Below are 57671 nucleotides of genomic sequence, written 5' to 3'. Positions count from 1 at the left end.
CATCCGGGCAATCGTCCGAGGCTGTCACCTGCCTGTCATTTAGGTTAGACAATGGGGAGAGATTCTGGAGGGCCGGGACATGATTCTCGCCGCGGGTAGCCGCGCTGTCATCACTGCTGCTGCGATTATGCTTGCGGCCGAGGCTCGGGCCGATGTGCTTGAACTCGGGAGCGATGGCGCGCGCTGGGTGTCCGGGCCACTCGCCGGTCAGCCTGCGGTGGCCGATCCTTATGCTCCTGCAGCCGCCGCAACCGACGCTGAAATGCTTGAAGCGCCCGCGCTTCCCGATGTGGTGATCGCCGATCCCGCGCGCCATGCGGCAGGCATTCCGCCGCGCTACGCGGCCAAGATCGCCGAGCTGGCCGCGCGCTTCGACCTGTCGCCCAGCCTGCTGGAGGCGCTGGTGTGGCAGGAGAGCCGCTGGCGCGAGGACGCGGTCTCGCCCGTCGGCGCGCAGGGGCTCGCCCAGCTTATGCCGGGCACCGCCCGCTATCTCGGCGTCGATCCGCGCGATCCTTTTGCCAATCTCGAAGGCGGAGCGCGTTATCTGCGCGAACAGCTCGACCGGTTCGGCGGCGATCTCGAAAAGGCGCTCGCCGCTTATAACGCCGGTCCCGGCAGGGTCGAGCGGGCCGGGGGCATCCCCAATATCCGCGAGACAAAGCAATATGTTGCTGCCATCATCGGGCGGCTCGCCAACCATTCCCGTCCGCCTGCGCCATAAGGCGCGGCTGGCCCATGCAAGTGAAAGTCTGACACACATATGACGTCGTTGTTCTCCCGTTCCTTGGCCCGCTTCACCGCCATGCTGGCGCTCGCGCTGACGCCGGGCACTGCTTTCGCGCAAGCGGCAGACCCGGCCGGTTCGGGGCCGATCAACAATGCGCTGCTGTGGCTGCAAGGCACGCTGCTCGGCACAGTGGCGACCACTGTCGCGGTGATGGCGGTCGCGGCGATCGGCTTCATGATGCTGACGGGCCGCATGAACTGGCGCTTCGGCGCGACCGTGATCATCGGCGTGTTCATCCTGTTCGGCGCGACCACCATCGTCGCCGGCATCCAGTCGGCCGCCGGTTAAGGCCATGAGCGATCTCGTCCGCCATCCCGTCCACCGCGCGCTCACCCGCCCGCAGATGTTCGCAGGCGTGACGATGAACTTCTTCATCATCAACCTGATGGTGACGACGATTGCCTTCCTGATCCTCAAGAGCTGGTGGATTCTGCCGGTTCCGGCGGTGATGCACGTGATCGGCTATTTCGCTTCGCTGCGCGAACCGCGCATTTTCGACCTGTGGATCACGAAGGTTTCGAAGTGCCCGCGCGTTCCCAATTTCAAGCGTTGGGGCTGCAACTCCTATGCCCCGTAAGGACGCCCGGACATGAAGAAATGGATCGGAGCCGCCGCCTGGAGCGCGAAGGAAGCCCGCGTCGGCGACCGGCTGCCCTATGCCCGCCTGATTGACGAGAACACCGTGCTGCTGCGCGATGGATCGGTGATGAGCGCGATCCAGGTGCCCGGCCTGCTGTTCGAAACCGAGGATAGCGACGCGCTTAACGCCCACGCCGCCACCCGCGAGGTGATGCTGCGCTCGACGCTGGATGCGCGCTTCGTGATGTATCACCACGTGATCCGCCGCCGGGTCGAGGTGGAGCTGGATGCCGAATTCCCCGATGCCCTGTCGCGGCATATCGACGCGCGCTGGAAGCAGCGGCTGGCGGGCGGATCGCTGTTCATCAATGATCAGTTCGTCACCCTGATCCGCCGCCCCGCGCGCGGCAAGACGGGCCTGCCGGAACGGTTTTCGAAGTTCTTCTCGCGGGCTGGGCAGGATGAGCCCGAGGCCGATCCCAAGGACGTGCGCAGCCTCAAGGCGGCAGTCACCGGGCTGGTCGCCAGCTTGCAGAATTACGGCGCGGCAGTGCTGGGTGATTACCAGTCACCCACATCAGCCGAAGGCACCAATTCCGAGATGCTGGAACTGCTCTCGGCGCTTTACAATGGCGAGATGCGCCCGGTGCGCCGCCCGAGCCCCGAGACCGATATCGGCCACATGCTGCCCTATCGCCGCGCCTCTTTCGGGCTTGACGCGATGGAGCTGCGCGGTAGCGCTGCGCCCGATTTTGCCGCGATCCTCGGACTGAAAGACTATCCCGAGGCGACGTCGCCGGGCCTGCTCGACAACCTGCTGCGCCTGCCGTTCGAAATGGTGGTGACCGAAAGCTACGCCCCCAACGAGCGCACGACATCGAAGGAACGCATCGACCTCGCCCTGCGCCGCTCGCGCTCGGTGGACGAGGAAGCGGCGGCCGAACGTGCCGAGATGATGGCCGCGCGCGATGCGCTGGGTAACGGGGCGGTGGGCTTTGGCGACCATCACCTGACTGTGCTGGTGCGCGAGCGTGATCTGGCGCGCCTCGACGACGCGATGGCCTCCTGCGCCGCCGCGCTCGCCGATACCGGCGCGATTGCGGTGCGCGAGGACACCAATCTCGAACCCGCGTTCTGGGCGCAGTTCCCCGGCAACGAGGAATATATCGTCCGCCGGGCCCTGATTTCCTCGGCCAATATGGCAGGCTTCGGCAGCTTCCACGGCTTTGCGCTTGGGCAGGCGAGCGGCAACCACTGGGGCGATGCGGTGACGCTGCTGGAAACGACCAGCGCCACGCCGTTCTTCTTCAATTTCCACCACGGCGATCTGGGCAATTTCTCGGTCATCGGGCCGAGCGGTTCGGGCAAGACCGTGGTGATGAACTTCCTCGCCGCGCAGGCCCAGAAGTTCAAACCGCGCACCATCCTGTTCGACAAGGATCGCGGCGCGGAGCTGTTCATCCGCGGCATTGGCGGGCGTTACGACCGGATCAGCCCCGGCGAGCCGACCGGCTTCAACCCGCTTTCGCTGCCTGATACCCCTGCCAACCGCGCTTTCCTGCGGGACTGGCTGGCGGTGCTGCTCAAGGCCGAAGGGCCGGAGGAATTCTCGACGATCAGCGCGGCGGTCGATGCGACCTATGCCAATGATCCTTCGCTGCGGCGGTTGCGCCACTTCAAGGAACTGCTCTCCGGTGCCCGCCGCCCGACGCCCGGCGATCTGGCCGACCGGCTGGCGGCATGGATCGGTTCGCCCTCCGGCGACGGCGGCGAACACGCGTGGCTGTTCGATAATGAACGCGACCGGCTCGACTTGGCGGAGCGTGTGCTCGGCTTCGACATGACCGCGCTGCTTGAAAACCCGCGCCTGCGCACGCCGGTGATGATGTACCTGTTCCACCGCATCGACGAGCGGCTGGACGGTCAGCCGACGATGATCCTGATCGATGAAGGCTGGAAGGCGCTGGACGACGAGGTCTTCGCCGCGCGCATCCGCGATTGGCTCAAGACGCTGCGCAAACGCAACGCACTTGTCGGTTTCGCCACCCAGTCCGCGCGCGATGCGCTCGACAGCCGGATTTCGACCGCGCTGGTCGAACAGACCGCGACGATGGTGTTCATGCCCAATTCGCGCGCCCGGCCTGAGGATTATTGCGACGGTTTTGGCCTCACCAGCCACGAATTCGCGCTGATCCGCTCGCTGCCCGCGCACAGCCGCTGCTTCCTCGTGCGCCAGCCCGATGCGAGCGTGGTGGTGCGGCTCGATCTGTCGGGTGCGCCCGAGGTGCTGACGATCCTTTCTGGCCGTGAAAGCGCGGTGCGCCGCCTCGATCTGCTGCGTGAAGCGGTGGGCGATGCGCCTGCCGCGTGGTTCCCGGCGCTGACCGGGCGCGCGTGGCCGGATGGGCCGGATAATGCCGACGAAGCCCAGATGTGGCAGGCCGCCGAATGAGCGCCGCCTGCGACGCCGCAGCCCAGGCGATGGGCACCGGCGTGTCCTCCGCGCTGACCGCGGTGGATTGCATTGCCGCAAATGTCAGCGAGCAGGCCTTCAACCGCCTGTTCGGGACCGAAGGCCAGCTCGCCGTCGCCTTGACGATCGTGCTGGGGCTTTATGTCGGCTTCTTCGGCATTTCGCTGATGCTCGGCCGGTCGAACCTGTCGGTGCGCGCGCTGCTGCCGAAGATGATGACGCTGGGACTGGTGCTGACCTTTGCCACCAGCTTCGTCGCGTTCTCGACCATCTTCTACAATGTGTTCATCGGCGGGCCGGACCAGATCGCGGGCATCCTTACCGGCACACAGGGCGAAAATGCGACGATGGTGTTCGCGCAGAAGCTGGATGTGGTGTTTCAGGCGGTCCAGCAGGCGAGCGGGGATACCAAGGATATCAGCGCCTTCTCGCCGCGCGGGATGATGTGGTTCGGCGCGATGCTGCTGCTGCTTGGCACGGTCGGCCTGCTGGTGACGGCACGGATCGCGCTGGCGCTGCTGCTGGCGGTTGGGCCGATCTTCGTGGTGCTGGCGCTGTTCGAAAGCACGCGCGGTCTGTTCACCGGCTGGCTCAAGGGGCTGGTGATGCTCGCGATTGCGCCGCTGCTGGCGGTACTGGGCGGATCGATCATGCTCGAATTGTCGGTGCCGATCCTCTCGGCGCTGGTGGCGGTGCCGGGGCAGATCGACCAGAACGCGGCGATGGCGTTCTTCCTCGTCGGCGCGGTGCACATGGCGCTGATGATCCTGTCACTGAAGGTCGGCTCGACCATGGTGGCAGGTTGGCAGGTGTTCGGGCTGGTGCCGGACAAGCGCGACCGCGAGCGGGCGTCGGATGGACCGCGCCCCGTGGCAGTGCCGCAACCGGCGCAGACCGCGCCGCGCAACACCAACGTGGCGCCGCCCAACCCGGGTTTGACCCCCCGCAGGGTCGATGTAGCCCCTCTCCAGCCCGCTCTTGCCGCCAATGACACGGGGCCTGCGGGCAGTGTTTCACGTGAAACCCGCGTCTATGCGACCGGCGGCGGGGGCGGGCAGGTGACCGCGCTGAACGCCGCCGCATCGCGCACCCGCGGGATCGGCAACCGCTTCCGCACCGCCTCCTCTGCCAAGCCGGCACCTGCGCCCAAAGCCCCCCCTCCGGAGACCTATCAATGACCCGCGCCGTGATGCTCGCCGCGCTTGCCCTTGCGCTTTCGGCTCCCGCCGCCGCGCAGGATAACCGCCTGCAAACGCTCGTGTTTGACGAGAACGCCGTGGTCCGGATCGATGGCAAGGTGAAGGTCCAGACCACCATCAAGTTCGCCCCCGACGAAGTGATCGAGAATGTCGCGATCGGCGATTCCGCCGCATGGCAAGTGCAGCCGAACAAGGCGCAGACGATCCTGTTCGTGAAGCCGCTCGATCCGGCAGCGCGCACCAACATGACGGTGGTGACGGACAAGCGCACCTACCTGTTCGAACTGGTGGCGTCGCCAAGAAATTCAGCGCTTTACGTGCTGCAATTCCGCTATCCCGAGCTGGAAAAGGCGGCCGAGGAAGCGCGGCTCGCGGCGATCGCCGAGGCCGAGGCGCAGGCCCTGCGTGCCGCCGCCGATCCGGTCGAGATGGCTGCCGCGTCTGACCCCTATGCGGTCAACGATCCCGCGCAGATCAACTATGCCTGGGCCACCGCCGGAACGCCCGCCTTGCTCCCCACGCGGGCCTTTGATGATGGCGATGCGGTGTTCCTGACATGGCCACAGGGCATTTCCATTCCAGCCATTCTGGTGACCAACGAGGATGGCGACGAAGGCCCGGTCAATTACACCGTGCGCGGCGATACCGTGGTGGTCGACGGGGTGCCCGCGCAGATCATCCTGCGCTCCGGCCGCGAGACTGCGACGCTCACCAACACCGGCCCGATGAAGCCTGCCGCGCGCAGCGCGGGGCTCGATATTGCCAAGCCTGCAAGGGAGTCCAACTGATGCGTCTGGCCATGCGTTTGCCGCCGAAGAAGGGCGAGGGCAGTTCTGCCGAGGGCGATCCGCGCGAGCGCGAGTCCGCTGAAATCATTGATCTGGCGAGCCGTGCGGCCTTTCCGGCGGTTACCGACCGCAAGGCCAAGGGTGACGGGCTGGGCCTCGCTGCCGGCGTGGCGGTGGTCGGCCTGCTGGGCGCGGTGACGTTCTGGGCGATGAACGCCGCGCGCACGCCCGATCCGCAGGGCATCGGCAACACCGCCGTCGCCCCGCCGCAAGCCGCCGCCGCGCCCGTGGTGGTGCAGCCGGTCGATCCGGCGACGGTGCCCGGCGCGGTGCCGGTGGTGCCGCCGGTCGATCCTGCGCCCATGCCGATCTATTCCGGCAACCCGGCCATGAGCCCCGGCGCGGCGATCAATCCCTATGCCAGCCCGCAACTGGTCTTCGATGCCAGCTCGGCGCGCAGCATTCGCGGTGCCGAGGCGCCCATCGGTGTGCCGCCCGGCACGCCCGGCGCCGAAGTCGCGGGAGCGGGCGGCGCTTCGGCATTTGCCAGCCGCGTTGGCGGGGTTGGCGGCGCGCCCGCGCAGGCCCGCGCGATGACCAATCCCTCGACCACCGTGACCGAGGGCACGCTGATCCCCGCGATCCTCGAAACCGCGATCAACACCGATGTGCCGGGCTATGTCCGCGCCGTGGTGAGCCAGGACGTGCGCAGCTTCGATGGCAAGCGCGTGCTGATCCCGCGCTCCTCGCGCCTGATCGGGCAGTATCAGGCGGGCGTGCAGCAGGGCCAACGCCGTGCCTATGTGATCTGGACGCGGCTGATCCGGCCCGATGGCGTATCGGTCAACCTTGCCTCGCCCGCGGTCGGTTTTGACGGGGCGACGGGGTTGGAGGGTGACGTCAACAGCCACTTCTTCAAACGCTTCGGTTCGGGCCTGCTGCTCTCGGTCGTCGGCGGCCTCGGCGCGCTGGCGACCGGCGGTGTCGGCGGCGTGATCGTGGCGGGCGGGGCGCAGGGTGCGGCCAATTCGGCGGTGCAATCGCAGGGCCAGATCAGCCCCACCATCCGCGTGCGCATGGGCGAGCCGATCCGCGTCTTCACAGCGCGCGATCTCGACTTCAGCGCAGTCGGCTGACGGGCGGTGAGCGCGGACATCCACCGGCTTGGCGAAGGGGAAGGGGCTGTGCCTCTGTCCGCAGAGCGCAGCGTCTATCTCGACGCGTACCTTGCGCCCTTCCGCCGCTGGCTCGACCGTGACACCGTGACCGAAATCATGGTCAACGGCCCGGGCGAAGTGTGGATCGAGGATGCCGCCAGCCCCGGAATGCAGCGCATCGCCACGCCCGAGATTGATGACCGGCTCGTGCAGCGCCTTGCCGAACAGGTGGCGCGCGTTTCGCATCAAGGGATCAACCGCGAGCATCCCTTGCTCGGCGCAACTTTGCCTGATGGCGCGCGCGTGCAGTTCTGCGGACCGCCCGCCAGCCGCAAGCATTGGGTGATGGCGATCCGCCGCCACCGCCGGTTAGACCTCCCGCTCGACGCCTATGACACCGGCCCGCTGGTGGGCGAGGGGCATGTCGTCCTCCCCGATCCGCAGGCCGAGCCCATCGCCTACTTGCGCGCCGCAATCCGCGCGCGGCGCACCATCCTGATTTCGGGCGGCACCAGCACCGGCAAGACGACCTTCCTCAACGCCATGCTCGGCGAGATCCCGCCGCAGGAGCGTGTGGTGCTGGTCGAGGATACGCCCGAACTGAAGTTCCCGGGCGAAAACGCGGTCGGCCTTGTGGCGGTTAAGGGCGAGCTGGGAGAGGCCAAGGTCACCGCCAATGAACTGCTGCAAGCTGCCCTGCGCCTGCGTCCGGATCGCATCGTGCTGGGCGAATTGCGCGGCGCGGAAAGCGTCAGCTTCCTGCGTGCGATCAACACCGGGCATCCGGGCAGCTTTTCGACCATCCACGCCAACTCCCTGCGCGGCGCGCTTGAACAGCTTTCGCTGATGGTGATGCAGACCGGCATCGGCCTGACCCGGTCGGACACCATCGCCTATGCCGCGAGCGTGATCGACGTGATCGTGCAGCTGGGCCGCGACGCCAATGGCAAGCGCGGCATCACCCAGATTGCCGAGAGCGCTTCGCTGGTCTGATGCGCGGCCGCGCCGATGCACGGCACGGACCATCGAAGGCGCGCGCAGCAAGAACGACATTGGTGTGACAAGCCCAACTTCCTGATTTACACCACGCCAGCAAGCGAACATGGCTCTGATAAGGGCGCTGCACCGACATGTCGGGCGCGAGGCGGAACAGGAAAGCGATGAGCACGTCACCGATTGGTAGCGAACCAACGCCTGCGCACGCGGGCGCTGTACACATGACAGAACTTGCCGCCGACGAATCCCCCTATTTCAACCGCGAACTTTCGTGGCTGCAATTCAACCAGCGCGTGCTGGCCGAGGCTTGCAACGCGGCCTATCCGCTGCTCGAACGGCTGCGGTTCCTGTCGATCTCCGGCAGCAATCTCGACGAATTCATGATGATCCGCGTCGCCGGGCTGGTCGGGCAGGTGCAGCGCGGGCTGGATACCCCCTCGATCGACGGGCGCAGCCCCTCGCAGCAGCTCGCAGCGATCCGTGCCAAGCTGGCCGAACTGAGCGCGATGCAGCAGACGATCTGGCGCACGGTGCGCAGCGGCCTTGCCGAGGCCGACATTCACGTCGCTGACGAGGAACGCGTCAGCCCGGCCGCGCACAAGTGGCTCAAGAGCTTCTTCCTCAATGAAATCCTCCCGATCATCACGCCGCAGGCGCTCGATCCGGCGCACCCGTTCCCCTTCGTCCAGAACGAGGGCATGGGCCTGCTGTTCACGCTGACCCGCGATGCCACCCGCGAGCAGCTGACCGAGATGGTGCTGATCCCCAGCGCGCTGCCCCGTTTCGTGCGCGTGCCGGACACTGTGACGGGGGAGAACGGCGCGCTCTACATCTCCATCGCGCGGCTCATCCAGCGCTATGCTGCGGAGCTGTTCCCCGGCTTCACCATTCAGGGCGACGGGTTGTTCCGCGTGTTGCGCGACAGCGATATCGAGATCGAGGAAGAGGCCGAGGATCTGGTGCGCACCTTCCGCTCTGCGATCCAGCGGCGGCGGCGCGGGCAGGTCATCCAGCTCGAGATCGAGGAGGATTTCGATCCGACGGCAGAGGCTCTGCTGCTCGACCAGCTTGGCATCAACGAGGCGGCGGTCATCAAGACGGATGGCATGGTGGGCGTTGACGGGCTGGCCGAAATCGTCCGCGAAGACCGGCCCGATCTGAAGTTCGATGCCTACTCGCCGCGCTTTCCCGAGCGCATCCGCGAGCATGACGGCGATGCCTTCTCCGCGATCCGCGAGAAGGACATCATCATCCACCACCCCTATGAAAGCTTCGAGGTGGTGGTCGATTTCATCCGGCAGGCGGCGGCCGATCCCGATGTGGTGGCGATCAAGCAGACGCTCTACCGCGCAGGCTCGCAATCGGCTGTCATCAACGCGCTGATCGAGGCGGCTGAGGCCGGCAAATCGGTGACCGCCGTGGTCGAGTTGAAGGCGCGCTTTGACGAGGAGCAGAACCTGCATTGGGCAGGCAAGCTGGAACGCGCGGGCGTGCAGGTGATCTATGGCTTCACCGACTGGAAGACCCACGCCAAGGTGGCGATGGTGGTGCGGCGCGAAGGCGATACTTTCCGCACCTATTGCCACCTCGGCACCGGGAATTACCATCCCGTCACCGCGCGGGTTTACACCGATCTCAGCTTCTTCACCGCCGATCCCAAGCTGGGGCGCGATGTCGCCAAGATGTTCAATTTCGTCACCGGCTATGTCGAGCCGCACAGCCTGGAACGCATCCACATCGCCCCGATCGATCTGCGCGAGGAGATCTACCGGCGCATCGATATCGAAATTGCCCATGCGCAGGCCGGCAAGCCTGCGGCGATCTGGTTCAAGTGCAACCAGCTGACCGATGAAGGCATCATCGACCGGCTCTATGCGGCGAGCAGTGCCGGCGTGCAGGTCGAACTGGTGGTGCGCGGCATTTGCTGTCTGCGTCCGGGCATTGTCGGCCTGTCGGAGAATATCCGGGTCAAATCGATCATCGGCCGCTTCCTTGAACACAGCCGCATCTATGCCTTTGCCAACGGCCACCCGCTGCCCAGCGCCCACGCGGCGGTGTTCATTGCCTCGGCCGACATGATGAGCCGCAATCTCGACCGCCGGGTCGAAGCGCTGATCCCCATCCTCAACCGGACGGTGCATGATCAGGTGCTCCAGCAGGTGCTGCTCGCCAATATGCTCGACAGCGAGCAGAGCTGGTGGCTGCATCCCGATGGAAGCTACACGCGGGTCGAAGTGGGCGCGGATGGGGCCAAGCCGTTCAACTGCCACCGCTATTTCATGACCAACCCGTCGCTCTCGGGTCGCGGCGGCGCGCTTGAAGCGGGCGCGGTTCCCAAGCTTTCGCTGCGCCGGGGAGCGGCGGCATGATCTGGCGGCGGCGCCGCGAGGCGCGCGAAGGCACCTTCAGCGGTGGCAGCGCCGAACGCGCGATCATCGACATCGGGTCGAACACGGTGCGTCTGGTCGTCTATGGCGGCACGATGCGCGCGCCGACCGTGCTGCTCAACGAGAAGGTCACCGCCAAGCTGGGGCGCGAGATTGCCGCAACCGGCAGGCTGGCGGACGAGGCGATGGCGCTGGCGCTGCGCGGGTTGAAGCGCTTTGCCCTGCTGCTCACCGATCTCGGTATCAAGGATGTCGAGACCGTGGCGACGGCTGCGGTGCGTGATGCCGCCAACGGCCCGGAATTCGTCGAAGCCTTGCGCGCCATCGGCCTCAAACCCCGGGTGATCTCGGGCGAGGAAGAGGCGCTGCTGAGCGCATACGGCGTGATCGGCGCTTTCCCCGAAGCGCGCGGGATCGTGGCCGACCTTGGCGGGGGCAGCCTCGAACTTGTGCGCGTGGCGAAGGGCCAGACCGAGGGTGCGAGCACGCTCCCGCTCGGTACGCTGCGCCTGCCCGAACACCGCAAGGGCGGCCGGGCGGAGATGCGCAAAAGCCTCGACAAGGCGATCCGCAAGGGCGGGTGGGATCTGTCGGCCAACACGCCGGACGCCAATGGCGCGCTCTACCTTGTGGGCGGCACGTGGCGGGCCATGGCGGTCTATGCGATGGCGGCGCGCGGCTACCCGTTGAGCGATCCGCACGGGTTCGAGATTGATGCCGTGGCCGCGCAAGACCTCGCCTTGGCGCTTGCCGGAAGCGAGAGCGACGCCTTGAAAGGGCGCGAGCGGATATCCTCGATGCGCGCCGAAAAGCTGCCTGACGCCGCGGTGTTGTTGCAGGCGCTTCTGGCGCGGCTGGCACCCGAAAAGGTGGTGTTCTCCTCCTGGGGCCTGCGCGAAGGGCTGCTCTATGATCGGCTGCCCGCGCACAGCAAGGCGCAGGACCCGCTGATTGCCGGGGTGGCGGTGTTCGCCAGCCAGCGCGGCACGCAGCCTGCGCTGAGCACCCGGATGGCCGCATGGACGCTGGACGCCGCACCGGCGCGCGAACACGGGTCGGAGCGGCTGCGGCTGGCAGCGACCATGCTCGCGCTCGCCGCGATGCAGATCGAGCCGAACATCCGTCTGCCGCAGGCGATCAACTGGGCGCTGCAAAAGCGCTGGATCGGCATCGACGGCAAGGGCCGGGCGATGCTCGCCGCGGCGATCTCCGCCAATGGCAACCAGATGAACCTGCCCGCCGAAGTGCGCGCGCTGGCGAGCGAGGAGGCCATCGAGGAAGCGGTGCGCTGGGGTCTGGCCTTGCGGCTTGCCCGCAGGCTCGGCGCGCAGTCACCCCGCTCGCTGGAGGTCAGCCGCCTGCTGGTCGAAGACGGCGTGCTGGTGCTGCAACTCGCGCAGAGCCACGAGGCGCTGTTCGGTGCCCCGACCGAGAAGGATCTGAAGCTGCTCGCCGGACGGCTGGGGCTGGTCTGGCGGGTCGATATCGTGCCGGAGATCGTGCTTTAGGCGCGCTTTTCTTCGCTTCCGAACGGCGAGAAGTCGGTGCCGATGTCGAACAGGTCGACGCCTTCCGCGGCCTTCAGCTTGTTCACCACCACATAGGTCACCGGCGTCAGCACCGCCTCCCACACCACTTTCAGCGCCCAGTTGGTGACCATCACGGTCAGCACCGCCTCGGTCGTCCAGATGCCGTAGAAGGCGACGGGATAGAAGATCAGGCTGTCGACGCCCTGCCCGACAAAGGTCGAACCGATGGTGCGGGTCCACAGGGCGCGGCCCTTGGTCCAGACTTTCATCTTGGCCATGACGAAGGAATTGACGAACTCGCCCGCCCAGAAGGCGACGATCGAAGCGACGACGATGCGCCAGGTGCTGCCGAACACGCTTTCATAGGTGCTCTGGCAGATCGCGCCGCCGGGAATGCCTGCGTCAGCCGTGGACGTAACCGGGCGGGGGCCGCCAAAGCCGCTGGCCGCGCATTCCCATCCGTCAAAGGCGGGCAGGGCTGTGACGACATAGGACATGAATGCGAGGAACAGCATCGCCGCGGTGCCCACCCAGATCACCCGCCGCGCGCGGGCGAAGCCGTAGATCTCGGTCAGCACATCGCCGATCACGTAGCCCAGCGGGAAGAACAGGATCCCCGCGCCGTAGATGAAGGTGCCGTCGGGCGCGGGCCACCAGCCTTCGGGCCAGAACGGCACATCGACAAAGGTCAGTTTGGCCGCGCCGATGATGTTCGACAGCAGCAGGATCGTGACAAACCCCGCCATCACCAGATCATAGTAGCGGAACGTGACCGGCGGACGCGAAGTGGCGACAATCCCGTCGCCGGGATCACGGTCGAATGCGGCGGCAGGATCGAGGGCGGGATCGGGAGCGGTGTTTTCCATCGCTTGTCGGGTTAGCGCGATTCCCTTGTGCGGCAAAGCGCGCTATTGGGGCGGCGGCGCGCGCCCGTAGCTCATCTGGATAGAGCGCGAGACTTCTAATCTTGAGGCAGCAGGTTCGAGTCCTGCCGGGCGCGCCACTGGCTTTGCGGGGGGAATGTTTGGACGGCTTCTGGTCCTGGTCGCTGGTCGTGCTGGTGCCGCTTCTGCTGGCGGCGATGGTGGCGGCGCATGAACTAGGAATGCGGCTGCACAGGCGGTTGTCGGCGACCAGCGGCGAGAGCGACGCGGCGAGCAGCGACGAGGGGTTCATCCTTTCGGGCGTGCTCGGCCTGCTGGCGCTGCTGATGGGCTTTTCCTTCTCGATGGCATTGAGCCGGTTGGAGGACCGCCGCGATTTGATGCTGCAGGAAACCAGTGCGGTCGGCTATCTCGCGATGCTTGCCGAAGGACTGCCGCAGGAACCGGCGGACGCGCTCAAGGCCGATCTGGCGCAATATGCAGCCGCCCGGCTGGACGCTGCCGAACTGGCGGACGGCGCGGCGCGAATCGCAGCCGAGAACAAGGCCGCCGCCTTGCGCGAACCCCTCGCCGCCAAAGTCCGCGCCGTGCTGAAACAGGGCCAGCCCGGGCCGCATGCCGTCGCGCTGGCCGCTGCGTTCGATGCGGTCGAAGATACGGCGGTGCGGCGGCAGGCGCTGACACAGGCGCACCTGCCGTCGCGCGTGCTGTGGCTGCTGGCTGGCTATGCGGTCATCTCTGCCGCGATGCTGGGCTATGCGCTGGCAGGAACGCGCGCGCGGCATCGGGTGGCATCGACCACGCTCTATCTGCTGATCTCGCTCGCCTTCGGGGTCATCCTCGATCTCGACCGGCCGCGCGCGGGCGCGATCGTGGTCGACCAGACGCCCTTTGCGCAGACGGTGAAATCGCTCGCGCCCTAGGCGTCCCACGCCCCATCGACGCGCCGCAGCACCCCGGCCCGCCCGTCGAGCAGCGCCTTGGGGAGCAGTGCGGCGGGCAAGTCCTGATAGCTCACCGGTCGCAGGAAGCGGTCAATGGCGAGCGTGCCGACAGACGTGCTGCGTCCGTCCGACGTTGCGGGGAACGGCCCGCCGTGAACCATCGCGTGGGTCACTTCAACGCCCGTCGGCCAGGCATTGGCGATGATCCGCCCTGCGCGGCTTTCGAGGATCGGGACAAGCTCGCGCGCTGCCGGATAGTCGGCGGTCGCCATGTGCAGCGTGGCGGTGAGCTGGCCTTCCATTGCCGACAGAACCGCTGCCACTTCGGCCAAGTCGGAACACACCACGATGATCGAGGAGGGGCCGAACACCTCGTGGCCGAAAACGGCATTGGAGCGGAACGCCTCTCCCGCGACGGTGAAGACCTGCGCCTGCCCGCAAGCGCCCGAGCCTTGCGCGCCGCTACCGACCAGCACCGCGCCCAACTGTGCGGCGAGGGCTGCGATGCCCTTGGCATAGGCGCTCTGGATGCCTGCGGTGAGCATGGTCTGCGCCGGGATGCCGCCGAGCGCCTCTCCCACAGCGGCGATGAAGCGGGCGGTGGCCTCGTCTTGCACCGCCAGCACGATCCCCGGATTGGTGCAGAACTGCCCTGCGCCCAGCGACAGCGATCCGACATAGGCGGCGGCGAGCGTTTCGGCGGCTTCGGCCATGCGGTGCGGCATCAGGACGACCGGATTGACGCTGCTCATCTCGGCATAGACCGGGATCGGCACGGCGCGCGCAGCGGCGTGGTTCATCAGCGCGAGGCCCCCGGAGCGCGATCCGGTGAAGCCGACAGCGGCAATGCGCGGGTCTTTCACCAGCGCCTCGCCGAGTTCGTGACCGGTGCCGTTGACAAGGCTGAACACGCCGTCCGGCAGCCCTGCTTCACGGATCGCGGCAAGGATTGCGCCTGCCACCAGCTCGGATGTTCCGGGGTGCGCCGGGTGGCCCTTGACCACGACGCAGCACCCGGCAGCGAGCGCCGATGCGGTGTCCCCGCCCGCGACCGAGAAGGCGAGCGGGAAGTTGCTCGCACCGAACACCGCGACGGGGCCGAGCGGGATTTTCCGCATCCTGAGATCAGGCTTGGGCGGGGCACGGTCGGGGATGGCGTGATCGATCCGCAGGCCCTGCCAGCCGCCATTCTCGACCTCGTCGGCGAACAGGCGCAACTGGCCGACCGTGCGCCCGCGCTCGCCATTGAGGCGCGCTTCGGGCAAGCCGCTTTCGAGCATGGCGCGGCGGGTCAGCGTGTCGCCGAGGGCGTCGATCTTCTCCGCGATCAGACGCAGGAAGGCGGCCCGCTGGGGCAGGGATTGGGCGGCAAACACCGGCTGCGCGGCAGCCGCCGCCGCACAGGCATCGGCCACATCGGCGGCGCTCGCTTGCGCAAACGCCGGTTCCAGCGCCGTGCCGCTTGCAGCCTCCACGGCGGCAAAGTTGCGTGCACCGCCGCGCCATTCGCCCGCAACCAGATTGAGGCCCGTCAACATTCCCATTCTCCCGAAAGCTTCGAATCTGTTCTGTGAAAACGCGGCTTGCCATAGCGCGTTTTTCAGTGAAAGGTAGCGCTACCATAATTGGTGTGGGTTGCAACATAGCAACCGGGGAGAGGGATCTTGGATACAACGCGTGGCGGCGCCAATATGGTGCTGATTTCGGCGATCGTGGCTGTGGCGACGATCGGGGGGTTGTTGTTCGGTTATGACAGCGGGGCGGTGAACGGCACGCAGCCGGGGCTGAAGGCGGCCTTCGCCCTGAGCGAGGGCGGACTGGGCTTCACCGTCGGTTCGCTGCTGATCGGCTGCTTCATCGGCGCGTTCTTTGCCGGCACGCTGGCGGACCAGATGGGACGGCGCAACGTCATGCGTGTCGCCGCGCTGCTGTTTCTGGCCGGTGCGCTAGTGCAGGGGCTAACCGAAAGCCACGTGATGTTCGTCATCGCGCGTATCGCAGGCGGCATGGCCGTGGGCGCAGCGAGCGTGCTATCACCCGCTTATATCGCCGAGGTCGCCCCTGCCAATATTCGCGGTCGGATGACCACGGTGCAGCAGATCATGATCATCACCGGCCTGACGCTGGCGTTCCTTGTCAATTACGTGCTGGCCGGAGTGGCGGGAGATTCGACCGCAGCCCTGTGGGGCGGGATCGCAGCGTGGCGCTGGATGTATCTGATGCAGGCCTTGCCCGCCGCCATCTTCCTTGGCGCGCTGTTCTTCATTCCGGAAAGCCCGCGCTATCTGGTGGCCAAGGGCCGGTTTGACGAGGCTGCCAAGGTGCTGACCGACCTGTTCGGTTCAGGCGAAGCTGCAACCAAGCTGGAAGAAATCCGCGCCAGCTTTTCCCAGGATCACAAGCCCCGCCTTGCCGATGTGCTCGCGCCTCCTGGCACCAAGAGCTTGCTCGGGATGCGCCCGATCGTGTGGGTGGGGATCATGCTGGCGGTGTTCCAGCAGCTCGTCGGGATCAACGTCATCTTCTATTATGGCTCAACGCTGTGGCAGCTGGCGGGCTTTACCGAGGCGGATTCGCTGCTCATCAACATTGTCTCGGGCGCGGTTTCGATTGCGGCATGCTTTGTGACGATCGCGGTGATCGACAAGGTGGGGCGCAAGCCGCTGCTGCTGATCGGATCGGCGGGCATGGCAGCGGCATTGTTCGTCATGGTGTTCGTGTTCGGCCAGGGCAGCCTTGATGCGAGCGGTAACCTCGTGCTCTCCGCCGGTCTCGGCACGACGGCGGTTGTGGCGGCCAACCTCTACGTCATCTTCTTCAACGTCAGCTGGGGCCCGGTGATGTGGGTGATGCTGGCCGAGATGTTCCCCAACCAGATTCGCGGATCGGCGCTGGCGGTGGCGGGTTTCTTCCAGTGGTTCGCCAATTATCTCATCGCCCAATCCTTCCCGCTGATGGCGGCAGGCATCGGGCTTGCCGCAAGCTACAGCTTCTACGCCGTATGCGCGGTGATCAGCTTCTTCCTCGTCCAGCGTTTCATTGTCGAAACCAAGGGCAAGGAGCTGGAGGAGATGGTGGGCTGAGCCCGCTGCTGGTATCGAGGACGCCATGACGTCAGATGCACCCCGGCCGATCCGTGTCGTCGTCCTTGGCGGCGGCACGGCGGGCTGGATGACCGCCGCAGGCATCGCCAAGCTGCTCCCCGGCCTCGCCAGTGTCCAACTGGTCGAGAGCGAGGAAATCGGCATCGTCGGCGTGGGCGAGGCGACGCTGCCGCACATCCGCGGTTTCGTCGAAAAGCTCGGGATCGACGAGGCGGCCTTCATGAAAGCCACCCACGCGACCTTCAAGCTGGGGATCGACTTCCGCGATTTCGGGCGGATCGGGGAAAGCTACATTCACCCCTTCGGTTCCTTCGGCGAGGAAGTGGCGGGGGTGGGCTTCCACCACTACTGGCTGGAACTCGCCCGCCACGGCATGGCGCGCGATCTGGGCGATTATTCGCTGGCGGTCGCCGCTGCCAAGGCCAACCGCTTCCGCCCGCCATCGCAGGACGACGGCCTCGGCTCGACCTATGGCTATGCCTACCAGTTCGATGCGACGCTGTTCGGCCCCTTCATGCGCGAATTCGGTCTGACCATCGGGGTCGAGCGGCACGAGGGGAAGGTGACCAGCGTCGAACGTGACGCGCAAAGCGGCGATGTTGTCGCGTTGCTGCTCGCAGACGGGCGGCGGATCGAGGGTGATCTGTTCGTCGACTGCTCGGGCTTCCGCTCGATCCTGCTCGGGCAGGAACTCAAGGTGCCGTGGGAGGACTGGACGCACTGGCTCCCTTGCGACCGGGCGGCGGCGATGCCCTGCACCCACGCAACCGAAGACCTGCGCCCCTATACCACCGCCACCGCCATGCCCGCCGGATGGCGCTGGCAGATCCCGCTCCAGCACCGCATGGGCAACGGCTATGTGTTCTCGAGCGCGCATATCGACGAGGATCAGGCCTGCGCGGCGATCCGCGCCGCTGCCGAGGGCACCCCGCTCGCCGATCCGCGCATCCTGCGGTTCCGGCCCGGCCGGCGCGCACAATCCTGGAGCCACAATGTCATCGGCGTCGGCCTTGCCAGCGGGTTCCTAGAGCCGCTTGAGTCCACGTCGATCTACCTTGCGCAAATGGCGATCACCTATCTGATCGAGCTGTTCCCTGCAGCAGCCGGCCAGATCGACCCGCGCGACCGGGACGAATTCAACCGGCTGGTCGACATGGAATATGACCGGGTGCGCGATTTCCTGATCCTGCACTACCACGCCACCACCCGCGACGATTCCGAGTTCTGGAATCACGTGCGCACCATGACGGTGCCGGACAGCCTTGAAGCCAAGCTGGAACTGTGGCGCAGGGCGGGGCGGATCGAGAAATATTCCGACGGGCTGTTCTACGATGCCAGCTGGATCGCGGTCTATGTCGGGCAGGGGATGCTGCCCGAGGCACATGACCCGCGCGCCGCAATGATCGCGCCCGATGCGCTCGCCCGCGCGACCGAGCGGTTGCGCATGGCGGTGACGGGCGAGGTCGCGGCCATGCCCGGCCATCGCGAATATCTCCGCCGCGAAGCCGCGCGCCTGGCCGAGGCGGCGTGAGCCAGCCGCGCGCACCTTTGCGCCGCGTCGTCGTGGTGGGCGGCGGGCAGCTGGGCGTGCTTGCCGCGATCGCTTTGCGCCGCAGCTTGCCCGGCTGCGAGGTGGTGGTGATCGGCACCCAGCCAAGCCCCGCCGCCTTTGCCGACTGGTCGCCCACGGCCATGCCCTTCACCAACAAGCTGCACGACCGGCTGGGCATTGCCGAGGAAGATATTGTCACCAAGGCGGGCGGATCATACCGGCTCGTCACCCGCTACGCCGGATGGGGCGGGGCAGGGCAGGAGGGCGTCACCGCCTATGGCGAGGCGCTCGACCCGGCGCTCAAGACCGCGTTTGCGCGGGCATGGGGCAAGGTTCGCCCGCTGGCGGAGGGCGCGCCGCCTGCGGGGAGCATCGCGCAGGTGCTGGCCGAAGCGGGCCGTTTCGCCCCGCCGCCGCCGGGTGAGCCGACCCCGATCTCGGCGGTCGATTATGCGCTGCGCTGGCATCCGGGGGCCTACCGCGCGCTGCTGATCCAGCACGCCGAGGCGCTTGGGGTTGCCTATGTCCAGGGCGTGATCGACCGGATCGAGCCGGGTGCCGCAAGTGGTGATGGCGATGCCATCGCTGCCATCGGCGTGACCGGGCAGGGCATGATCGCCGCCGATCTGTTCATCGATTGCAGCGGGCCGCAGGCGAGCCTGCTCGCCGCGCATCCGCGGTTTGCCTTCACCGACTGGTCGGCCGCCTTGCCGACCCGCCATGTCTATCTGGCCGAGCCGTCTGCGCCGGTGATCGCGCTGGAGGACCGGGTGACGCTTGCCAGTGCCGGCTGGCTCGCCGAGGTTGCGGGGCGTGACGGGCGGCACGCCATGCTTGGCACCGCTGCGCCGCTGGAGCGCGGCGCGGCCGAGGCGCTGCTGGGCGCGTCGCTGCGGGGTGCCGTGGCGCTGAGCCCGGGCCGCGCCGCTGCGCCGTGGATCGGCAACATCATCGCGCTGGGAGATGCCGCCGCGCGGTTCGATCCGCTGGGGCCGCTGCACCTCGATCTGGCACACCGCCAGCTGGCGCTGCTGATCGAGATGCTGCCCGGCCGCGACATCTCGCCATTGGAACGCGCCGAGTATAACCGCAGGTCGGGCCTGATGATGGACGGCGTGTGCGAGGTGATCGCGCTCCATTACGCCGCTTCGGGCGCGCGGGCCGTGTTCGGCGACAGGCCGGTGCCCGGGCAGGGGGCGGCGGTGATCGACCAGTTCGAACGGCGCGGACGCATCCCTTTCCGCGAGGAACTGCCCTTGCTGGGGCAGGAGCAATTCGCGCTGCTGGTGGCGCTCGGCTGGGCGCCCGGCCTGCCGCCTGCCGCACGCGGCGAGGATGCGGCGGGAGAGGCGCGGGCGCGTGCCGCTTTCGAGAGCGAGGCGCGCGCCGCACTCGCCTTTGCGCCGCCTTATGCTGAATGGTTGGCGCGGGCGCTTTCGGCTAACCGAGCGCCCGCCGGATAATCGCCTTCATCTGCGCAAACAGCGACGGTGAGGGCGGGCCAAGCACGCCCTTGGCGTGATCCGGAAGGTGCGCCGAAGCATCGACCCCGGTGCCGAAGGCATAGTAATCGAGGATATGCCGCCACACCGCGCGCTGGTCATCGGGAAGGTGCCGGTAGGCGAGCATGGCGTGGATCAGGGCTTCGTAAGGGCTGGCGACCCCTTCCGGCTGGCCCGGGTTCCACCAGTAATTGACCAGGATGCTCACCGGCGCGAGCGAATCCACGCCGTGCCACCAGCCATAGGGAATGTAGATCGCGTCCCCCGGTTCGAGCGTCCCGATCTCGGCATGGCGCGCGGCCTCGTCGAACAGCGGGTAACGTTCAAGATCGGGCGCGGCCGGATCGACCATGCTGACCGGAACGCCCGCCGGGGTCAGTTCGAACGGGCCGGGATAAAGGCCGGCGATCTGGTCCGGCGGATAGAGCGTAAAGCGGCGCTGCCCGGCGACGCAGCAGGCGACATTCTCCTTGGCATCGTAATGCGTGCCGACGCGGATGCGGTTGCCGATCCAGATGCGCGCCGTGACATCGGGCAACAGCGCCAGCTGGTTTTCGCGCGCGAACGCGGGGAGGAGGGTGGCAATTTCCTCCGATTGCACCGCCATTGCGGGCGGATCGGGCATGGTCGCGGCGCCCAGCAGGTCGCCGAGAAACTCTTCCAGCCGTCCGTTCCCGCGCACGAAGTTGAGCCGGGTGAGATCGGGCGTGTAGAAGAACCGCCCGCCTTCCGATGGCGCGGCGGCAATCGCGCCCACGGGGCGGGATGTGCCCTCGCGGCAAAGATAGGCGACGATCGCGGCGTCTCCCGCCTCGGCGGCGGCGACCGCAGGCCAATCTGCCACGATCCCGCGCAGCACCACAGGCCGCCCGGCAGCGCGGATTGCGGCGAAGCGCTCGGCATCGATCGGCCCCGTGACGTCCGCCATCGGGCGGGGTGCTGGCAGCGCGCTCATGAGGTGAGGTAATCCTCGTGCGCGATGGCTCCGCCGTTGGCTTGCAGGAATTCGCCTTGCGTCGGCAATTGCTCGACCGTCTGGGCGATCACCGCGCGGATATGCGCGAGGCGGGTGCGGGTTTCTTCCGCATCCAGCATCCACGCCGCCGGGTGGTAGCTCTGCGGGGTTACGCCCTGCGACAGCATGACAGACAGCCAGCTATCCTCGGTGAACAGCTCGTTGTTCTCGCGGATGATGCGACCCGAACTGGTGAACAGGTCCAGCTTTTCCCGAAGGCTGTCGGGCGGCGGGAGGTTGCGGCAATAACGCCAGAACTCCGAATCGTCGCGCTCGCTCGCGCGGTAATGCAGCACCAGAAAATCGCGGATATTGCGGTATTCGCGGGTGGTTTCGAGGTTGAAGCGGTCAATTTCGACCTGACCGAAACCCGTGTCCGGGAACAGCGCCATCAGCCGCGCGATGCCCGATTGCACCAGATGGATCGAGGTGGATTCGAGCGGTTCCAGGAAGCCTCCTGCAAGGCCCAGCGCCACCACATTCCTGTCCCACGCCCGCACCCGGTGCCCCGCCTTGAACGAAAGCTGGTTGGGATCGGCGAGCGGTTTGCCATCGAGGTTGGCGAGCAGCAGATCGGTTGCCGCGCTGCGATCCATATGGCTCGACGAGAACACATGCCCGTTACCGATGCGGTGCTGGAGCGGGATGCGCCACTGCCACCCGGCAGGGCGCGCGGTGGAGCGGGTCAGCGGCTCGTTCGCGCCGCCCAGCTCGCAGGGGATAGCCACGGCGGAATCGCAAGGCAGCCACTTGCTCCAATCCGTGAAGGGCACATCCAGCGTCTGCCCCAGCAGCAGCGAGCGGAAGCCCGAGCAATCGATGAACAGCTCGCCCGCCACCTCGCGCCCGTCTTCGAGAACCAGCGAAGTGACGAAGCCGCTTTCCGGGTCCTGCTTGACATTGGTGATGCGCCCTTCGACCCGCACGGCGCCCTGCGCCTCGGAATAGCGCCGCAGAAAGCGGGCATAGCGGCCCGCGTCGAACTGGAAGGCGTAGGACAGCTTCGCCATGGGCGAGCGCGGATTGTCTGTGCGGGGCCAGCCGAACCGGCCAGCCTTGCCCGCCGCGGCCGCAATCGAATAATCATCGATCCGCGAAGTATCGCCCAGGCTCTGCCCGCGCAGCCAGAAGTGCTGGAAATCGATCCCCAGCATGTCGATCCCGAAGCTGCCGAAGGGGTGGACATAGGAATGGCCCGGCCGCAGCCAGTCGACGAATTCGATGCCGAGTTTGTAGGTGGCGCGGGTCTCGCGCATGAACTCCATCTCGTCGATGCCGAGCAGGCGGTTGAAGCCGATGATCTGCGGGATCGTCGCCTCGCCCACGCCGACCGTGCCGATCGCCTCGCTTTCGACCAGCGTGACCGACAGGCCCGGCATCTGGCCGAGCACGCGCACCATCGCGGCTGCGGTCATCCATCCGGCCGTGCCACCGCCGACGACGACGATCTTGGTGACGGGCGGCGCGCTCATGCGTTTGCTGCCCGGACGAGCGGGGCGTCGTGCCAGCTGCCTGATTGCCGCAGGAAATCCTCGTGCACGGGAAGCCTGCCCGCAACATCGGCATAGGCGGCGCGCATCTGCGCCATGGCTGCGGCGACCTTGCCTTCGTCGAGCGTGTCGGCAATCGGGTCATGGGTTTCGGGCCAGATATTCTGCCCCAGCATCACCGCGATCCAGCTGGGCGCGGAAAACAGTTCGGCATTTTCGCGGAACACCCGCCCGCGGTGCTGCCACAGCGCCATCTTGCGCGAGAGGCTGTCGGGCACGTCCATGTGCTTCACATAGCGCCAGAATTCCGAATCCTCGCGCTGCGTGGCCTTGTAGTGGAGGATGATGAAATCACGCACATCCTCGAACAATTCGCGCATCCCGCGGTTGTATTCGTCGCGCTCCACCGGACGGATCGGCAGGTCGGGGAACAGCGCGAAAAGCCGCGCGATGCCGTTCTGGATAAGGTGGATCGAAGTCGACTCGAGCGGCTCGATAAAGCCCGACGACAGCCCGAGCGCCACGACATTGTGGTTCCATGCCTTGCGCCGCATTCCGGTGAGGAACTTCAGCCCGCGCGGTTCGGCCAGCGGTTCGCTTTCGAGATGGGCGAGCAGAATGTCGCGCGCCGCCTCTTCTTCCATGAAGCCACTTGAATAGACATGCCCGTTGCCGGTGCGGTGCTGCAGCGGGATGCGCCACTGCCACCCGGCGCTGTGCGCGGTGGCGCGGGTGAAGGGATCGGGCGGGCCGGGCGAGCGGGACGGTACGGCCAGCGCGCGGTTCATCGGCAGCCAGCGGCTCCAGTCCTCGTAGCCGGTTTCCAGCGCTTCCTCGATCAGCAACCCGCGGAAGCCCGAGCAATCGATGAACAGATCGCCCGCAACGGTGGTGCCATTGTCGAGCGTCACGCTGGCGACATCGCCATTCTCGCCGTCGCGGGTGACATTGGTGATCTGCCCTTCGATCCGGGTGACGCCCTGGCGTTCGGCTAGGCGGCGCAGGTAGGCGGCGTAGAGCCCGGCATCGAAGTGGTAGGCATAGGCGATCTCGCGTACCACAGATTGCGCGCCTGCCGCGGGGCGCGCGAATCGGCCAGCGCGTGCCGCCGCCGTGCTCATCGAATAATCGCCGATTCCGCCTGCTGCGGTGCCGCTGCGGGCCTGTTCGCGCAGCCACAGCTGGTGGAAGGCGATGCCGTGGAGGTCCTGCCCGAATTCGCCGAAGGGGTGGAAATAGCGATCACCCTGCCGGCCCCAGTTGACGAACTCGATACCCAGTTTGCAGGTGCCGCGCGTCTCGCGCAGGAATTCAGCCTCGGGAATGTCGAGCATTGCATTGAAGTTGCGGATTGGCGGGATGGTCGCCTCGCCCACGCCGACCGTGCCGATGGCGTCGGATTCGATCAATGTGACCGTGCGCCGCCCATCGTTGAAGAAGCGCGACAGCGCGGCGGCCGCCATCCATCCGGCGGTGCCCCCGCCGACAATGACGACCCGCGCAAGGCGGCCCGCGTTACCGATACCATTGATCCCAGACATCCTGCTCCAATCCTATCATTGCAGGGGGGATGTTGGCAAATTGCCACAGTATCCCTGCAAAAATGCGAAGACCTATTGTCAAGCACGTTGCCCGTCGATAAGCCATGATCCCACAAGAGAGCAAGCTATCTGGCAATAAATGATAGCGCTAACATGGGGAGGGATCTTATGCGCACTTCGATGCAGCACCATGGCGTTCGGGCGGGGCGCCAGAAGCCTTGGCTTAAAAGCGTCTTGCGCGCCGGGGCTTCGGCACTGGTTGTCGGAAGCGCGATCAGCGCCAGCGCGGTCATCGCGCAAGATGCGCAGGAAGAACCGGAAGTCACCACTCCGGTCGAAGAACCCACCAACGAAATCATCGTCAGCGGTCTGCGCCAATCGCTCGCCAACGCGCAGAGCCTGAAGCGTGACGCCGACACCGTGGTCGACGCGATCACCGCGCAGGATATCGGCGCGCTTCCCGACCGTTCGGTGACCGAAGCGCTTCAGCGCGTGCCCGGCGTTGCCATCAACCGCTTTGCCGGTTCGAACGATCCCGATCACTTCTCGGTCGAAGGTTCGGGCGTGGTGGTGCGCGGGCTCAACTTCGTGCGTTCGGAATTCAACGGGCGTTCGGCCTTCTCCGCCGGGGTGGGCGGGCAAGCACTGAACTTCGCCGATGTCCCCGCAGAACTGCTCGGCTCGGTCATCATCAGCAAGAACGCGACCGCCGAAATGATCGAAGGCGGCCTTGCCGGCACGGTCAATCTCAACACCCGCAAGCCGTTCGACAATAACGGCTTCAAGATCGCGTTCAGCGCCGAGGCCAATTACGGCGATTTCCGCAAGGAATGGACGCCCACGCTGTCGGGCCTGATCAGCAACACCTGGGATACCGACAAGGGCCGCTTCGGCTTGCTGGTCAGCGGTTCCTATTCGCGGATCAAGAGCCGCGCCGATGGCTTGCAGGTTGCCAACTATCAGACCCGCGATGGCCAGCTGGTGGCCGCGGCCAATGCCGATGGTGTGCGGGTGTGCCGCAATCCCTTGCCGGGAACGACCGACAATTTCACCCTGCCGGGCGGCGGTGCGCAGTGCGGCAATTTCGGGGCTGCCGGGGCTGATGGCTTTGCCGATTACGCCGCCTCGCGCGTCGCGCCGGTCGGCGGGCAGTTCCGCACGCAGGAATTCGACCGCGAGCGTAACGGCCTTGCCGTGTCCGCGCAGTTCGAATCGATCGACGAAAAGACCCTGATCACTGCGGAATTCATCCGCTCTGCCTCGACCAACAAGTGGGGCGAATACACCTTCGAAACCGCGCCCGATCAGGCGGAGTACACCACCTATCCGGTCGGCTGCCTGCAGAATGCCGATGGCCCGAACCGGATCAATCCGGGCAACGTGCTGGGCGACCCCACGTCGCGCGCGCAGTGCCCGGTCGGCGGGTTCACCGATTTCATCTATGACGACACCGGGCTGTTCCAGTCGGGCTATATCGTCAACACCAACAATGGCTGGCGCGGCGATCCGGGTGCTTCGCCGTTCGTGCCGATTGGCGGCTTGCAGCAATCGCTGGCGCGCCGTCAGGTCAATGACGAGGTCACCAACGAGGACTACTCGATCAACATGCGCACCGAGCTGACCGATCGTCTGACGATCGAGCTCGACGCGCAATACGCGACCTCGCGCAAGGAAAACCTCGATTTCAGCGTGTTCGGCTCGTCATTTGCCGATCAGGAGCTCGACATTTCTGGCGATTTGCCGGTGATCATTCCGCGCAAGCCGCAGTTCCTGGGCTATAACTGGTCGACGCCGGGCGCAGCCTTGGCCGGGGCCACCGATGAGCAGTATTTCAGCGATCCGCGCTTCCAGTTCTGGCGCGCCGCGATGGATCACATCGAGGACAGCGAAGGCACGCAATATGCCTTCCAGGCCGATCTCGCCTATGAATTCGATGACGATTCCTTCCTGCGCCGGGCCAAGTGGGGCGCGCGCTATCAGGATCGCGAACAGACGGTGCGTTACACCACCTACAACTGGGGCATGCTGAGCGAGGTGTGGTCCGGTTCGCGTCCGACCAATTTCGCCGACACCCCTGCCGAACTGTCCGAGCGGTATGAATTCCCGAACTTCTTCCGCGGCGCTGTCGCCGGGCCTCCGGGCGGGTTCTACTACGCGGGCGATCTGATCGGCGATTACGAAGGCGCGATTGCGGACTTCCAGTCGGTGCAGGCCATTTCCCGCTCGCTTGGCAGCACGCCGTCGTGGGTGCCGCTGTCCGGCCGGCAGGGTGCGATTGCCGGTACGCCGTTCCTCCGTGAGGATATCCAGCCGCTCGCACAGCAGGATTCGGCCGCTTACCTGCAACTGGAATTCGGCGCCGATAATGTGTTCGGGTCGATGCGCCTGTCGGGCAACATCGGCGTGCGCTACGTCAACACCAGAGTGCGTTCCGAAGGCACCGTCGGCGTTCCGAGCCAGCAGGCGCTGAATATCCTTGAGCCGTTCAGCGTGCGCTGCGCGGCCGGTGTCCCGATCGGTGCCCCTCCGGGCACCTTGCCGACGACCCCGGGCGGGGTCTGCAACCTCGGGCCGCAGGGCTATGCCCAGCTCCAGACCTTTGCCGGAAACGGGACGCTGGATAGTGGCGGGGCGCGCGACATTGCCGATGTGAACTATGATTTCTGGCTGCCCAGCATGAATCTCAAACTCGGGGTTTCCGAGGATGTGATTGTCCGGCTGGCCGCGTCGAAGGTCATGACCCGGCCCGACAATGCCAATATCCGCAACTTCCTGACGATCGGTCTGGAAGGCAGCGAATTGACCGCGACCGCCGGCAATCCCTTCCTGCGCCCGGCTACGGCATGGCAGTTCGATGCCAGCATCGAATGGTACTTCGCGCCGGTCGGATCGCTGACCTTCAATGCCTTCTACAAGGACATCAAGGACTTCTTCTTCCAGGATATCTTCACCCGGCAGATCACCAGCAACGGTATTACCCGCGACGTGCTGGTGCGCGGTCCGGCCAACTTCGAAGAGAACGGCAAGATCAAGGGCTTCGAACTCGCCTATCAGCAGACCTACGACTTCCTGCCCAAGCCGCTCGACGGGTTGGGGGTGGCCGCCAACTACACCTTCATCGAAAGCGAAGGCCTGCCGAACACCTTCCTCAACACGGGCGAGCCGGTGGACCAGTCCACTGTCCCGCCGGGCAACCTGCCGCTCGAACAGCTATCGAAGCACAATGTGAACGCGACGATCTTCTACGAGAAGGGGCCGATCAGCCTGCGGGCCGCCTATAACTGGCGATCGCGCTTCCTGCTGACCCCGGCGGATGTGATCTTCCCGTTCTACTCGATCTTCAACGAGTCGACCGGGCAGCTCGACGCATCGATCTTCTTCAACGTAACGAAGAATATCCGGGTCGGCGTGCAAGGGGTGAACCTGCTCGACGAAGTGACGCGGACGACACAGGCCTATACCGGCGATCCCGGCGTGCTGGCCCCGCGTTCGTTCTTCATGAACGACCGGCGCTTCTCCTTCATCCTGCGGGGCAACTTCTAGGCTCCCCGGCGAAAAGTCCCCGCAGGAAAGGGCTCTCCGGCATCAGCCGGGGGGCCCTTTTGCTATGCGGAGACGCGTGCGCCGCGGCCGCACAAAAAAAGGCCCGGGACGTGCCCGGGCCGCAGGGTAAACTGCCGGTGAGAGGATCAGCCGGCGGCGCTTGTCACATTGGCCAGCGCGGTGCGCAGCGGCTTGGCGCGGTAGGTGGAATCGTAAGGCGTGCCGCGCACTTCCAGCCCGTCCGCCCGCTTTGAGGGGTCAAAGCCCTGGAGCCAGTTGAACCTGTCGACCATGCCCCAGGCCAGCACATCATCAAGGTGCTGCCGGTAATCGAACATCACTTCGAAATACCGCCGCGCGAAATCGGCAACCTTCTCGTCGCGCTGCGCGATATTGCCGGGCAGGGCCTTGTCCTTAACATCGAACTCGGTGACCAGCAGGCGGTAGCCCATGCCGGTGACCTCATCGAGGAAGCGGCGCCACTCCCGTTCGGCATAGGGCCCGTTGCCGGTGGCGGGATCGATCGCGAAGATCTCGATATGCGACTGGATGCCCAGCGCATCGACCGGTGTGCCGCGCTTGCGGAAGCCTTCGAGCAGGCGCAGCACATCGGCGCAGTGGCGCGCGTGCTGCGGCTCCCAGCTCATGTAGTCATTATAGACGAGCTGCGCGCCCGGCAGTTCGGCCCGCGCGGTGTGGAAGGCCAGATCCAGCACCGCCTCGGGGCTGCCCATCGCGCGGCTCATGCTGGTTTCGATGGGCGCATTGCGATCATGGTCGATCGCCTCGTTCACCACGTCATAACTGGTGATGATGCCCTTGTAGCGGCGGGTGACGGTCTGGATGTGCTCGGTCAGCAGCCGCTCGGCCTCGCGCCGCGGATTGGCGCCGTAGTCATAGCTGTTGAGCCAGTTCGGGAACCATTGCGGGCGGTGCCACAGCAGCGTGTGCCCGCGCACCGCAATCGCGTTGGCCTGCGCCCAGCGGACGATCTCGTCCATCCTGTCGAAATTGTAGACGGTGGGCGCGGGGCGCACCGCCTGCCACTTCATCTCGTTTTCGGGGACGACGATCCCGCATTCGCCCTTGATGATCGCGGTGTAGTCCGGGTTCTGGATCGATCCGGCGTTGGCGTTGCCGGGGGTCGAGGCAATCGCGCTGCCGAACTTGCGGCCTCCGCGTGCGGCGAGCGTGTTGAGCCCCGGCAGCGGCACCCCGGTGGGGGCGGGGGTGGGCGGAGGAGCGCTGACCGGCGCCGGGGCGGGCGTACTTGACCCTCCACCGCAACCCGCCAGCGGCAGCGCGGCAAGGCTGCCCCCGATCACTTCGAGCGCATGGCGACGTGTCACGCTCACGGGCGCACCTCCAGCTTCACGCTCTGCACGTCCTGCGAGTTCGCGCCCGCCATGATCGTGAATGTCCCCGGTTCGGTGACGCGCTCCATCGCGGCGTTCCACATGGCAAAGGCGCGCGGTTCAACGGCAATCGCCACATCGCGGCTTTCTCCGGGCTGGAGCGTCACGCGCTTGAAGCCGACCAGCTCCTTCACCGGACGGGTGACCGAACTGACATCATCGCGCAGATAGACCTGCACCACCTCATCGCCCGCGCGCTTGCCGGTGTTGGTGACGCGGACGGTGACCGTCACGCCTTCACCGGGCTTGATCGCGCTGGCCGACAACACCGGCGGGGCGAGGGTGAAGGTGGTGTAGCTGAGCCCCCAGCCGAACGGATAAAGCGGCGTGACCTCGTCGAACAGGTATCCCCGCCGCGCGCTCGGCTTGTGGTTGTAGAACATCGGCAGCTGCCCCGCATTGCGCGCGGTAGAGACCGGCATCTTGCCGCCGGGGTTCACTGTGCCGATCAACGCGTCGGCAATCGCCGTGCCCTGCTGTTCGCCCGCGTACCATGTTTCAAGGATGGCATCGGCTTCGGCGGCGATGGTCGGATAGCTGGGTGGGCGGCCGTTGATCAGCACGACGACCACCGGCTTGCCGAGCGCCTTCATCGCACGGAACAGCTCGTTCTGTTCGCCGACAAGATCAAGGCTGGTGCGGTCACCCAGGTGGTTTGCAGCCCAGCCTTCGCGGCTCGTCTTTTCGGTATCACCGATGAACAGCACGATGGTGTCGGCACCCTTGGCGACCTCGACCGCCTGCGCGATGCGGCGGCGGTTCTCGGCCGGGTCGGACAGGACGACGGCATCATCCCACCAGTCGCTGTCGCCCTCGACAATATCGACGCCCATCGCGTGGACGATGTTGGCGCGGCTGCCCACGGCGGCGCGGATGCCCTGAAGCGGGGTGACGCTGGCGCGTGGTTCGCCGTAATAGCCGCCCAGCCGCGCGACATCGGCATTGGGGCCGATCACCGCGATGGTCGGCTTCTTGCCGCTGCCCGCAGCGGGCAGAGCCAGCGGCAGCGCGCCATTATTCTTGAGCAGCACCAGCGACCGCTCCGCCGCCAGCCGTGCCAGCGCGACGCCTTCGGGGCCGTTGGACTGAAGCGCCTTGGCCAGATCGGGCCATGGGTTGTCGAACAGCCCGGCGTTGAACTTCATGGTCAGCAGGCGGCGCACTGCCTGATCGACCGCCGCCTGCGGCACCCGGCCTTCGCGCACGCTCTTGGCCAGATCCTTGAACCCCGCGCCCTCGGGCAGATCGACATCGACGCCTGCCAGCAGCGCGATTTCGCCGGCGGCGGCATTATCGGGCGCGATGTGGTGGAGGCGGGCCATATCCTCGATCGCGTAATAGTCGGACACGACCGCGCCCTGATAGCCCCACTCGCCGCGCAGCACGTCTTCCAGCAGCCAGCGGTTGGCGTGGCTGGGCACACCGTCGATCTCGTTATAGCTCGCCATCACCGCGTCGATGGCGGTGCGCTTCACCACCTGTTCGAAGGGCGGGAAGAACATCTCGCGCAAGGTGCGCTCGCTGATCTGGGCGGGGGCGACATTATTGCCGCTTTCGGGTTGGCCGTGGCCGGTCATGTGCTTGAGCGTGGCCATCACCTTGCCCGGCGCAAGCTTGCGGGTGGTGCCGGTGCCCATCAGCCCTTCGACCGAGGCAACGCCCATCTCGCCGACGAGGAACGGGTCTTCGCCGAAGGTTTCCTCGATCCGCCCCCAACGCGGGTCGCGCGCGACGTCCACCACGGGAGAGAGGACCATGTGGACGCCGCGCGCGGCTGTTTCCTCGGCGATCAGCGCATTGATGTCGCGGATCAGCGCCGGGTCCCAGCTACTCGCCAGGCCGATAGCCTGCGGGAAAGCGGTCGCATCCTTGGCGGCGAGGCCGTGGAGCGATTCTTCGTGAAACAGGATCGGGATGCCGAGCCGGGTGTTCTCCATCGCCCATGTCTGTGCGGCGATGACGAAGGCGATGCTGTCTTCGATCCCGCGCCGCCGGACGGTGCGCGGGCTGGAAGGGCCGCGCCGGTCGGAAGGGCGGGCGATCTGGCCGATCCCGTCGGGGAAGCGCGCCGCGGTCTTGGCCGGATCGAAGATGTCGCCATCACCCTGAAGCGTGCCCTTGCTGTCCCAGACGGTGATGATCTGCGCGACCTTTTCGTCCAGCGTCATACGCGCCAGCAGGTCTTCGACGCGCTGCTCGGTGGGAAGGGCGGCGTTCCAGTAGGGCGCGTCCTTCATTGCCCGTTCGACCGCCACCGGTTGTGCGTGAATGGCCGGTGCAGCGGTGATGCCGAACGCCGCCAGACACACCCCTGCCGCCAGCGCGGCCCGCTTGATCGCCTTCATGTGATGTCCCTCTCCTGACCACGGCGGCTTGACTGGCCGCTATAGTGTGGTAGCGCTACCATGATGAGAGGGAGAGGGCTTGTCAACCGGCTTGCGATAGGTCTCGCGCCAACCCGCGGGAGGGTTCGGCTGCCGGGCGCGTGCGCGCGGCGTCTGATAGCGCACATCATCCCGCTTGCTGACAATCGGCGCAACGCAGTATGGCCGGGCCTATGAGCAGAACCAACCTGACCAGGGCCGAACCGGCCACCCAGAGCCGCAAGCGCGCCGCCCGCCGCAGCAATGCCGCGCCGACGATCACCGATGTCGCCCGCGAGGCGCAGTGTTCGCCGATGACCGTCAGCCGCGTCATCAATGGCGAGGAGAACGTGCGCGAGGACACCAAGCAGAAGGTGCTCGGCGCGATTGCCAAGCTCAATTACGTCCCCAACCGCGCGGCACGATCGCTCGCGGCGGGATCGCAGCTGCGCATCGCCCTGCTGTTCGACAACCCGTCTGCCTCCTACCTCAGCGAATTCCTGATGGGCGCGCTGGAGGAGGCGAGCCGCCGCGACATCTACCTCGTGGTGCAGGCCTGCGAGAACACCGCCGAGGCGCAGAAGGTGATCAAGAAGCTGCTCGACGGCGGGATCGAGGGCTATATCCTCCCCCCGCCGCTGTGCGATGACCAGAGCGTGCTCGATCTGATCCGCTCCTCCGGCGGGATTGCGGTCGCGGTCGGCCCCGGCCGGGCCAGCGGCAGCCACGGCGCGGTGCTGATCGACGAGTTTCAGGCCGCCTATGACATGACCCGGCACATCATCAGCCTGGGGCATGAACGCGTCGGCTTCATCATCGGCAACCCCGAACAGGTGGCCAGCGGCCAGCGCCTCGAAGGCTACCGCGCGGCGATGACTGACGCCGGGCTGACGATCAACGAGAGCCTGATCGCGCAGGGCCAGTTCACCTATCGTTCGGGCATGGTCGCTGCCGAGAAGCTGCTCGGCGCCAAGCACCCGCCAACCGCGATCTTCGCCTCCAACGACGACATGGCCGCCGCCACCGTTGCCATGGCGCACCGCCGCCATCTCGACGTGCCGAACGACATCACGGTCTGCGGTTTCGACGATACGGAACTTGCCAGCTCGATCTGGCCGGAGCTGACCACCATCCGCCAGCCGATCCGCGAGATGACCGCCGAGGCCGTCGCCATGATCGCCCGCGTCCACAAGCAGAAGCCGCGCGCCACCCGTGCCAAGGCCGAGCAGCTGACGCTCGCCTACCAGCTGATCCGCCGCAATTCCGATGCGGGGCCCAGCCTCGCCTCATCCTTCAGCAAGCCCCCCGGGAGCCCATGACCGATCAAGCCGCACCCCGCCGCCTGCGCTCGCGCGACTGGTTCGACAACCGCGAACGCATGGACATGACGGCGCTCTATCTCGAACGCTTCATGAATTACGGGGTGACGCCCGAGGAGCTGCAAAGCGGCAAGCCGATCATCGGCATCGCGCAAAGCGGCAGCGACCTTTCCCCCTGCAACCGCATCCATGTGGACCTTGCAAAGCGCACGCGTGACGGCATCCGCGATGCGGGCGGCATCCCGATCGAATTCCCCGTCCACCCGATCTTCGAGAACTGCCGCCGGCCGACCGCCGCACTCGACCGCAATCTGCTCTATCTCGGGCTGGTGGAGCTGCTGAACGGCTATCCGCTCGACGGGGTGGTGCTGACCACCGGCTGCGACAAGACCACGCCGAGCCAGATCATGGCGGCCTCCACGGTCGATATTCCCGCGATTGTCCTGTCGGGCGGCCCGATGCTCGATGGCTGGCACGAAGGCGAGCTGGTCGGCAGCGGCACCGTCATCTGGCGCAGCCGCCGCAAGCTGGCGGCGGGCGAGATCGACGAGGATGAATTCCTGAAGCGCGCCTGCAACAGCGCGCCTTCTGCCGGGCACTGCAATTCGATGGGCACGGCCAGCACCATGAACGCGGTGGCCGAGGCGCTGGGCCTCTCGCTCACCGGCTGCGCGGCGATCCCCGCGCCTTACCGGGAGCGCGGCCAGATGGCCTATCGCACCGGACGCCGGATCGTTGAGATGGTGCTGGAGGATCTGAAGCCCTCGGACATCCTCACCCGCGCCGCTTTCGAGAATGCGATTGCCACGGTCAGCGTCATCGGCGGATCGTCCAACGCACAGCCGCACATCATGGCGATGGCGGCGCATGCGGGTGTGAGCCTCGAAACCGATGTCTGGCAGGCGCATGGCTATGATGTGCCGCTGCTCGTCAACATGCAGCCTGCGGGCAAGTATCTGGGCGAACGCTTTCACCGCGCGGGCGGCGTGCCTGCGGCGATGTGGGAACTGCTGAACGCGGGCAAGCTCCACGGCGATATTGTGACCTGCACCGGCAAGACGATGGCTGAAAACCTTGCAGGTGCCGAAAGCCCTGACCGCGAGATGATCCGGCCCTTCGCCGATCCGCTGATCGACAAGGCGGGCTTCATGGTGCTGTCGGGCAACCTGTTCGATTTCGCGATCCTCAAGACCAGCGTAATCGGCACAGCCTTCCGCGAACGCTACCTTTCGCGCCCCGGCTCCGAGGGCGTGTTCGAGGCGCGGGCCATCGTCTTCGACGGCTCGGACGATTACCATCACCGCATCAACGATCCCGCGCTCGCTATCGACGAGGATTGCATTCTCGTGATCCGCGGATCGGGCGTGATCGGCTGGCCGGGCAGTGCCGAGGTCGTCAACATGCAGCCGCCAGATGCGATGATCCGCGCTGGCAAGCCGTGGCTGCCGACTTTGGGTGACGGGCGGCAATCGGGGACGAGCGACAGCCCATCAATCCTCAACGTCAGCCCCGAAAGCGCGGTCGGCGGGGGGCTTTCATGGCTGCGCACCGGCGACATCATCCGCGTCGATCTCAACGCCAGGCGCTGCGACGCGCTGGTGGACGAAGCGGAGATCGCCCGCCGCCGCGCGGAGGAGACCATCCCGCCGATCCCCGAAAGCCAGACCCCGTGGGAAGAACTCTACCGCCAAAAGACCGGCCAGCTGGCGGAAGGGGGCGTGATGGACTTCGCGCTCAAATATCGCGGCACGGCAAGGAAGCTGCCGCGGCATAACCACTGATGCCGATACACTTCTAGCGCGCGATATCGAGCCCGAAGCCGGGGAGGGGCATTCCGCTGCCATCGACCAGATTGACCAGCGGCGCATCGGCCCAGGCATAGCGCACCCGGGTGGGGGTCATGTCATCGGGCACGGCGATCAGCAGAGTGCTCCCCTCGGCCCGTGCCAACACGAACTGGCAGGTGCCGGGGGCAGCCTCGCACAGCTCCACGCCGAGCGGGGCGGGGCCGCCCTGCACGGTCAGCGCGCCCGCAATGCCGCTGAAGCTGACGGTGACCGTGCCGCCTTCGTGCACGGCCTTTTCGGGCATCGGCATGGCGCGGCCATCAAAGCCCTCGGCCAGCCGCTTGCCCAGATCATTCTTGTTGGCGGGGTGAATATCGGTGGGCTCGCCAATGTCGATCGCGGTGACCAGCGCGGCGTTGGCATCGGCCACGACGGCGCGGCGCTGCTCGTCGCGAAGCTGTGCCCAGCCGGATTCGCCGGGAGCCGAGCGGCGCTCGCCCCAGTCGGCCAGCTGCACCACCAGCATCCGCGTCTGCGGGCCGAACTGGCGGCGCCATCCGGCAAACAGGCTGGCAAGCTTTGCGTCATAGGCCGGTTGGCCCGCATCGGACTCGCCCTGATACCATGCCACGCCCGCCAGCTTCATTGTGCCGAGCGGCGCGATCATCGCATTGTGCATCACGCCGATCCCCGCATTGGCATCCCAGGGCGCACGCGGGGGCGTGTCGGTGACGGTGGTGGTGGCATATTCCCAATCCGCGCCCAGCGGCACGCGCTCGCCATTGGCGGCGGTGAAGGCGAGCCGATCCGACCCGGCAAAGAAGCCGCCGGTGTCCCACATATTGTTGGCCGCGATCAGGATCGTGTTCTCGCCCGCTTTCAGATGCTTGGCGGGCACATGGTAGGTGCGTTCTACCCCCCAGCCGAAGGTGTAGCCGACAGGGTGGCCGTTGACGAAAGTGAGGTCGAGATCGTCGATCGCGCCGATGGCAAGGCTGCCGTCGCCCCTTGCCTGCTGCGCGGTGAGGGTGATGGTCTGCTTCAGCCACACATTGGCGCGGGGATTGGTGTCGAGGCCGGTGCCGGTCCATTCGTTCCAGAAGGCAAATTTGGGGATCGGTTTCCAATCGAGCAGCGCGGGGTTTTTCCACGGCTCGCGCCCATTGTCCTGCGCGCGCCACCAGTCGAACCACTGCGGCACGAAGGCCTGCGCCGCGGCGTAGGGATCGCGGGCGTAGAGGGCGAGCTGGTCGAGCGCCGCCTGACCGTGGCGCTCGCGCGCGCCTGCCGGATCATACCACGCGCGCGCCGCGCTGCCGCCCCAGTTGGAATGGATCAGGCCAACGGGAGTGGCCGGGTCTTTGCCGCGCAGCGCCTTTGCCATGTAGAAACAGGCCGCGGAAAATTCGGCCACCGTGCTGCGGTCAGCGGCTTTCCACGCAACCGGCGCGGCGAACTGCGTCTGCGGCAAAGGCGCGGTGGTCTTGGGAATCATCAGCAGGCGGATGCCGTTATCGGCAGAAAGGCGCAGCTGATTGTCGACATCCAGCGCTCTGGCGACCGGAAGCTCCATGTTGGATTGTCCGCCGCACAGAAAAACGTTCCCGATCAGAATATTGTCGTAGGTTGTTGATCCGGTTTCGTCGCTGATCACCAGCGTCTGCGGCGCAGTAGTGTTGGATTGTGCGGGGATCGTGACGGAAAAGGCCCCAGACCCGTCCGAAATGGCGCTCGACCTCGTCTTGCCCAGCCTTGCCTCGACCTTGACCCCCGCTTGCGTGCGTCCTGACAGGGTTAGCGGCTGCCCCGCTTGCAGCACCATATTGTCCCCGTAACCTGCGTCGAGGACCGGGTTGGATGCCGCAGCCACCGGCCACAGCATGGCAAGAGTGGCGGGCAAGATGCGGAAATGGCGACGCATTAACCTAATCTCGCGCGGGTTTGGGCAAAGCCTGCGACGGGCGCGGGGAAGGCAAAAAGGCTCCCCGATTTGGGCAGGCCGGCCATGTCCTGTTGGGACATGTTCTTGATGGCGGATGTGACATAGGCCGTTTTCAGGTCTCCGCCCCCGAACGCCATCTTGGTAATGTCGCGCGCCGGAATCGGAACCGTGGCCACCAAAGCACCATCTGGCGAAAACCGCGCCACACAAGATCCGAGATACATCCCGGTCCAGACATGATCCTCGGCATCGACCACCGGACCATCGGGATAGGCGGCGGGGAACAGCGCGGCGGTATCGGCGAACAACCGCGCTTCGCCGGCGCCCGCTGCCGAGAGGTCCGCAACGAAGATTTTTTGTTTCGAAGTATCAGTGAAGTAGATGCGGTCGCCCGATGCGCTGACCGCCGGGCCATTGGTGATCGCAATGCCGCTCGGCCCGGCAGGGCGGATCTCGCCCCGGTCGAAAACATAGAACCGGCCCGAGGCGGACCCTTCGGAATCGTCCATCGATCCGAACCACACCCGGCCCCAGGGATCGGTGCAGGCATCGTTGAGCCGGTTGCTGGCGGGCTCTCCCGGCACGGCACAAAGCTTTGTAAAAGTGCTGCTTTCCGGATCGAAGGTGTAGAGCCCGTCCTTGAGGCCGCACAGCAGCGGGCCTTCCTCGGTGGGGATGGCCCAGCCGATCTGCTCGGGGGCCTCGGTAAAGGCATTGCTGCCGGTGGCGGGATCGAAGTGCCACAAGCGATGCCGCTTGATGTCGACGAACCAGACGATGCCGCGCTGCGCATCCCACAGCACGCCTTCGCCCAGCAGGCTGTCGGCAGCCAGCACGGCGCTGACGGGCAGGTTCATCTCCATCCGGCATCCACCCAGTAGTTGTGCCCGGTGCAGTAGCGGGCGTCGTCCGAGGCGAGGAACAGCGCCATCGCGGCAATGTCGGCTGGCTGGATGCGCCCGTCAAGGCATTGGGCGGCAACGATTTCGGCCTCACCCTCTGGCGAGTACCAGCGCATCTGGCGCGGGGTCTGGACGTTGCCGGGGAGGATCGCGTTCACGCGGATATTGTCGCGCCCCAGTTCGCGGGCGAGGCTGCGGGTCAGGCCCTCGATCGCGGCCTTGGCGGTCTGGTAGACCACGAGGTCCTTCAATCCCAGATGCCAGCTGATCGAGCCCATGTTGATAATCGACCCGCCCCCTGCCTCACGCATGGCAGGCAAGACCGCCTTGGCGGCGAAGAACTGGTGCTTGAGATTGACCGCCATCCGGTCATCCCAATAGGCGGGCGTGATATCCGCGATGGTATGGCGATCATCGCTTGCCGCGTTGTTGATCAGTACATCACAGCCGCCCATCTTCTCGACGAGGACATTGATCTTGTTCACGTAATCATCGCAATCGGTGATGTCGCAGCGCAGGAAGTGCGGCTGGATATCCACCTCTCCCATGCGCTGGATCAGCTGCTCGCTCGGACTTTCCTGAATGTCGACGAAGCCGACTGCGGCACCCTGCCGGGCGAAGGCCTCCACCACCGCCTCGCCGATGCCGGAACCGCCCCCGCTGACGATCACCCGGCGGCCCGTAAGGCTCGGGTAGATCGCGCTATGCATGCCGGCGCTGCTCGATTGCGCGTCCAAGTTATGTATTCCCCATCCCAATATGGCGCGCCCGATGATCCCCACGGGCCGCGCCTTGTCAAATCGTGTTTTCGTCCGGTCAGATCCGGTCGATCAGCCCCCGTGCGGCAAGGTTGCGCGCGAATTCGCCGAAGCCCATCGTCCATGCCGGTGCATCGCGCGAAGTCGTCACCGTGTTCCTGAGCGCCCCCAGCTTTTGCGAGCGGATCGTCACCACGTCGCCCACCTTGTGGGTGAAGCCTGCTCCCGGCGTGTCGCGGTCCTGCGTTGGTGCGAACAGCGTGCCGCAGAACAGCACGAAGCCATCGGGGTAGTGATGTTCCGAAAGGCACTGCGCGACCAGATCGAGCGGATCGCGGCTGATCTGGCTCATGTCGTTGCGCCCTTCGAGGCGGTAGCCTTCCGGCCCTTCGATAGTGAGTTCGACATCGGCGCCGCGGACATCGTTTATCGTGAAGCTCTCGTCGAACAGGCGGATGAACGGCCCGATCGCGCAGCTGGCAGTGTTGTCCTTCGCCTTCGACAGCAGCAGCGCCGAGCGGCCTTCGAAATCGCGCAGGTTGACGTCATTGCCGAGCGTTGCGCCGACCACCTCGCCATGGGCATCGCAGACCAGCACGACTTCGGGTTCAGGGTTGTTCCAGTGCGAATCCGACCGCACGCCAACCGGTGCGCCGGTGCCGACGGCGGAAAGGACAGGCGCCTTCGAGAATATCTCCGCGTCGGGGCCGATGGCGACTTCGAGATATTGCGACCACATGCCTTCCTCGATCAGCGCCGCCTTCAGCTGCGCTGCGGCCGCGCTGCCGGGTACGACCGAACGGATGCCCGCGCCGACCTTGTCTTCAAGCTGCGCCCGGATTGCGGATGCGGCGGAAGCATCGCCGCGCGCACGTTCCTCGATGACCCGCTCGATCGCGGAAAGCGCGAAGGTGACGCCGCTCGCCTTGATGCATTGCAGGTCGATGGGCGTGAGCAGTGACCAGCCATCGGGCAGCCCGTCCTCGACCGGGCCGAGATCGACGCCCCCCGAAAAGCTCCGCCGTGCGACCGCGCCAGCGACCGTGCTGACGCTGCCGGTGAGGTCGTAAAGGACCCCGTTGCTGATGGCGATGACGCACGGCCCCTCGGGCGACAGCGCCCGGCCGATGAAGTGCCCTTGCGGATAATCCGCGGGCAGGCTTTCCAGAATTCCGTCGGCCATTTCTGGCTCTTGCCCTCCACATTGATAGCGCTACCATAAGCACACAATCGCGGGCCGACAAGCCCCCAAGCAAGCGATAGGCGGGAGGAAATGGTGATGACGGGCAGGTACACGGTGCTGGCGGGCGCGCTCGCTTTGGCGGGGATTGGCGGGACAGCGGCGGCGCGCGATGTGGTCGCTTCGTTCGACTATCTGGCTTACGAATCCGCCGCGAACGAAGCGGCGATACCTGAAGGCCAATACCGCAACCCGGTGATCCCCGGCTTCCATCCCGATCCTTCGATCGTGCGGGTGGGGCGCGATTTCTATGCTGTCACCTCGACCTTCAGCTGGTTCCCGGGCCTTCCGATCCTGCACAGCACCGATCTGGTGAACTGGCGGATCATCGGCAATGCGATCGACCGGCCGACGCAGCTCGATTTCAGCGGGCTGGGCACCAATCGCGGGCTGTTCGCTCCGGCGATCACCCACCACGACGGGCGGTTCTGGATCGTCAACACCTGCATCGAATGCGGCGGCAACTTCGTCATCACGGCTGACAACCCCGGCGGCCCTTGGAGTGATCCGGTGTGGCTCGAATTCGGCGGGATTGACCCGTCGCTGCACTTCGAACCCGATGGCTCGGCGTGGATCGTCTACAATGATGCGCCTCCGGGCGAGCCGAAGTACGAAGGCCACCGCGCGCTGTGGCTCCAGCAGTTCGATCAGGTCGCCATGACGATGCTGCCGCGCCGAACCTTGCTGGTGGATGGCGGGGTGGACCCCTCCACCAAGCCGATCTGGGCCGAGGGGCCGCACATCTACAAGGTGGGCGAATGGTATTACCTGCTCGCCGCGGAGGGCGGGACAGCGGACCAGCATTCGCAGACGATCTACCGTTCGCGCAGCCTGACGGGGCCGTACCAGCCCGGGCCGTTCAACCCGATCCTCACCCAGCGCGATTTGCCCGCTGGCCGCCCTGACCGGGTGGAGGCGACGGGCCATGCCGATCTGGTGCAACTGGATGACGGAAGCTGGTGGGGGGTGTTCCTCGCCGCCCGGCCGTTTGCGGGGCAATCCACGCTGATGGGTCGCGAGACCTTTCTCCTGCCGCTAGAATGGAAAGATGGCTGGCCGCGCTTCCTCGACCGGGGGGAGGCGGTGCCACTGGTACGCGCAAAGCCCGATCTGCCTGCCTCTGCGGCTTCGGCATGGGCCGGCTGGCGCGAGGAATTCCATGCGCCGCTTTCGGAGGAATGGATCGGGCTGCGCACGCCCGGCGCGTCGCCGCAATGGGCGGTCGAGGATGGCGCGCTCAAGCTTGTGGCAGGCCCGGCGGCTGCGGGGAGCTTCGGCAAGCCCGCCTTTGTCGGACGCCGGTTGCGACACCATGCGGCGGAGTTCACCACCCGGATCGCCTTCGCGCCCGAACGCGGCGGCGATTTTGCCGGGCTGCTGGCCTTCATGGATGAAACGCATTTCCTCGCCGCGGGCAAGGAACGCGGGCGGCTGGTGGTGCGGCTGCGCACCAGTGCAGAGCAGGGCACGAGCGGCGCGATCATGGCCGAGGCACCGCTTCCCACTGACGACCCGATAGAGCTTAAACTCGCACTGGATGGCGGCAGCGCGCGGGTGTTCTGGCGCGCGGCGGGCGAGGAAGGCGCATGGCAACCGGTCGGCGGGGCGATCAATGTCGAACCGCTCGCCTCGGTCCACGCCGGATTGTTCACGGGGTTGGTGGTCGGCCCCTACGCCTTCTCGCCGGGATAGGGGCCGCGCCGGTCAGTTCGTCTTGAAGACGTAGACCGGCCCCACCTCGATGTTCTGCACGGCGGCGGCGAAGTGCAGCGTTACCGTCGCATCACCCGCTCCAAAGCCGCGGGTGGCGGTGAAGGGCAGTTTCACCATCTGCCAGTGGTCGCCGACCTTGAAGACCTTGTCGCCGAAGCCTTCGTAGGGCGGAATGCTGCCCTGCATCCGCGCGTAGACCAGGCCCTTGCCGTCATCGGTCTGCGCGCTGATGGTGCGCGCTACCACGGCCACGACAAAGGTGTCGCCTTCCTTGACATCGGGAGTGACGGGGATCGCGGTGGTCAGATCCCAGCGGTTCTCGCCGACCTTGGTGGTGGTGAAGCGGGTCGCTTTCTGGAGCCAGATCTCGGGGATGTCGAGCCCCTGCCAGCTTCCGCCCGCTCCGCCGTGCGCCCAGGCGCGGTTAGTGGGATCGTTGACCAGCTGGCCGACGCTGCGCAGGCCATCGGGCATCTCGATGCTGGCCGGATCTTTCAGCGAGGCCGCGGGGGCGGCAGCGGCAACCTGGGTTTTGGCGACAATCGTCGGCGAGCCCTTGACCACGATCGTCTGCCCGATCTCAAGCACCTGCTTTGCCCCTGCCAGTTGCAGCGTGACGATGGCGTCCGCCTTGCGAATGCGCTTGTCGGCGCGGGCGGTCACTTCGTACCATTCCCACTCCGGCCCCACGAGCACATTGGTGTCGCCAAAGCCGCTGTAGGGCGCGGCGTTCTCCTGAAACCGCACCCCGATGATGCCTTTGCCATCCGAACGTTCGGTGCTGACGGCGCGGGCATGGAAACCGATCGTCACCTGTTCGCCGCTGCTGATGTCATCCAGCAGCGGCACATTGACCGAGCTGGTATAGGGAAACGCGCCCTTGGCCTTGATCGTGAACACCCGCGCCGCGCCGCCGCCGGGGATATCGGCTGCCTGCCGCGAGCCGGCCTCAAGCTCGGGGCCATAGCTCGCCCAGTCGATGCGCGTCGGATCATTGACGAGATCGCCCGGCACCTGTTCGTCAAAGGCGGCAAGTTCGGGGGGGAGCTTACCCTTACCCGAGGCGGGCGAGGGCGCGGGCACCTGCGCTGCCGCCGTGGCCCGGACGGGCGCGGGCGGGGCGGCGGTGTCGTCCTTCAGCCCGATCGCGCCGCGCAGCCCCGGCAGCCACTGGCCCTTGGCGAGGTCGAAGAATGGGAAGGTGTTGGCATAGGCCCACATGCACATCCCGATCCCCGTCGGCGCGAAGGCCTCGGCGATGGTGCGGTGATAGGCCACCCGCTCGGCGAGCGGGATGTGGGCGTCATAGGCCCCGACCTCGCCCATGAAAGGGGTCTTCCCGGTGCGCGCGACATAGGTGCGGACCGCATCCACATCGCGGGCGAGCTGCGCTGTGTCCTCGGGCAGCGGGAAGCTGCGACCGACGGGCGGCATGTCGGGCTTGGTCCACTCCGCGCCTTGATGAGTGTAGGCGAAGGGATCGTAATAGTGGAACGTCGGATGGATATTCGGATCTTCCGGCAGCGGGAGGGTTTCCAGCGACTTGATCCCGCTCCAGTTCTCGCCGCCGATGATTACCGCGCGGGTGGGGTGAAGCGCGCGCACTTCCTTCAACGCCGGGGCGAGGGTTTCGAGCAGGTTGGTGTGGTTGAAGTTCTTGTGCGGCTCGTTCTCCAGCTCGAACCACAGGCTGTCCTCGGGATAGCCTGCAAAACGCGCCGCGATCTGCTTCCACACGCCGCCATGCCATGCGGCCACCGCAAGCGGATCATCATGGATCGGGTCGAAATGGTGGCTGTTGAGGATGACGTTGAGATCCTCGGCCAGTGCCCAGTCGACGATCTGCTGCACGCGGTCCATCCATTTGGGATCGACGGTGTAAGGCGGCTTGTCGCTGGACTTGTTGTGCCAGCGCACCGGCAGGCGGATGGTATCGAAGCCGGCGGCCTTGATCCGCTCGAAATCGGCCTTGCGGGCGGGCGTGCCGCCCCATGCGCCTTCGGTTTCGGGCTCCAGGGTGTTGCCCATGTTGATGCAGGTGCCGACCGGCAGCGGCTTGGTCACCGCAGGGGCGGCTTGCACAGGGGCCGCAGCCAGCGGAGCAAGCGTCAGGGCCGCCAGTGGCAGCAGCGACGTGAATGCCTTGAGGTTCATCGATCTCTCCCTGATCCCGGCTCTTGTGGCCTTGTGTTGTGTCATCCGCCCGCGCTTACCGGCATGGCAGGACCTGCTCCGCATCGCTGCCGATCCGCACTTCGGCGATGGCGAAGTCGGCCTTGCCTTCGGTCTCGAGCACGAAGGGCCGGACCAGCTTGCTCACATCCGCGCCCTTGTCGCGCAGGCACTTCAGCGGCACGCCGTAGCGGACATAGCCTTCGCTTGCGGGGAGCGTCACTTCGGTGAACCCGCGTGCTTCGGGGCCGGTCGCGCCGATCCGCGCGGTGGCGGGGGCATCCCACACCTTCATCGTCACCAGCAGCAGCACATCGCCATTGGTTTCTCGGCTGACATCGACCGCATCGAAATTGGCGAGCTGCACACTCGCCGATCCGCCGGTGACGGCAAAGCGGCGTGCGCCTTCCTGCACCTTGTAATTCTCCGCCGTCACCCGCACCCGTCCGCCCAGCGCGTCGGCGGGGAGGGTGGTGATCCGCGTCTCCACCTCGCCTTGCGTGCCGGTGACCATCAGCGACCAGCGCGCCGCGGGCGTCCCGGCGTTCAGCCACAGACGGGCATCTCCGCCCAGTGCAGTGGCATCGAGTTCGGGGAGCGGGGCCCAGCTTCCCGCAGGCGCGCGGTAATCGAGCCCGAAGCCGAACGGGAACAGCGTCCCTTCCGCAATCTGCGCCGTGCGCGGCCAATCGGCGGGGAGCTTGCCTGCAAAGTCGAAACGGGGCTGACCCGCCGCGTCCCCCACCAGCACATCGGCCACGCCCGCGCCTTCGCTTCCCGGCAGCCAGGCGACCACGAAGGCATCAGCGGCATTGAGCGCGGGGTTCACATAAAGCGGCCGCCCGGTGATCATCACCGCGATCACCGGAATGCCCTGTGCTTGAAGCTTCTTCATCGTCGCATAGGGCGCGGTCAGTTCGGGATCGAGCAGCAGCGCGGCACGGTCCCCCTGGAACTCGGCGTAGGGCGTCTCGCCGAACACGACCACGGCGGCATCGGGCTTCTCGGCATAGCTGCCATCGGGCGAGAGCACGGCGCTGCCGCCCCCCGCTTCGACCGCCTGCTTCAAGCCGCCCCAGATCGAGGTCGCGCCGGGGAAGTGGCCGTTGTTCAGCCCCGTCCCCTGCCAGCTCAGCGTCCACCCGCCCGATTGGCGCGCGATATCATCTGCGCCGTCGCCCGCGACCAGCAGCCGCTTGCCCGGTGCGAGCGGGAGCACGCCCTGGTTCTTGAGCAGCACCAGCGACTTCCTCACCGCCTCGCGCGCCACGGCGCGGTGTTCGGGCGCGCCGAGCAGCTCGTATTGGCCGGAGTAGGGGCGGTCCGACGGCTTGCCCGCCGTGAACAGCCCGAGCCGCGCCTTGACGCGCAGGATCCGCGCCACCGCCTCGTCGATCCGCGCCATCGGGATCGTGCCCGCCTTCGCCCGCGCGAGCAGATCGGCATAGATCGGCTTCCACGTATCGGGCGCCATATACATATCGACCCCCGCCATCAGCGCCTGCGGGCAGGCCTCATTGGTGCAACCGGCGACCTGCCCGTGGGCGTTCCAGTCGGACACGACGAACCCGCCGAAATCCATACGCTCCTTCAGCACGCCGGTCACCAGCGAGTGGTTGCCGGTCATCTTCACGCCCTGCCAGCTCGAGAAGCTGACCATCACGGTGGAGACGCCCTCGGCAATCGCGGGGCCATAGGGCTTGCCGTGAATATCCCGCAGCGCGGCTTCGCTCGCGGTGCTGTCGCCTTGATCGACCCCGTTATCGGTGCCGCCATCGGCGAGGAAATGCTTGGTCGAGGCGATCACGTAGGGACCGGCGAGCAGGTTATCATTCGTGGGCGGGCCCTGCAGCCCGCGCACCATCGCGCCGACATAGGATGCGACCAGATCAGGGTCGGAGGAATAACCCTCGTAGGCGCGGCCCCAGCGGAAATCCTGCGGCACGGCGACGGTGGGCGCGAAGGTCCATTCCTGACCGGTGACGCGGATTTCCTTGGCGGTGACCGCGCCGATCTTTTCGACCAGCGCTGCGTCGCGCATCGCGCCCAGCCCGATATTGTGCGGGAAGATCGTCGCGCCGATGATGTTGGAATGGCCGTGGACCGCGTCGGTACCCCAGATCAGGGGCACGCCCAGTCCACCGTCCGACCGGTCGACCGAGGCGAGGTAGAAATCATCCGCCGCCTTCAGCCAATCGGGCGCGGGTGACAGGTCATTGCCATTCGGCCCGCTGTTACCGCCGACGAGGATCGAGCCGAGCTTGTATTCGCGCACCTCTGCCGGGGTGACGCAGCACAGATCGGCCTGCACCAGCTGTCCGACCTTTTCCTCGATCGTCATGCGCGCGATCAGATCGGCGATCAGCGTTTCGTGTTCGGGACGGGTGGGAACGGGGTATTCATACGCGGGCCACAGTTCGGGATGCGCGGTGCCCGGAGCCTCCGGCGTTTCGGCAATCGCCACCGTAGCAAGGCTCGCCGCAGCAAGCAGGCCTGCCGCAAGGCAGGCGCGTTTTGGGCCCGAATGGCCAGTCATATCCCTCTCCCGCGGCGGAGATGCCCGCCGTACCCTGCGTTTCTGCTAACGCTAACATCATTGTTGGAAATCTGTGCGAAGAAGTCAATCGGGCTACGCGGGTGTGCGGGGAGACAGGATCAATGGGATCGCCCAAAGTTCTGTAAATATTAGAAAAGTAATAAGAAAAATACGAATTTATATTAATGATTTTGCCGTTATAGCGCTACCATAAAGGCGCCGCGAGAGTCCGCGTCGACTCATCCCCTACGCTCACCCGCGTGCGACGGTTTCCAGAAGCTCTTGCGTCACGGGATAGCCCGCGTCGCCCAGGATCGTCAGCCACGGCTTGCCGTCCTGCTCCACCACCTGCGGCATGATCGTTCGCACCGGGATGGCTTCGGCCTGCGCGCGCGCTTCGGCGTAGCTGGCGAACAGGGCGAGGCGTTCAAGATTGCGGCGGGTGGGAAAGATCAGCTTGATCTCGCCGCGCTCCGCCGCGTCCAGCGCGCCTTGCGCCGTGGTCCAGAACAGGTGCGTGTTCTCCGCATGGTCGATCGACACGTCGACCGCTCCGGTGCCGAGATCGGCGAGGTAGAAGCGCGTATCATAGACCCTGCTGATCGCCTCGTTCTTGGGAAACCAGCGCGCGAAGGGCGTAATCTGGGCGAGGTCCAGCCGCCAGCCGAAAGCGTCAAGCACCGGGGCGAGCGCACCCGCTTCCGCCAGCATGGCACGCGCCGCTGCGGCGCTGACCGCGTTGATCTCTCCCACAAGGCCGAGCGCGAGGCCGGTCTCCTCCAGCGTCTCGCGCACTGCGGCGATCTGGTGCGCGGCTTCATCGGGGGCGAGGCCGTGCTGCGCGGAGACTTCTTCGCCCAGCGCATAGTCCGCCGGATCGACCCGCCCGCCGGGGAACACCGCCATCCCGCCCGCAAAGGTCATGTTGCGCGAGCGCACGGTCATCAGCACTTCCGGCGCGCCATTATCGGGGGCGTTGCGGAAGATGATGATGGTCGCGGCGGGAATGCCCTGGGGGCCAGAATCGCTGGTTGTATCGGTGCTCATGAAGGCAAAGGATGGCCTTGCGGCAGCCGATTGCCAAGTGCCGAGGCGCAAGACTGCCGCTTTGTTGACGGGCTGGCGCATTTCGGGGTGGACGCCTGCTGGCGAGGGTGTCGGGAAGCTTTACAATCGCGCGCGCGCGCCCTTCACGCCGCATCGGAAAAATGGCGGATTTCCGTCATTTCTTCGGTTTGGCACGCGCCATGCATAGTGTAATGCGGTCCCAATGGTCTTCGAAGAGAGGTGCGACCCTTCCTGGTCTCCGGGTTGCGCCTCCCCGAAAAACAAAAGCGCTCCGCACTGGTCCTGCGGAGCGCTTTTTTTTTGTTTAGGGCCTCAGACGCCGGGCGCAGCGCGTCCGCGCTGCTTGGCTTTCCTCCGGGGGCCCGGTCGCGCTTGCGGCCCTATGGGCCGAAGCCACGTCTCAATGAAGCGCTGGTATCGGTCGCACAGCGACCGCAAGGCCGACCGGCCGCCCGCAGCGACGCGCCCGAAGGGCGCATGAGCGAGGATTTCGCAGCCCGGACGGGCTGCGGAACATCAAGCCTTCCCGACGCCGCTTTCGTTCATCAGCTGCTGGAGTTCGCCCGCTTCGAACATCTCCATCATGATGTCGCTGCCGCCGATGAATTCGCCCTTCACGTAGAGTTGCGGGATGGTCGGCCAGTCGGAGAAAGCCTTGATCCCCTGACGGATTTCCATGTCCTGCAACACGTCGACACTCTCGAAGGCCACGCCGAGGTGGTCGAGGATCGCGATGGCTTTGCTGGAAAAGCCGCATTGCGGGAACAGCGGCGTGCCCTTCATGAACAGCACGACATCGTTGCTGGTGACGAGATCGGAAATGCGGGAATTGGCGTCGGACATGGTGCGTTGCGCCCCTGATGGGTTGAGTGATTGTTGCGAATTATTTGGGGACCACGGTGGTGACTTGCAAGGCGTGCAGTTCTCCGCCCATGCGCCCGCCGAACGCGGCGTAGACCAGCTTGTGCTGGGCGACACGGCTGAGCCCGGCAAATTGCGGCGCGGTTACCGTTGCCGCCCAATGATCGTCGTCGCCCGCAAGGTCGGTCAGTTCCACCGTCGCGCCGGGCAGGGCGGCAAGGATCGCGGCTTCGATCGCGCTGGCGCTCATCGGCATCGGATCAGACCCCGCCCAGCAGCTGACGGCGGGCTTCGATGGTCATTTCTTCCAGCTTGGCGCGGATGTCGGCTTCAGTGACATCGGTCTGCGCACCGGTGAGATCGCCGAGCAGTTTGCGCACCACGTCCTCATCGCCCGATTCCTCGAAGTCGGCCTGCACCACGGCCTTGCGATAGGCGTCGGTTTCCTCGGGCGTCAGCTTCATCAGCCCGGCGGCCCATTCGCCCAGCAGCTTGTTGCGGCGTGCGGCGATACGGAAGGCGGTTTCGTTGTCGAGCGCGAACTTGGCCTCTTCGGCGCGTTCGCGATCCTTGAAATCGGTCATGTTCTGTGTCCCTTCGGATACGATCCGCCGCCAGCGATAGAGGCGGGCGGGCGCGGCTTCAAGCGGGAAGCCGCGCGGGCCGGGGCCTATTCCATCGTCACCACCAGCTTGCCCACCGCCTCGCGGGCTTCAAGCTTGGCGATCGCATCGCCGGCGCGGGCGAGGGGGAAGGTTTCACTGACCAACGGGTCGATCTTCCCGGCCTGCATGAGATCGAACAGCTCCTGCACCTGCGCGCGGAACGCCTCGGGCTCGCGCGCGGTGAAAGCGCCCCAGAACACGCCGCAGATGTCGCAGCTCTTCAGCAGGGTGAGATTGAGCGGCATCTTGGCGATCCCGGCGGGGAAGCCGACCACCAGGAAGCGGCCCTCCCACGCGATGGCGCGCAGGGCGGGTTCGGAATATTGCCCGCCGACGATGTCGTAGACGATGTTCGCGCCGTTCGGGCCGCAAGCCGCCTTGAAGGCTTCGGCGAGCGCCTTGGACGCGTCCTTGTCCATCGCCTCGCGCGGGTAGATCACCACTTCGTCTGCCCCGGCCTTGCGGGCAACCTCGCCCTTGGCCTCGGACGAGACGGCGGCGACCACGCGTGCGCCGAACGCCTTGGAAAGCTCGATGGCGGAAAGGCCCACGCCCCCCGCCGCGCCGAGGATCAGCACGGTGTCACCTGCCTTGATATGCCCGCGGTCCTTGAGGCCGTGGATGGTCGTGCCGTAAGTCATCAGCAGGCTCGCCGCCTTCTCGAACGGCACGCCTTCCGGCACCACGAACATGCGGCCCGCGGGCACCACAACCTTTTCGGCGAGGCCGCCATTGCCGATCCCGGCAAGCACCTTGTCACCCACATTGAAGCCTTCGACGCCTTGGCCGACCGCCTCGATCACGCCGGAAATCTCGCCGCCGGGCGAGAAGGGGCGCTGGGGCTTGAACTGGTACATGTCGCGGATGATCAAGCCATCGGGATAGTTGATCGCACAGGCCTTGACCGCGACCAGCACTTCGCCCTTGCCGGGGGTGGGCGCTTCGACCTCGTCGAGCGTCAGGGTTTCCGGCCCCCCGGTCTGGTGGGTGCGAATGGCTTTCATTGTGTTCTCTCCCGGTATGCTAAATCTATGCCGCTTCGGTGCCGCGCATCAGCCACGGCTGGGCGGCGGTGCGGCTGGCTTCGTAGCCGCCAATGGCCTCGCCGCGCGCCATCGTCAGCCCCACCTCGTCGAGCCCGCCGAGCAGGCATTCGCGGCGGAACGGGTCGATGGTGAAGGTGAAACGGTCCTGAAACGGCGTGGTGACGGTCTGGTGTTCGAGATCGACGGTGATCGGTTGGCCATCGCGCGCGACATCCAGCAGCCGGTCGACGGCCTCCTGCGGCAGCACCACGGGCAGGATGCCGTTCTTGACCGCGTTCCCTGAGAAAATATCCGAGAAAGACGGCGCAATCACCACGCGGATGCCCATGTCGCCCAGCGCCCAAGCGGCGTGCTCGCGGCTGGAACCGCAGCCGAAATTGTCGCCTGCGATCAGCAGGGTGGCACCAGCATAGGCGGGATCGTCGATGACGTTGCCCGGCTCCGCCCGCAAAGCCTCGAACGCGCCCGCGCCAAGGCCTTCGCGGCTGATCGTCTTGAGCCACTTGGCCGGGATGATGATGTCGGTGTCGACATTCTTGAGGCCGAGCGGGATGGCGCGGCCTTCGACGCTGGTGAGGGGCTGCATGGGAGTGTTACCTCAGTCAGTCTGGGGCGGTTCGCCCGAGGGGATCGGGCCGGGCTGGGTCGGCTCGTTCGGCTTCTTCTTGCGCTTGCTTGTATAGAGCAGCGCGGCAGCAATGGCCGCCGATCCGATGGCCCCGGCAGCGGCAATCGCGGCGTTGCGGGCGGTGTTGTTCTTGGGCTTGTCGGTCATGGCTGTTCCATGCGCCTCACGCGCGGGGGTTTCAAGGGGTTGGCGTCACACCAACTCGCGCACGTCGGCGAGCCGCCCCGTCACAGCGGCGGCGGCGGCCATCGCGGGCGAGACGAGATGCGTGCGCGCGCCGGGGCCTTGGCGGCCAACGAAATTGCGGTTGCTGGTCGAGGCGCAGCGTTCGCCCGGCGGCACCTTGTCGGGGTTCATGCCGAGGCACGCCGAACAGCCCGGCTCGCGCCATTCGAAGCCGGCGTCGATGAACACCTTGTCGAGGCCTTCTTCCTCCGCCTGTGCTTTCACCAATCCCGATCCGGGGACAACGATGGCCCAGCGGACGTTGCCTGCCTTGTGGCGGCCCTTCAGGATCGCAGCAGCGGCGCGCAGGTCTTCGATGCGGCTGTTGGTGCAGCTGCCGATGAACACGTTCTCGATCGGCACTTCGGTCATCGGGGTGCCGGGGGTGAGGCCCATGTAATCGAGGCTCTTCTGCGCGGCGACGCGCTTGCTCTCGTCGGCGAAGTCTTCGGGGTGCGGCACGCGGCCGCCGACGGGGACGACATCCTCGGGGCTGGTGCCCCAGGTGACGCTGGGTTCGACATCGGCGGCGTTGATGGTGACCGACTTGGCGAACACCGCGCCCGCATCGCTGTGGAGCGAGCGCCAATAGGCAACCGCCGCGTCCCACTCCGCGCCCTTGGGAGCCATCGGGCGGCCCTTGAGATAGGCGAAGGTGGTGTCGTCAGGCGCGATCAGACCGGCGCGCGCGCCAGCCTCGATGCTCATGTTGCAGACGGTGAGGCGTTCCTCGACCGTCATCGCCTCGAACACGCGGCCGCGATATTCGATGACGTAGCCCGATCCGCCCGCCGCGCCGATGGTGCCGATGATGTGGAGGATCAGATCCTTGGCGCTGATGCCGGGGCCGAGATCGCCTTCCACCCGTACTTCCATCGGCTTCGATTGCTGGAGCAGCAGCGTCTGCGTCGCCAGCACATGCTCCACTTCACTGGTGCCGATCCCGAAAGCGAGCGCGCCAAGCCCACCGTGGCAGGCGGTGTGCGAATCCCCGCAGACGATGGTGGTGCCGGGCAGCGAGAAACCCTGTTCCGGCCCGACCACATGGACGATCCCCTGCTCCTTGGCGGTCGCGGGGATATAGCGGATGCCGTAAGCAGGCGCATTGACTTCAAGCGCGGCGAGCTGGGCGGCGCTTTCGGCATCGGCAATGGGTACCGGAGCGCCCTTGGCGTCCAGCCGCGCTGTCGTGGGCAGGTTGTGATCCGGCACCGCCAGCGTCAGTTCGGGCCGCCGCACCGGTCGCCCGGCGATTTTCAGCGCCTCGAACGCCTGCGGACTGGTGACTTCATGCACCAGATGGCGGTCGATATAGATCAGCGATGTCCCGTCATCGCGCGTTTCGACAACGTGCGCGTCCCAGATTTTCTCGTAGAGCGTGCGAGGGCGGCTGGCCATGATCGGAGGTCCATTATTGGGGGTGGGGGCGATGCCCCTTTGTCACGTCCCCTAATCATCTTTGCCGAGCCGTGGCAAGATTGCGGCAATTTACCGGCACTCGCTGGTGGAATTTGTCATAATCTTGCGCTAGCTAACACCTATGTCAGCAAACGAATCCCCTGCCGCCGCGTTTTTCCACCCGATCACGGTCCAGGCCGCTGACATCGATTTCATGGGCCACGTCAACAACGCGCGCTATCTGAACTGGGTGCAGGACGCGGTGCTGGCGCATTGGCGCGGGATCGCTCCGGCCGAGGATGTGGCAAGCAAGGCGTGGGTCGCGCTCAAGCACGAGATCACCTATCGCAAGCCCGCCTTCCTTGAGGATGACGTGATCGCGCAGACCGTGCTCGAACGCTTCAATGGCGCGCGCGCGTTCTACTCCACGCTGATCAAGCGCGGCGAAGAAGTGCTGGCCGAAGTGCAATCCTCGTGGTGCTGCATCGACGCCGAAACCCTGCGCCCCGCCCGCATCGGCGAACACCTGCGCACGTTCTTCTTCCCCAAGGGGGAGTGAGGCAAGGGCGCCTTGTCAGAGCGCTTGTTCGTGCGCTTCAGCAAGAGCCCACGCCAATGTCAGCAGACTCAGCCCGGTCGCCGATATAAGCAGCACCAGCGCCGACGAGGTCAGGTCGCCTGACAGCAAGTCGTGCCAACCTGCCAGTGAGACCTGTGCCGATCCCACGCTGAACCAGCACGCCAGCATACCCGCGACGATGCCGACCGCGAGCGGCCATTTGGCGCGCGGGCGGTGCGGCGGCAGCCTCTCGATCAGATCTGCGCAAAAGCCCTCGTCCGCGACCGGGTCGGGTGCGGCTTCGCGCAGCAGCCGTTCGATCGCATCGTCGATTTTGTCATTCATGACCCGGTCTCCTCCAGGGATGCATCCTGCCAATCGGCCAGCCGCGCCCGCAGCTTGTCCTTGCCCCGCTTTGCGTGGGACTTCACGGTGCCGAGCGGCATCGACAGGACGTAGGCAGCTTCCTCATGGCTCAATCCGAGCTGCACGACGTGAAGCAGCACGGCCTGTTCAGCCTCGGAAAGGCCACGTAGCGCGCGCGCCATGTCGAGCCGCAACGTGACTTCTCTGCTGACCGATAATTGCGGCCCGGTTGGATCGTCGACGGGCGTATCCGACAGGTGCTGCCGCTTGCGCACGGATTGCAGAAAGCAGGAATAGGCGATCCGGTACAGCCAGGTGCTGAAACGGGCCTCGCCCCGAAACTGGTTCAGCTTGCGCCATGCGAGCAGGAACGTCTCCTGCGCGAGGTCATCCGCACGCGCGATATCGCCGTGCAGAAGACGGCGCAGCTGCGCGCGGACCATCCCCTGATGGCGCCGGACAAGCTGTTCGAACGCCCGCCGGTCATCCGCCAGCAGCGCGCGCGCCACCAGCGCATGATCGATCCGCGCTTCTGTCTCCTGGTCAGCCACGCATGTCGTCGCGCCGGTTGAACCACCAGCTTGCGAAGTAGCCGAGCCCTGTCATCAGCGGCAGCAGGCCAATCCCCCACAGGCTGGAGACCCGCGCGCCGTCATGCATCTCGAAAGGGAGTGCAACAAACATCGCCATCACCCCGAGGCCGCCACCAATCAGCACAAAGGCGCGGCGGCGGTCGGCATCGGGGGCTTGCGCTTCGGAAAGCAGCCCGGCCGGCAGGTCTACCCCCTTGTCGACCAGGGCGAGCAAGGTGCGATAGCGCTCCATGACCACCGCCTTCCGGTAACGCAGGAAAATCAATATGATCGCTACGGGGGTCAGCATCACGATCAAGGGAATGAAACTGCCGGCAAACGCTTCTGCTGAAGGGTCCATGGGTGGTGCTCCGGAATGAAATGCCTGGGGTTTACGGCTTCGGCTCAAGCGACGCGAGGAGATCGGCGATCCGTTCGGCGAACAGCCAAGACTGACCCGGCCCCTGGTTGCTGGTCAATGCAACAGTGGCGCCGGTTTCCCAGACAATCGCCAGATTGGCATCCGTGCCCTCGATCCCGCCGGCGTGGCCGCGAATGTGGCGTCCGTTCGAAACGCGATCGCCGAAACCGGCGGCGTAACCGCCCGGGCCGAACGGCACCGGGCTTTCGAACATCTTTTCCAGTGTGGCCGGCTTGACCAGCTTGCCCCCGCGCAAGGCTGCCGAGAATCGCAGCAAGTCGGCATTGGTGGAATAGCCACCGCCCGCCGGGCTGGCACTGTAGGGAACCTTGAGCCAGTCTGCCTTCCACTCGGTCGAAAAGGGCCCTTCGCGGAAATAGCCGACGGCCAGCTTGGGCACGATATCATCGACACGGTCGTACCCGCTGTCAGTCATGCCTGCCGGCGCGAACACATGATGCTGGATGTAATCGGTATAGCTCTGACCCGAAGCATTCTCGATGATGCGGCCCAGCAGCATGTAACCGGCGTTGCTGTAGCTCCACTCTGTGTCGGGCTCCCCCACTATGGGCTGGCGTGCGATCAATTCGAGATAGTCCGCCGGGTCGACGAATTTCTCGCGGTTTTCGTAAAGTTCGGGGACCAGAAAATCGCCCAGACCCGACATGTGGCGCACCAGCTGCCAGACGGAAATCTTGCTTGCTGCCGCTTGGTCGGGATACTCCGGAACCCGCATCGCCAGCGTGTCGTTCCACGACAATTTCCCGGCTTCGACCAGCTGCGCAATCGCAACCGCCGTGAACATCTTGTTCATCGAGCCGATGTGGAATTTCGTCGCGTGATCGATCGGCACGTTGAAGCGGCGCTCGGCGAGGCCGCGGCATTCGTCAAGGATCGTATTTGCGCCATCGGTCACCGTCACGCAGCCTGAAAAATCATTGCTTTTCACCAGATGATCGAGCGCGGCTCCGGTAAGCCGGACGATCTCTGCCTGCGATGAGGCTGCTTCGGGCCAATCTGCATAGAGCGCGGGATCATCCACCGGAAACAGATCGGCCATGACCAGCTTTCCCGGCTGTTCCGGGTCGGGGAGCAAGACGATGCCGACCAGCTGCCCGGACCGCCGCCCCTTGACGGTCACGACGAGCATTCCGGGCGGCCCCTGGGTGCGCGCATCGACAAAGTCGACTCCGCCGCTGTCGCGCGCCGCCAGGGCGAGCTGTTTGGGAAACAGGTCGCCCGCATTGGGGTCGGCCGACGACGACAGGATGGTCGGCACCCATTGACGGATCTGTTCCGGGCTGCCCGCATTGATCTGGGCGATAACGGCCGCACCGATCCGCCCCGCTTCGGTATCGGGCATCGTCGTGCTGATCGGCTCGGCCCGAGCCGCCGCACCTGACACCGCCGCAGCACAGGCAAGCAGGGGGGCGAGGAGCGAAGAGCAGGAAAGGGCCTTTCGGTAAGCGCGTATCATTGTCGAATCTCCGTATAGGCCGGGGGCCAAGCATGGTTTCGACAGGTTGGATGCTTCGTCGGGCGCGTTTGGATGCAACGGCATTCAGGGAAAATTGATAAGGGAAAGACGCGGCCGCCATCGAAAGGGCGCGGCGGGGAAGTGCCGGCCGAGGTGCAATCCTCGTGGTGCTGCATCGACGCAGAAACCCCGCGCCCCGCGCGCATCGGCGAACACCTGCTCACGTTCTTCTTCCCCAAGGGGGAGTGAGGCGATAGGCTGCCCCTGTCTCGCAGCCGGGACAGGAGGGACGCAATCGTGAAGACTTTCAGCACTTTCGCCACGTTCGCAGGCAGCCTGATGCTCGCCGCGGCACCGCTCGCCGCGCAAGATCCCGCGACGTCTGCGGCTCCCAGACCGGAGATGAGCGAAGCCGAGCAGGCCGGGGTGCAGCAGGCGGTCGATCTGGGCTGGTTGGTCTATTCCTATGATCAGGCCGCGTGGCACGGCACAGACGCGATGCTTGAAGACCTGCCGGACGCTCGCGAGCGCGGCGTTGCGGGCTGGATCGTCAACGACATCGCCGATGGTTGGGAAACAGTGTTCTACCGCCCCGCAAAGGCCGGTGGTTTCGAGGCGGTCTGGGCCGGGGTCTATGACGGGCGCAAGGTCATTCGCCGCACCACCTATACCGCAGGCGAGCGGGCGCTGGTGTCTGGCGAAGTCGCGTTGGTTCAGGCGAACGAGCTGCTGCGCACGCAGCACCCGACGCGATGCTCGGCCAGCCCTTTCAACACGGTCGTCTTTCCCACCGGCAAGCCCGATGGCGGGCTCTACGCCTATCTGCTCACTCCGCAGGAAAAGACCGGTGAATTTCCCTTTGGCGGGCATCACCGGTTCGAGATCGTGGGCGGCCAGATCAAGGACAGCCGCAAGTTCACCAATTCCTGCCTGACCATGCCCACCGCCAACGAGGCAGGCAAGCGACCCGAGGCGCTGAGCCTTTCGCACCTGCTGGACCCGACACCGACGGAGATTCACGTCTTTTCGGTCTATGCCGCGGATCTTCCGGTTTTCGTCATGACCACCGGTAACGACCGGGTCTGGGCGGTGGAGGTGTCTGGCGGGAAGCCGCGCATCCGCCTGATCCGATAGGGCAGGTCAGCCGCTGCGAGCCACGCTTTGCGCGGGCCAATCGCCGCTGTGAACATCCCGTTCCCTTCGCCCCGTGCTTGACGCGGGGCTTGGCTAGCGTGGCTCGCGGATCGAGAAGGAGGAACGCCTCGCTCCGTTGTGAAGCGCGGGGCGACGGAAAGGCGTTTCTTCTTGCGCGACGCATCTTGGCGCAAACGCAATTGCCTTGGGGCCTGTGCGGTCTATACGCATCTGCATGGCTTGCCCGCGCGTATCCTTCTGCCGATGAACCCGCAATTTGCCCCCGGCTTCACGCTGCCCCAGCGGAGCTTGCAGCGCGCCATCGGCCTCGTGCTGGCGGTGGCGATTGCGGGGAGCTGGCTGGGTATCCACGCTTACGGTATGTTCGTGTTCAAACTGACGTGGAGCAACTGGCCCTTCGCGCTCGCCATGGCAGCGGTGCAGTGCTGGCTTTCGGTCGGCGTGTTCATCGTTTGCCACGATGCAATGCACGGCACGCTGGTGCCCGGCCAGCCGCGTATCAACGGCGCGATCGGCGCGGTGCTGCTGGCGCTTTATGCCGGGTTCGCGTGGAAGCAGCTGCGCGATGCACATTTTGACCATCACAAGCTGGCGGGCCGTGAGGGTGATCCCGATTTCGACGAGCACAATCCGGACGATTTCCTGCGCTGGTACGGGACCTTCTTCCGCCGCTATTTCGGATGGCGCTCGCTGTTGTTCGTGCACACCGTGGTTGGCATCTACTGGCTGGTGCTGGATATCCCGATGGTGCAGATCGTGCTGCTCTACGGGCTGCCGGCGCTGGGATCGTCGCTCCAGCTGTTCTACTTCGGCACCTTCCGCCCGCATCGCCATATGCCGGGCGAGACGGGGGATAACTTCGCTGACCGCCACAACACCCGCAGCGAGGATTTCGGCACACTGGCAAGCCTCGCCTCGTGCTTCCATTTCGGCTATCATCTCGAACATCACCGCCGCCCCGATGTGCCGTGGTGGGCGCTGCCGGGCGCGCGCCGGGCCGGGGTGGGCAGCGTAGAACTGACTGAAAAGGTGCCCGCATGAGCTGGCTCGAAGTGTTCCTCACCGTCATGTCCTCGCTGATCGGGATGGAGCTGTTCGCGTGGTACGCGCACAAATACATCATGCACGGCTGGGGCTGGGGCTGGCACCGCGACCATCACGAACCACACGACAATGTGCTGGAGAAGAACGATCTGTTCGCGGTCGTCTTCGGCACGATCAACGCCGCGATGTATATCTACGGCTCGCTCTATTGGGACTGGCTGTGGTGGTTTGCGGTCGGCATCACGCTTTACGGGGTAATTTACACGCTGGTGCATGACGGGCTGGTGCATCAGCGCTACTGGAAGTGGGTGCCGCGCAAGGGCTACGCCAAGCGGCTGGTGCAGGCGCACAAGCTCCACCATGCGACCATCGGCAAGGAAGGCGGGGTAAGCTTCGGCTTCGTCTTCGCGCGCGATCCGGCCAAGCTGAAGGCGGAACTGAAGGCGCAGAAGGACGCCGGGATTGCCGTAGTGCGCGATTCCGTGGGCGCGGGCGGCGATGGCTTCGAGGTCGTGGGCCGCAATCTCTAGGCGGCAGGGCTACTTGGTGGATATATCGGGCAAATG

At 65.9% G+C, this 57671-nt stretch carries 48 protein-coding genes and 1 tRNA gene (1 of these 49 only partly in view); 24 read left to right on the top strand and 25 right to left on the bottom strand.

From position 1 onward, the window contains the following. Positions 1-79 precede the first annotated feature (79 nt). The 10 genes from KVF90_RS15690 (at position 80) to KVF90_RS15645 (ending at position 11877) form a co-directional block, all read left to right on the top strand. Positions 80-724 carry a lytic transglycosylase domain-containing protein gene (locus tag KVF90_RS15690; RefSeq protein WP_264392496.1) on the top strand — a complete coding sequence of 215 codons (645 nt, stop codon included), beginning with the start codon at positions 80-82 and terminating at the stop codon, positions 722-724. Between the two features lie 39 nt (positions 725-763). Next, entirely contained in the window at positions 764-1078 is a 315-nt protein-coding gene (locus KVF90_RS15685) for a TrbC/VirB2 family protein (RefSeq protein ID WP_264392495.1), read from the top strand. 4 nt (positions 1079-1082) lie between these two features. Continuing rightward, positions 1083-1367 carry a type IV secretion system protein VirB3 gene (locus KVF90_RS15680; protein ID WP_264392494.1) on the top strand — a complete coding sequence of 95 codons (285 nt, stop codon included), beginning with the start codon at positions 1083-1085 and terminating at the stop codon, positions 1365-1367. A gap of 12 nt (positions 1368-1379) precedes the next feature. Further along, the gene (locus tag KVF90_RS15675) at positions 1380-3821 is read left to right on the top strand and encodes a VirB4 family type IV secretion/conjugal transfer ATPase (RefSeq protein WP_264392493.1); all 2442 of its coding nucleotides are present in this window, start codon (positions 1380-1382) and stop codon (positions 3819-3821) included. Then, complete coding sequence (locus KVF90_RS15670; protein WP_264392492.1) at positions 3818-5020, top strand: type IV secretion system protein; 1203 nt, start codon at positions 3818-3820, stop codon at positions 5018-5020. The genes KVF90_RS15675 and KVF90_RS15670 overlap by 4 nt, the downstream gene beginning before the upstream one ends. After that, positions 5017-5829: a TrbG/VirB9 family P-type conjugative transfer protein gene (locus KVF90_RS15665; RefSeq protein ID WP_264392491.1), complete on the top strand. Its 813-nt coding sequence runs from the start codon at positions 5017-5019 to the stop codon at positions 5827-5829. The genes KVF90_RS15670 and KVF90_RS15665 overlap by 4 nt, the downstream gene beginning before the upstream one ends. Further along, positions 5829-6965, top strand: a complete 1137-nt coding sequence (locus tag KVF90_RS15660; protein ID WP_264392490.1) for a TrbI/VirB10 family protein — start codon at positions 5829-5831, stop codon at positions 6963-6965. The genes KVF90_RS15665 and KVF90_RS15660 overlap by 1 nt, the downstream gene beginning before the upstream one ends. Positions 6966-6971: 6 nt before the next feature. After that, complete coding sequence (virB11, locus tag KVF90_RS15655) at positions 6972-7979, top strand: P-type DNA transfer ATPase VirB11 (protein ID WP_413676993.1); 1008 nt, start codon at positions 6972-6974, stop codon at positions 7977-7979. Positions 7980-8203: 224 nt separating this feature from the next. Then, positions 8204-10351, top strand: a complete 2148-nt coding sequence (locus KVF90_RS15650) for an RNA degradosome polyphosphate kinase (protein WP_264392488.1) — start codon at positions 8204-8206, stop codon at positions 10349-10351. Continuing rightward, positions 10348-11877 carry a Ppx/GppA family phosphatase gene (locus KVF90_RS15645; protein ID WP_264392487.1) on the top strand — a complete coding sequence of 510 codons (1530 nt, stop codon included), beginning with the start codon at positions 10348-10350 and terminating at the stop codon, positions 11875-11877. Before KVF90_RS15650 ends, KVF90_RS15645 begins: the two co-directional genes overlap by 4 nt. On the opposite strand, the gene KVF90_RS15640 is transcribed toward KVF90_RS15645, so the two are convergent. After that, entirely contained in the window at positions 11874-12764 is an 891-nt protein-coding gene (locus tag KVF90_RS15640; RefSeq protein ID WP_264392486.1) for a queuosine precursor transporter, read from the bottom strand. The genes KVF90_RS15645 and KVF90_RS15640 overlap by 4 nt on opposite strands. Before the next feature lie 60 nt (positions 12765-12824). On the opposite strand from KVF90_RS15640, the gene KVF90_RS15635 reads away from it, so the two are divergent. After that, positions 12825-12901, top strand: a tRNA-Arg gene (locus KVF90_RS15635). Between the two features lie 21 nt (positions 12902-12922). Further along, entirely contained in the window at positions 12923-13705 is a 783-nt protein-coding gene (locus KVF90_RS15630) for a hypothetical protein (RefSeq protein WP_264392485.1), read from the top strand. Here KVF90_RS15630 and KVF90_RS15625 read toward each other — a convergent pair. Beyond that, positions 13702-15264: an aldehyde dehydrogenase (NADP(+)) gene (locus tag KVF90_RS15625; protein WP_264392484.1), complete on the bottom strand. Its 1563-nt coding sequence runs from the start codon at positions 15262-15264 to the stop codon at positions 13702-13704. The two genes, KVF90_RS15630 and KVF90_RS15625, sit on opposite strands and share 4 nt — an antisense overlap. A 153-nt stretch (positions 15265-15417) precedes the next feature. Between KVF90_RS15625 and KVF90_RS15620 the strand changes: the two genes are divergently transcribed. From KVF90_RS15620 to KVF90_RS15610, 3 genes are read left to right on the top strand one after another with little or no spacing between them, the layout of a single operon-like run. Next, positions 15418-16809: a sugar porter family MFS transporter gene (locus KVF90_RS15620; protein WP_264394558.1), complete on the top strand. Its 1392-nt coding sequence runs from the start codon at positions 15418-15420 to the stop codon at positions 16807-16809. 25 nt (positions 16810-16834) lie between these two features. Then, positions 16835-18361 (top strand): tryptophan halogenase family protein, encoded by a 1527-nt coding sequence (locus KVF90_RS15615; protein ID WP_264392483.1) that lies wholly within the window; start codon positions 16835-16837, stop codon positions 18359-18361. After that, positions 18358-19845, top strand: a complete 1488-nt coding sequence (locus tag KVF90_RS15610) for a tryptophan 7-halogenase (protein ID WP_264392482.1) — start codon at positions 18358-18360, stop codon at positions 19843-19845. Before KVF90_RS15615 ends, KVF90_RS15610 begins: the two co-directional genes overlap by 4 nt. Here KVF90_RS15610 and KVF90_RS15605 read toward each other — a convergent pair. The 3 genes from KVF90_RS15605 to KVF90_RS15595 are packed head-to-tail and all read right to left on the bottom strand — an operon-like array spanning position 19823 to position 23930. Next, a complete protein-coding gene (locus KVF90_RS15605) occupies positions 19823-20839 on the bottom strand; it encodes a cupin-like domain-containing protein (RefSeq protein ID WP_264392481.1) in 1017 nt (338 codons plus the stop codon). The two genes, KVF90_RS15610 and KVF90_RS15605, sit on opposite strands and share 23 nt — an antisense overlap. After that, complete coding sequence (locus KVF90_RS15600) at positions 20836-22371, bottom strand: tryptophan halogenase family protein (RefSeq protein WP_264392480.1); 1536 nt, start codon at positions 22369-22371, stop codon at positions 20836-20838. Before KVF90_RS15600 ends, KVF90_RS15605 begins: the two co-directional genes overlap by 4 nt. After that, the gene (locus KVF90_RS15595) at positions 22368-23930 is read right to left on the bottom strand and encodes a tryptophan halogenase family protein (RefSeq protein WP_264392479.1); all 1563 of its coding nucleotides are present in this window, start codon (positions 23928-23930) and stop codon (positions 22368-22370) included. Before KVF90_RS15595 ends, KVF90_RS15600 begins: the two co-directional genes overlap by 4 nt. Before the next feature lie 168 nt (positions 23931-24098). Here KVF90_RS15595 and KVF90_RS15590 point away from each other — a divergent pair, with 168 nt between their 5' ends. Next, positions 24099-27473 (top strand): TonB-dependent receptor, encoded by a 3375-nt coding sequence (locus KVF90_RS15590; RefSeq protein ID WP_264392478.1) that lies wholly within the window; start codon positions 24099-24101, stop codon positions 27471-27473. 146 nt (positions 27474-27619) lie between these two features. Here the strand turns inward: KVF90_RS15590 and KVF90_RS15585 are convergent, their stop codons facing one another. Then, positions 27620-28828, bottom strand: coding sequence for an endo-1,4-beta-xylanase (locus KVF90_RS15585; protein WP_264392477.1), 1209 nt, complete (start codon positions 28826-28828; stop codon positions 27620-27622). Further along, entirely contained in the window at positions 28825-31233 is a 2409-nt protein-coding gene (locus KVF90_RS15580; RefSeq protein WP_413676992.1) for a glycoside hydrolase family 3 N-terminal domain-containing protein, read from the bottom strand. The genes KVF90_RS15585 and KVF90_RS15580 overlap by 4 nt, the downstream gene beginning before the upstream one ends. A 212-nt stretch (positions 31234-31445) precedes the next feature. On the opposite strand from KVF90_RS15580, the gene KVF90_RS15575 reads away from it, so the two are divergent. Continuing rightward, a complete protein-coding gene (locus tag KVF90_RS15575; protein ID WP_264392476.1) occupies positions 31446-32570 on the top strand; it encodes a LacI family DNA-binding transcriptional regulator in 1125 nt (374 codons plus the stop codon). Then, the gene (locus KVF90_RS15570) at positions 32567-34351 is read left to right on the top strand and encodes an IlvD/Edd family dehydratase (protein ID WP_264392475.1); all 1785 of its coding nucleotides are present in this window, start codon (positions 32567-32569) and stop codon (positions 34349-34351) included. The genes KVF90_RS15575 and KVF90_RS15570 overlap by 4 nt, the downstream gene beginning before the upstream one ends. Before the next feature lie 13 nt (positions 34352-34364). Here the strand turns inward: KVF90_RS15570 and KVF90_RS15565 are convergent, their stop codons facing one another. The 4 genes from KVF90_RS15565 to KVF90_RS15550 all read right to left on the bottom strand — a co-directional run bounded on the left by KVF90_RS15565 (position 34365) and on the right by KVF90_RS15550 (position 39142). Further along, positions 34365-36278: a sialate O-acetylesterase gene (locus KVF90_RS15565; protein WP_264392474.1), complete on the bottom strand. Its 1914-nt coding sequence runs from the start codon at positions 36276-36278 to the stop codon at positions 34365-34367. Further along, positions 36278-37156, bottom strand: coding sequence for an SMP-30/gluconolactonase/LRE family protein (locus KVF90_RS15560; protein WP_264392473.1), 879 nt, complete (start codon positions 37154-37156; stop codon positions 36278-36280). The genes KVF90_RS15565 and KVF90_RS15560 overlap by 1 nt, the downstream gene beginning before the upstream one ends. Continuing rightward, positions 37153-37911 (bottom strand): SDR family NAD(P)-dependent oxidoreductase, encoded by a 759-nt coding sequence (locus KVF90_RS15555; protein ID WP_264392472.1) that lies wholly within the window; start codon positions 37909-37911, stop codon positions 37153-37155. Before KVF90_RS15555 ends, KVF90_RS15560 begins: the two co-directional genes overlap by 4 nt. A 106-nt stretch (positions 37912-38017) precedes the next feature. Further along, positions 38018-39142, bottom strand: a complete 1125-nt coding sequence (locus KVF90_RS15550) for a fumarylacetoacetate hydrolase family protein (RefSeq protein ID WP_264392471.1) — start codon at positions 39140-39142, stop codon at positions 38018-38020. 96 nt (positions 39143-39238) lie between these two features. Here KVF90_RS15550 and KVF90_RS15545 point away from each other — a divergent pair, with 96 nt between their 5' ends. Beyond that, positions 39239-40891, top strand: a complete 1653-nt coding sequence (locus KVF90_RS15545; RefSeq protein WP_264392470.1) for a glycoside hydrolase family 43 protein — start codon at positions 39239-39241, stop codon at positions 40889-40891. A gap of 12 nt (positions 40892-40903) precedes the next feature. On the opposite strand, the gene KVF90_RS15540 is transcribed toward KVF90_RS15545, so the two are convergent. The 10 genes from KVF90_RS15540 to leuC all read right to left on the bottom strand — a co-directional run bounded on the left by KVF90_RS15540 (position 40904) and on the right by leuC (position 51511). Continuing rightward, on the bottom strand, positions 40904-43066 hold the full coding sequence (locus KVF90_RS15540) for a glycoside hydrolase family 5 protein (RefSeq protein WP_264392469.1): 2163 nt from the start codon (positions 43064-43066) through the stop codon (positions 40904-40906). Between the two features lie 55 nt (positions 43067-43121). Further along, positions 43122-45620, bottom strand: a complete 2499-nt coding sequence (locus tag KVF90_RS15535) for a glycoside hydrolase family 3 protein (protein ID WP_264392468.1) — start codon at positions 45618-45620, stop codon at positions 43122-43124. Between the two features lie 252 nt (positions 45621-45872). Beyond that, on the bottom strand, positions 45873-46667 hold the full coding sequence (locus KVF90_RS15530; protein ID WP_264392467.1) for an NUDIX hydrolase: 795 nt from the start codon (positions 46665-46667) through the stop codon (positions 45873-45875). 537 nt (positions 46668-47204) lie between these two features. Further along, on the bottom strand, positions 47205-47531 hold the full coding sequence (gene grxD / locus KVF90_RS15525; RefSeq protein WP_264392466.1) for a Grx4 family monothiol glutaredoxin: 327 nt from the start codon (positions 47529-47531) through the stop codon (positions 47205-47207). Between the two features lie 40 nt (positions 47532-47571). Continuing rightward, a complete protein-coding gene (locus tag KVF90_RS15520; RefSeq protein WP_264392465.1) occupies positions 47572-47805 on the bottom strand; it encodes a BolA/IbaG family iron-sulfur metabolism protein in 234 nt (77 codons plus the stop codon). A 4-nt stretch (positions 47806-47809) separates the two neighbouring features. Further along, a complete protein-coding gene (locus KVF90_RS15515; RefSeq protein ID WP_264392464.1) occupies positions 47810-48133 on the bottom strand; it encodes a DUF1476 domain-containing protein in 324 nt (107 codons plus the stop codon). 86 nt (positions 48134-48219) lie between these two features. Further along, on the bottom strand, positions 48220-49218 hold the full coding sequence (locus KVF90_RS15510; RefSeq protein ID WP_264392463.1) for an NADPH:quinone oxidoreductase family protein: 999 nt from the start codon (positions 49216-49218) through the stop codon (positions 48220-48222). 25 nt (positions 49219-49243) lie between these two features. Continuing rightward, complete coding sequence (leuD, locus tag KVF90_RS15505) at positions 49244-49846, bottom strand: 3-isopropylmalate dehydratase small subunit (protein ID WP_264392462.1); 603 nt, start codon at positions 49844-49846, stop codon at positions 49244-49246. Between the two features lie 12 nt (positions 49847-49858). Further along, positions 49859-50035: an LPXTG cell wall anchor domain-containing protein gene (locus tag KVF90_RS15500; RefSeq protein WP_264392461.1), complete on the bottom strand. Its 177-nt coding sequence runs from the start codon at positions 50033-50035 to the stop codon at positions 49859-49861. Between the two features lie 45 nt (positions 50036-50080). Further along, entirely contained in the window at positions 50081-51511 is a 1431-nt protein-coding gene (gene leuC / locus KVF90_RS15495) for a 3-isopropylmalate dehydratase large subunit (RefSeq protein WP_264392460.1), read from the bottom strand. 142 nt (positions 51512-51653) lie between these two features. On the opposite strand from leuC, the gene KVF90_RS15490 reads away from it, so the two are divergent. Beyond that, a complete protein-coding gene (locus KVF90_RS15490; RefSeq protein ID WP_264392459.1) occupies positions 51654-52070 on the top strand; it encodes an acyl-CoA thioesterase in 417 nt (138 codons plus the stop codon). 15 nt (positions 52071-52085) lie between these two features. Here the strand turns inward: KVF90_RS15490 and KVF90_RS15485 are convergent, their stop codons facing one another. Genes KVF90_RS15485 through KVF90_RS15470 form a run of 4 tightly spaced genes read right to left on the bottom strand, consistent with a single transcriptional unit; the run spans position 52086 to position 54792 of the window. Further along, positions 52086-52415: a hypothetical protein gene (locus tag KVF90_RS15485; protein WP_264392458.1), complete on the bottom strand. Its 330-nt coding sequence runs from the start codon at positions 52413-52415 to the stop codon at positions 52086-52088. After that, entirely contained in the window at positions 52412-52987 is a 576-nt protein-coding gene (locus KVF90_RS15480) for an RNA polymerase sigma factor (RefSeq protein ID WP_264392457.1), read from the bottom strand. The genes KVF90_RS15485 and KVF90_RS15480 overlap by 4 nt, the downstream gene beginning before the upstream one ends. Further along, positions 52980-53369, bottom strand: a complete 390-nt coding sequence (locus KVF90_RS15475) for a DUF6249 domain-containing protein (RefSeq protein WP_264392456.1) — start codon at positions 53367-53369, stop codon at positions 52980-52982. The genes KVF90_RS15480 and KVF90_RS15475 overlap by 8 nt, the downstream gene beginning before the upstream one ends. Before the next feature lie 31 nt (positions 53370-53400). Then, a complete protein-coding gene (locus KVF90_RS15470) occupies positions 53401-54792 on the bottom strand; it encodes a serine hydrolase domain-containing protein (protein ID WP_264392455.1) in 1392 nt (463 codons plus the stop codon). Positions 54793-55203: 411 nt separating this feature from the next. Between KVF90_RS15470 and KVF90_RS15460 the strand changes: the two genes are divergently transcribed. From KVF90_RS15460 to KVF90_RS15445, 4 genes are all read left to right on the top strand, one after another. After that, positions 55204-56040: a hypothetical protein gene (locus KVF90_RS15460; RefSeq protein ID WP_264392454.1), complete on the top strand. Its 837-nt coding sequence runs from the start codon at positions 55204-55206 to the stop codon at positions 56038-56040. Positions 56041-56211: 171 nt separating this feature from the next. Further along, positions 56212-57102, top strand: coding sequence for a fatty acid desaturase (locus tag KVF90_RS15455; RefSeq protein WP_264392453.1), 891 nt, complete (start codon positions 56212-56214; stop codon positions 57100-57102). Beyond that, positions 57099-57635, top strand: a complete 537-nt coding sequence (locus tag KVF90_RS15450) for a sterol desaturase family protein (RefSeq protein ID WP_264392452.1) — start codon at positions 57099-57101, stop codon at positions 57633-57635. Before KVF90_RS15455 ends, KVF90_RS15450 begins: the two co-directional genes overlap by 4 nt. A gap of 16 nt (positions 57636-57651) precedes the next feature. After that, positions 57652-57671 carry the beginning of a hypothetical protein gene (locus KVF90_RS15445; protein ID WP_264392451.1) on the top strand. 370 nt of this gene lie beyond the right edge of the window, so only the first 20 of its 390 coding nucleotides appear in the window; the start codon lies at positions 57652-57654; its stop codon lies beyond the right edge, outside the window.

Source organism: Porphyrobacter sp. ULC335 (assembly GCF_025917005.1).
Taxonomy (GTDB): Bacteria; Pseudomonadota; Alphaproteobacteria; order Sphingomonadales; family Sphingomonadaceae; genus Erythrobacter.
Note: the sequence above shows the minus strand (reverse complement) of the source record. Positions and strands in the feature narration are given on the sequence as shown.

What these genes read in the sequence shown, in the direction of transcription:
- KVF90_RS15690 (WP_264392496.1), top strand. Translation starts at nt 80, where the DNA reads ATGATTCTCGCCGCGGGTAGCCGCGCTGTCATCACTGCTGCTGCGATT.
- KVF90_RS15685 (WP_264392495.1), top strand. Translation starts at nt 764, where the DNA reads ATGACGTCGTTGTTCTCCCGTTCCTTGGCCCGCTTCACCGCCATGCTG.
- KVF90_RS15680 (WP_264392494.1), top strand. Translation starts at nt 1,083, where the DNA reads ATGAGCGATCTCGTCCGCCATCCCGTCCACCGCGCGCTCACCCGCCCG.
- KVF90_RS15675 (WP_264392493.1), top strand. Translation starts at nt 1,380, where the DNA reads ATGAAGAAATGGATCGGAGCCGCCGCCTGGAGCGCGAAGGAAGCCCGC.
- KVF90_RS15670 (WP_264392492.1), top strand. Translation starts at nt 3,818, where the DNA reads ATGAGCGCCGCCTGCGACGCCGCAGCCCAGGCGATGGGCACCGGCGTG.
- KVF90_RS15665 (WP_264392491.1), top strand. Translation starts at nt 5,017, where the DNA reads ATGACCCGCGCCGTGATGCTCGCCGCGCTTGCCCTTGCGCTTTCGGCT.
- KVF90_RS15660 (WP_264392490.1), top strand. Translation starts at nt 5,829, where the DNA reads ATGCGTCTGGCCATGCGTTTGCCGCCGAAGAAGGGCGAGGGCAGTTCT.
- KVF90_RS15650 (WP_264392488.1), top strand. Translation starts at nt 8,204, where the DNA reads ATGACAGAACTTGCCGCCGACGAATCCCCCTATTTCAACCGCGAACTT.
- KVF90_RS15645 (WP_264392487.1), top strand. Translation starts at nt 10,348, where the DNA reads ATGATCTGGCGGCGGCGCCGCGAGGCGCGCGAAGGCACCTTCAGCGGT.
- KVF90_RS15640 (WP_264392486.1), bottom strand. Translation starts at nt 12,764, where the DNA reads ATGGAAAACACCGCTCCCGATCCCGCCCTCGATCCTGCCGCCGCATTC.
- KVF90_RS15625 (WP_264392484.1), bottom strand. Translation starts at nt 15,264, where the DNA reads ATGTTGACGGGCCTCAATCTGGTTGCGGGCGAATGGCGCGGCGGTGCA.
- KVF90_RS15620 (WP_264394558.1), top strand. Translation starts at nt 15,418, where the DNA reads ATGGTGCTGATTTCGGCGATCGTGGCTGTGGCGACGATCGGGGGGTTG.
- KVF90_RS15615 (WP_264392483.1), top strand. Translation starts at nt 16,835, where the DNA reads ATGACGTCAGATGCACCCCGGCCGATCCGTGTCGTCGTCCTTGGCGGC.
- KVF90_RS15605 (WP_264392481.1), bottom strand. Translation starts at nt 20,839, where the DNA reads ATGAGCGCGCTGCCAGCACCCCGCCCGATGGCGGACGTCACGGGGCCG.
- KVF90_RS15600 (WP_264392480.1), bottom strand. Translation starts at nt 22,371, where the DNA reads ATGAGCGCGCCGCCCGTCACCAAGATCGTCGTCGTCGGCGGTGGCACG.
- KVF90_RS15595 (WP_264392479.1), bottom strand. Translation starts at nt 23,930, where the DNA reads ATGTCTGGGATCAATGGTATCGGTAACGCGGGCCGCCTTGCGCGGGTC.
- KVF90_RS15590 (WP_264392478.1), top strand. Translation starts at nt 24,099, where the DNA reads ATGCGCACTTCGATGCAGCACCATGGCGTTCGGGCGGGGCGCCAGAAG.
- KVF90_RS15580 (WP_413676992.1), bottom strand. Translation starts at nt 31,233, where the DNA reads ATGAAGGCGATCAAGCGGGCCGCGCTGGCGGCAGGGGTGTGTCTGGCG.
- KVF90_RS15575 (WP_264392476.1), top strand. Translation starts at nt 31,446, where the DNA reads ATGAGCAGAACCAACCTGACCAGGGCCGAACCGGCCACCCAGAGCCGC.
- KVF90_RS15570 (WP_264392475.1), top strand. Translation starts at nt 32,567, where the DNA reads ATGACCGATCAAGCCGCACCCCGCCGCCTGCGCTCGCGCGACTGGTTC.
- KVF90_RS15565 (WP_264392474.1), bottom strand. Translation starts at nt 36,278, where the DNA reads ATGCGTCGCCATTTCCGCATCTTGCCCGCCACTCTTGCCATGCTGTGG.
- KVF90_RS15560 (WP_264392473.1), bottom strand. Translation starts at nt 37,156, where the DNA reads ATGAACCTGCCCGTCAGCGCCGTGCTGGCTGCCGACAGCCTGCTGGGC.
- KVF90_RS15555 (WP_264392472.1), bottom strand. Translation starts at nt 37,911, where the DNA reads ATGCATAGCGCGATCTACCCGAGCCTTACGGGCCGCCGGGTGATCGTC.
- KVF90_RS15550 (WP_264392471.1), bottom strand. Translation starts at nt 39,142, where the DNA reads ATGGCCGACGGAATTCTGGAAAGCCTGCCCGCGGATTATCCGCAAGGG.
- KVF90_RS15545 (WP_264392470.1), top strand. Translation starts at nt 39,239, where the DNA reads ATGACGGGCAGGTACACGGTGCTGGCGGGCGCGCTCGCTTTGGCGGGG.
- KVF90_RS15540 (WP_264392469.1), bottom strand. Translation starts at nt 43,066, where the DNA reads ATGAACCTCAAGGCATTCACGTCGCTGCTGCCACTGGCGGCCCTGACG.
- KVF90_RS15535 (WP_264392468.1), bottom strand. Translation starts at nt 45,620, where the DNA reads ATGACTGGCCATTCGGGCCCAAAACGCGCCTGCCTTGCGGCAGGCCTG.
- KVF90_RS15530 (WP_264392467.1), bottom strand. Translation starts at nt 46,667, where the DNA reads ATGAGCACCGATACAACCAGCGATTCTGGCCCCCAGGGCATTCCCGCC.
- grxD (WP_264392466.1), bottom strand. Translation starts at nt 47,531, where the DNA reads ATGTCCGACGCCAATTCCCGCATTTCCGATCTCGTCACCAGCAACGAT.
- KVF90_RS15520 (WP_264392465.1), bottom strand. Translation starts at nt 47,805, where the DNA reads ATGCCGATGAGCGCCAGCGCGATCGAAGCCGCGATCCTTGCCGCCCTG.
- KVF90_RS15515 (WP_264392464.1), bottom strand. Translation starts at nt 48,133, where the DNA reads ATGACCGATTTCAAGGATCGCGAACGCGCCGAAGAGGCCAAGTTCGCG.
- KVF90_RS15510 (WP_264392463.1), bottom strand. Translation starts at nt 49,218, where the DNA reads ATGAAAGCCATTCGCACCCACCAGACCGGGGGGCCGGAAACCCTGACG.
- leuD (WP_264392462.1), bottom strand. Translation starts at nt 49,846, where the DNA reads ATGCAGCCCCTCACCAGCGTCGAAGGCCGCGCCATCCCGCTCGGCCTC.
- KVF90_RS15500 (WP_264392461.1), bottom strand. Translation starts at nt 50,035, where the DNA reads ATGACCGACAAGCCCAAGAACAACACCGCCCGCAACGCCGCGATTGCC.
- leuC (WP_264392460.1), bottom strand. Translation starts at nt 51,511, where the DNA reads ATGGCCAGCCGCCCTCGCACGCTCTACGAGAAAATCTGGGACGCGCAC.
- KVF90_RS15490 (WP_264392459.1), top strand. Translation starts at nt 51,654, where the DNA reads ATGTCAGCAAACGAATCCCCTGCCGCCGCGTTTTTCCACCCGATCACG.
- KVF90_RS15485 (WP_264392458.1), bottom strand. Translation starts at nt 52,415, where the DNA reads ATGAATGACAAAATCGACGATGCGATCGAACGGCTGCTGCGCGAAGCC.
- KVF90_RS15475 (WP_264392456.1), bottom strand. Translation starts at nt 53,369, where the DNA reads ATGGACCCTTCAGCAGAAGCGTTTGCCGGCAGTTTCATTCCCTTGATC.
- KVF90_RS15470 (WP_264392455.1), bottom strand. Translation starts at nt 54,792, where the DNA reads ATGCCCGATACCGAAGCGGGGCGGATCGGTGCGGCCGTTATCGCCCAG.
- KVF90_RS15450 (WP_264392452.1), top strand. Translation starts at nt 57,099, where the DNA reads ATGAGCTGGCTCGAAGTGTTCCTCACCGTCATGTCCTCGCTGATCGGG.